Source organism: Pseudomonadota bacterium, from assembly GCA_039193195.1.
Lineage (GTDB): Bacteria > Pseudomonadota > Gammaproteobacteria > Steroidobacterales > JBCBZW01 > JBCBZW01.
This window is the reverse complement of record JBCCWS010000019.1, coordinates 1-57,671: the sequence shown is the minus strand read 5'-3', so window position 1 is coordinate 57,671 and position 57,671 is coordinate 1. Positions and strand designations below refer to the sequence as shown.

General features: G+C 63.6%; 44 protein-coding genes (1 of these 44 running past the window's edge). 22 read left to right on the top strand and 22 right to left on the bottom strand.

Annotation, left to right across the window (positions count from 1 at the left end; translation table 11 throughout):
* The 4 genes from paaG to AAGA68_15530 form a co-directional block, all read left to right on the top strand.
* On the top strand, positions 1–506 hold the 3' portion of the coding sequence (gene paaG / locus AAGA68_15545; protein ID MEM9386470.1) for a 2-(1,2-epoxy-1,2-dihydrophenyl)acetyl-CoA isomerase PaaG. It extends 289 nt beyond the left edge of the window; only the last 506 of its 795 coding nucleotides appear in the window; its start codon lies off the left edge, out of view; its stop codon occupies positions 504–506.
* 18 nt (positions 507–524) lie between these two features.
* The gene (gene paaZ, locus AAGA68_15540) at positions 525–2,573 is read left to right on the top strand and encodes a phenylacetic acid degradation bifunctional protein PaaZ (GenBank protein ID MEM9386469.1); all 2,049 of its coding nucleotides are present in this window, start codon (positions 525–527) and stop codon (positions 2,571–2,573) included.
* Positions 2,570–3,856, top strand: a complete 1,287-nt coding sequence (gene paaK / locus AAGA68_15535) for a phenylacetate--CoA ligase PaaK (protein ID MEM9386468.1) — start codon at positions 2,570–2,572, stop codon at positions 3,854–3,856. The genes paaZ and paaK overlap by 4 nt, the downstream gene beginning before the upstream one ends.
* 137 nt (positions 3,857–3,993) lie before the next feature.
* Positions 3,994–4,563 carry a TetR/AcrR family transcriptional regulator gene (locus tag AAGA68_15530; GenBank protein ID MEM9386467.1) on the top strand — a complete coding sequence of 190 codons (570 nt, stop codon included), beginning with the start codon at positions 3,994–3,996 and terminating at the stop codon, positions 4,561–4,563.
* A 26-nt stretch (positions 4,564–4,589) separates the two neighbouring features.
* Here AAGA68_15530 and AAGA68_15525 read toward each other — a convergent pair whose 3' ends face one another.
* Both AAGA68_15525 and AAGA68_15520 read right to left on the bottom strand, forming a co-directional pair.
* A complete protein-coding gene (locus AAGA68_15525; GenBank protein ID MEM9386466.1) occupies positions 4,590–4,880 on the bottom strand; it encodes a helix-turn-helix transcriptional regulator in 291 nt (96 codons plus the stop codon).
* A gap of 89 nt (positions 4,881–4,969) precedes the next feature.
* Positions 4,970–5,599: a hypothetical protein gene (locus AAGA68_15520; GenBank protein MEM9386465.1), complete on the bottom strand. Its 630-nt coding sequence runs from the start codon at positions 5,597–5,599 to the stop codon at positions 4,970–4,972.
* 238 nt (positions 5,600–5,837) lie between these two features.
* Here AAGA68_15520 and AAGA68_15515 point away from each other — a divergent pair, with 238 nt between their 5' ends.
* On the top strand, positions 5,838–8,096 hold the full coding sequence (locus tag AAGA68_15515; GenBank protein MEM9386464.1) for a TonB-dependent receptor: 2,259 nt from the start codon (positions 5,838–5,840) through the stop codon (positions 8,094–8,096).
* Between the two features lie 423 nt (positions 8,097–8,519).
* On the opposite strand, the gene AAGA68_15510 is transcribed toward AAGA68_15515, so the two are convergent.
* From AAGA68_15510 to AAGA68_15495, 4 genes are all read right to left on the bottom strand, one after another.
* Complete coding sequence (locus AAGA68_15510) at positions 8,520–9,260, bottom strand: PEP-CTERM sorting domain-containing protein (GenBank protein ID MEM9386463.1); 741 nt, start codon at positions 9,258–9,260, stop codon at positions 8,520–8,522.
* 421 nt (positions 9,261–9,681) lie between these two features.
* Positions 9,682–10,428, bottom strand: a complete 747-nt coding sequence (locus tag AAGA68_15505; GenBank protein ID MEM9386462.1) for an SDR family NAD(P)-dependent oxidoreductase — start codon at positions 10,426–10,428, stop codon at positions 9,682–9,684.
* Positions 10,429–10,439: 11 nt separating this feature from the next.
* Positions 10,440–12,842 carry a TonB-dependent receptor gene (locus tag AAGA68_15500; GenBank protein MEM9386461.1) on the bottom strand — a complete coding sequence of 801 codons (2,403 nt, stop codon included), beginning with the start codon at positions 12,840–12,842 and terminating at the stop codon, positions 10,440–10,442.
* A gap of 162 nt (positions 12,843–13,004) precedes the next feature.
* Positions 13,005–13,961, bottom strand: coding sequence for a helix-turn-helix domain-containing protein (locus AAGA68_15495; GenBank protein ID MEM9386460.1), 957 nt, complete (start codon positions 13,959–13,961; stop codon positions 13,005–13,007).
* Between the two features lie 651 nt (positions 13,962–14,612).
* Here AAGA68_15495 and AAGA68_15490 point away from each other — a divergent pair.
* The 8 genes from AAGA68_15490 to AAGA68_15455 all read left to right on the top strand — a co-directional run bounded on the left by AAGA68_15490 (position 14,613) and on the right by AAGA68_15455 (position 21,250).
* Positions 14,613–15,098, top strand: coding sequence for a hypothetical protein (locus AAGA68_15490; protein MEM9386459.1), 486 nt, complete (start codon positions 14,613–14,615; stop codon positions 15,096–15,098).
* Positions 15,095–15,337 (top strand): helix-turn-helix transcriptional regulator, encoded by a 243-nt coding sequence (locus tag AAGA68_15485; GenBank protein MEM9386458.1) that lies wholly within the window; start codon positions 15,095–15,097, stop codon positions 15,335–15,337. The genes AAGA68_15490 and AAGA68_15485 overlap by 4 nt, the downstream gene beginning before the upstream one ends.
* Positions 15,334–15,561, top strand: coding sequence for a hypothetical protein (locus AAGA68_15480; protein ID MEM9386457.1), 228 nt, complete (start codon positions 15,334–15,336; stop codon positions 15,559–15,561). Before AAGA68_15485 ends, AAGA68_15480 begins: the two co-directional genes overlap by 4 nt.
* A gap of 161 nt (positions 15,562–15,722) precedes the next feature.
* Positions 15,723–16,532: a hypothetical protein gene (locus AAGA68_15475; protein ID MEM9386456.1), complete on the top strand. Its 810-nt coding sequence runs from the start codon at positions 15,723–15,725 to the stop codon at positions 16,530–16,532.
* A 77-nt stretch (positions 16,533–16,609) separates the two neighbouring features.
* Complete coding sequence (locus tag AAGA68_15470; protein ID MEM9386455.1) at positions 16,610–17,293, top strand: hypothetical protein; 684 nt, start codon at positions 16,610–16,612, stop codon at positions 17,291–17,293.
* On the top strand, positions 17,293–18,855 hold the full coding sequence (locus AAGA68_15465; protein ID MEM9386454.1) for a DUF4350 domain-containing protein: 1,563 nt from the start codon (positions 17,293–17,295) through the stop codon (positions 18,853–18,855). Before AAGA68_15470 ends, AAGA68_15465 begins: the two co-directional genes overlap by 1 nt.
* A 31-nt stretch (positions 18,856–18,886) precedes the next feature.
* A complete protein-coding gene (locus AAGA68_15460; GenBank protein ID MEM9386453.1) occupies positions 18,887–19,876 on the top strand; it encodes a MoxR family ATPase in 990 nt (329 codons plus the stop codon).
* Between the two features lie 9 nt (positions 19,877–19,885).
* Positions 19,886–21,250: a DUF58 domain-containing protein gene (locus tag AAGA68_15455; GenBank protein ID MEM9386452.1), complete on the top strand. Its 1,365-nt coding sequence runs from the start codon at positions 19,886–19,888 to the stop codon at positions 21,248–21,250.
* Here AAGA68_15455 and AAGA68_15450 read toward each other — a convergent pair.
* Complete coding sequence (locus tag AAGA68_15450; GenBank protein MEM9386451.1) at positions 21,217–22,230, bottom strand: stage II sporulation protein M; 1,014 nt, start codon at positions 22,228–22,230, stop codon at positions 21,217–21,219. The genes AAGA68_15455 and AAGA68_15450 overlap by 34 nt on opposite strands.
* Positions 22,227–22,973 carry an RDD family protein gene (locus AAGA68_15445; GenBank protein ID MEM9386450.1) on the bottom strand — a complete coding sequence of 249 codons (747 nt, stop codon included), beginning with the start codon at positions 22,971–22,973 and terminating at the stop codon, positions 22,227–22,229. The genes AAGA68_15450 and AAGA68_15445 overlap by 4 nt, the downstream gene beginning before the upstream one ends.
* A 553-nt stretch (positions 22,974–23,526) precedes the next feature.
* On the opposite strand from AAGA68_15445, the gene AAGA68_15440 reads away from it, so the two are divergent.
* On the top strand, positions 23,527–24,477 hold the full coding sequence (locus AAGA68_15440) for a hypothetical protein (GenBank protein ID MEM9386449.1): 951 nt from the start codon (positions 23,527–23,529) through the stop codon (positions 24,475–24,477).
* Between the two features lie 135 nt (positions 24,478–24,612).
* Here AAGA68_15440 and AAGA68_15435 read toward each other — a convergent pair whose 3' ends face one another.
* The 7 genes from AAGA68_15435 to AAGA68_15405 all read right to left on the bottom strand — a co-directional run bounded on the left by AAGA68_15435 (position 24,613) and on the right by AAGA68_15405 (position 37,641).
* Entirely contained in the window at positions 24,613–26,727 is a 2,115-nt protein-coding gene (locus AAGA68_15435; GenBank protein ID MEM9386448.1) for a serine/threonine-protein kinase, read from the bottom strand.
* The gene (locus AAGA68_15430; protein MEM9386447.1) at positions 26,643–26,984 is read right to left on the bottom strand and encodes a hypothetical protein; all 342 of its coding nucleotides are present in this window, start codon (positions 26,982–26,984) and stop codon (positions 26,643–26,645) included. The genes AAGA68_15435 and AAGA68_15430 overlap by 85 nt, the downstream gene beginning before the upstream one ends.
* Before the next feature lie 76 nt (positions 26,985–27,060).
* A complete protein-coding gene (locus tag AAGA68_15425) occupies positions 27,061–27,681 on the bottom strand; it encodes an ECF-type sigma factor (GenBank protein MEM9386446.1) in 621 nt (206 codons plus the stop codon).
* A gap of 963 nt (positions 27,682–28,644) precedes the next feature.
* Entirely contained in the window at positions 28,645–31,287 is a 2,643-nt protein-coding gene (locus AAGA68_15420) for a patatin-like phospholipase family protein (GenBank protein ID MEM9386445.1), read from the bottom strand.
* A gap of 7 nt (positions 31,288–31,294) precedes the next feature.
* Positions 31,295–33,715 carry a DUF87 domain-containing protein gene (locus AAGA68_15415; GenBank protein MEM9386444.1) on the bottom strand — a complete coding sequence of 807 codons (2,421 nt, stop codon included), beginning with the start codon at positions 33,713–33,715 and terminating at the stop codon, positions 31,295–31,297.
* 121 nt (positions 33,716–33,836) lie between these two features.
* Positions 33,837–35,777 (bottom strand): oligopeptide transporter, OPT family, encoded by a 1,941-nt coding sequence (locus AAGA68_15410; protein MEM9386443.1) that lies wholly within the window; start codon positions 35,775–35,777, stop codon positions 33,837–33,839.
* A gap of 37 nt (positions 35,778–35,814) precedes the next feature.
* On the bottom strand, positions 35,815–37,641 hold the full coding sequence (locus tag AAGA68_15405; protein ID MEM9386442.1) for a peptide MFS transporter: 1,827 nt from the start codon (positions 37,639–37,641) through the stop codon (positions 35,815–35,817).
* 406 nt (positions 37,642–38,047) lie between these two features.
* Here AAGA68_15405 and AAGA68_15400 point away from each other — a divergent pair, with 406 nt between their 5' ends.
* Positions 38,048–40,942, top strand: a complete 2,895-nt coding sequence (locus AAGA68_15400) for a pitrilysin family protein (protein MEM9386441.1) — start codon at positions 38,048–38,050, stop codon at positions 40,940–40,942.
* Positions 40,943–41,223: 281 nt separating this feature from the next.
* On the opposite strand, the gene AAGA68_15395 is transcribed toward AAGA68_15400, so the two are convergent.
* Positions 41,224–42,069, bottom strand: coding sequence for a hypothetical protein (locus AAGA68_15395; GenBank protein MEM9386440.1), 846 nt, complete (start codon positions 42,067–42,069; stop codon positions 41,224–41,226).
* Positions 42,070–42,575: 506 nt separating this feature from the next.
* Between AAGA68_15395 and AAGA68_15390 the strand changes: the two genes are divergently transcribed.
* The 4 genes from AAGA68_15390 (at position 42,576) to glsA (ending at position 47,026) form a co-directional block, all read left to right on the top strand.
* Positions 42,576–42,713: a hypothetical protein gene (locus tag AAGA68_15390; protein ID MEM9386439.1), complete on the top strand. Its 138-nt coding sequence runs from the start codon at positions 42,576–42,578 to the stop codon at positions 42,711–42,713.
* 375 nt (positions 42,714–43,088) lie between these two features.
* Positions 43,089–44,162, top strand: a complete 1,074-nt coding sequence (locus AAGA68_15385; protein MEM9386438.1) for a glutamine synthetase beta-grasp domain-containing protein — start codon at positions 43,089–43,091, stop codon at positions 44,160–44,162.
* Positions 44,163–44,216: 54 nt separating this feature from the next.
* Positions 44,217–45,503 carry an ammonium transporter gene (locus tag AAGA68_15380; GenBank protein ID MEM9386437.1) on the top strand — a complete coding sequence of 429 codons (1,287 nt, stop codon included), beginning with the start codon at positions 44,217–44,219 and terminating at the stop codon, positions 45,501–45,503.
* An 11-nt stretch (positions 45,504–45,514) separates the two neighbouring features.
* A complete protein-coding gene (gene glsA, locus AAGA68_15375) occupies positions 45,515–47,026 on the top strand; it encodes a glutaminase A (GenBank protein ID MEM9386436.1) in 1,512 nt (503 codons plus the stop codon).
* A gap of 6 nt (positions 47,027–47,032) precedes the next feature.
* Here glsA and AAGA68_15370 read toward each other — a convergent pair whose 3' ends face one another.
* Both AAGA68_15370 and AAGA68_15365 read right to left on the bottom strand, forming a co-directional pair.
* Complete coding sequence (locus AAGA68_15370) at positions 47,033–48,928, bottom strand: winged helix-turn-helix domain-containing protein (protein ID MEM9386435.1); 1,896 nt, start codon at positions 48,926–48,928, stop codon at positions 47,033–47,035.
* 190 nt (positions 48,929–49,118) lie between these two features.
* On the bottom strand, positions 49,119–49,436 hold the full coding sequence (locus AAGA68_15365) for a LytTR family DNA-binding domain-containing protein (GenBank protein ID MEM9386434.1): 318 nt from the start codon (positions 49,434–49,436) through the stop codon (positions 49,119–49,121).
* A 1,577-nt stretch (positions 49,437–51,013) separates the two neighbouring features.
* Between AAGA68_15365 and AAGA68_15360 the strand changes: the two genes are divergently transcribed.
* Both AAGA68_15360 and AAGA68_15355 read left to right on the top strand, forming a co-directional pair.
* A complete protein-coding gene (locus tag AAGA68_15360; GenBank protein MEM9386433.1) occupies positions 51,014–51,529 on the top strand; it encodes a hypothetical protein in 516 nt (171 codons plus the stop codon).
* Between the two features lie 148 nt (positions 51,530–51,677).
* Entirely contained in the window at positions 51,678–52,190 is a 513-nt protein-coding gene (locus tag AAGA68_15355) for a hypothetical protein (GenBank protein MEM9386432.1), read from the top strand.
* A 95-nt stretch (positions 52,191–52,285) separates the two neighbouring features.
* Here AAGA68_15355 and AAGA68_15350 read toward each other — a convergent pair whose 3' ends face one another.
* From AAGA68_15350 to aceE, 4 genes are all read right to left on the bottom strand, one after another.
* A complete protein-coding gene (locus tag AAGA68_15350; protein MEM9386431.1) occupies positions 52,286–52,471 on the bottom strand; it encodes a hypothetical protein in 186 nt (61 codons plus the stop codon).
* Between the two features lie 194 nt (positions 52,472–52,665).
* Positions 52,666–53,268, bottom strand: coding sequence for a hypothetical protein (locus AAGA68_15345; protein MEM9386430.1), 603 nt, complete (start codon positions 53,266–53,268; stop codon positions 52,666–52,668).
* A gap of 2 nt (positions 53,269–53,270) precedes the next feature.
* On the bottom strand, positions 53,271–53,729 hold the full coding sequence (locus AAGA68_15340; protein ID MEM9386429.1) for an RNA polymerase sigma factor: 459 nt from the start codon (positions 53,727–53,729) through the stop codon (positions 53,271–53,273).
* Positions 53,730–54,019: 290 nt separating this feature from the next.
* On the bottom strand, positions 54,020–56,701 hold the full coding sequence (gene aceE, locus AAGA68_15335) for a pyruvate dehydrogenase (acetyl-transferring), homodimeric type (protein ID MEM9386428.1): 2,682 nt from the start codon (positions 56,699–56,701) through the stop codon (positions 54,020–54,022).
* 175 nt (positions 56,702–56,876) lie between these two features.
* Between aceE and AAGA68_15330 the strand changes: the two genes are divergently transcribed.
* Positions 56,877–57,134 carry a hypothetical protein gene (locus AAGA68_15330; GenBank protein ID MEM9386427.1) on the top strand — a complete coding sequence of 86 codons (258 nt, stop codon included), beginning with the start codon at positions 56,877–56,879 and terminating at the stop codon, positions 57,132–57,134.
* Positions 57,135–57,671: the final 537 nt, after the last annotated feature.

Genomic DNA, 57,671 nt, shown 5'->3' with positions numbered 1-57,671 from the left:
TGACGGATATGGCCAAGCCCGTGATCTGCGCCGTCAACGGGGTAGCTGCCGGTGCCGGCGCCAATCTCGCCCTGGCGGCGGACATCGTCCTTGCCGGGCGCAGCGCCAAGTTCATTCAATCCTTTGCCAACATCGGCCTGATTCCCGACACCGGCGGCACCTGGATCCTACCGAGGCTTATCGGGCAGGCGCGAGCGATGGGGCTGGCGCTCACTGGTGACCCGGTGACGGCAGACACCGCGGCTGACTGGGGCATGATCTACCGCGTCTGCGATGACGACGCACTGATGCCCGAGGCCAAGGCGCTTGCCGCGAAACTCGCCGTCGGCCCGACCCGCGGCCTCGCGATGACCAAGAAGCGTATTCGCGAGTCGGCACAGCACGGCCTGCGCCAGGAACTTGACTTCGAACGCGACGCCATGCGCGAGCTCGGCTACTCCGCCGACTACGCCGAGGGCGTATCCGCGTTCCTCGAAAAACGCACGCCCGCCTTCCGCGGCAAATAGCGACGGGACAAAAGCACTATGGCTGCACAGGTTCTAGAAAACTTCGCGCTGCAGGCGTGGGTTAAGGCAGACGCGAGTCTGGTCGACGTTCGCTCGGCGGTTACCGGGCAAACGGTGGCCCGAACGAGTTCCCAAGGACTCGATTTCAAGGCCATGGCCACCCACGCCCGCGCGGTCGGCGGACCGAGCCTGCGGGCCATGACGATCCACGAGCGCGCGTTCATGGTCAAAGGCCTGGCGCAGGCCCTCGACGACCGCAAGGAAGAGCTCTACGCGCTCAATTCGCACAGCGGTGCCACGCGCAAGGACGGCTGGATCGATATCGAGGGCGGCGCCATGACGCTCTTCTCCTCATCATCGAAGGCGAGGCGCGAACTCCCCAACGACATGATCGTGCCGGACGGCGATCTGGAGCAGCTCTCGCGCCACGGCACGTGGGTGGGCCAGCACATATACACCAGCCTCAAGGGGCTGGCCCTGCACATTAACGCCTACAACTTTCCTGTGTGGGGCATGCTCGAGAAGCTCGGCCCCACGCTGATCGCCGGCGTCCCCGCCATCGTGAAGCCGGCCACCGCCACCGCCTACCTGTGCGAACACGCCGTGCGCATCATGGTCGACACGGGCCTGCTGCCGGAGGGCGCCCTGCAGCTCATCGTGGGCAGCACCGGTGACCTCTTCGACCATCTAACCTGTCAGGACGTGGTGTCGTTCACCGGCTCCGCGGCAACGGCCACCAAGTTGCGCAGCCACCCGAACGTGATCGCTAACAGCGTCCGTTTCATCGCCGAGCAGGACAGCCTGAACGCCTCCGTACTCGGCCCTGATGCAACACCCGACTCGCCCGAGTTCGACCTGTTCGTCAAAGAGGTCGTCACCGAGATGACGGTCAAGGCCGGCCAGAAGTGCACCGCGATCCGCCGCGCGCTAGTGCCCGCACCCTTGCTCGATGCGGTGCAAGCGGCGATGAGTGCACGCCTGGGCAAGACTGCCGTGGGCAAGCCCGACGCCGACGGCGTGCGCATGGGCGCTCTCGTGAGCCTCGCCCAGCGTGACGACGTGCGCGAGAAGGTGGCGCTACTCGCTCAGGATGCCAGCATCGTCTTCGGTGATCCGGACCACGTCGAGGCGGTACAGGCGGACGCTGGTGACGGCGCATTCCTCTCCCCTATCCTCCTGCGCTGCGATACGCCCTGGGAGGCAGATAACGTACACAGCGTGGAGGCCTTCGGCCCTGTCGCCACGCTGATGCCCTATCGCGATCTCGCGGATGCCGTTGCGCTTTGCAACGAAGGCCTAGGATCGCTGGTGATGTCCGTGTTCACCCACAGCCCCGCCGTAGCCCGGGAGATCGCCCTTGGCGCCGGGTCCTTCCACGGCCGCATCGCCATGATCAATCGCGACAACTTCAAGGAGAGCACGGGCCACGGCTCACCGCTGCCCATGCTGGTGCACGGCGGTCCCGGGCGCGCCGGCGGCGGCGAGGAGATGGGCGGCGTGCGCGGCATCAAGCACTACATGCAGCGTACGGCCGTGCAGGGCTCGCCCGAACTGATCGCTGGCGTCCTCAACAGCTGGGTCAAGGGTGCGCCGACCACCCAGGCAGGCGCCCATCCCTTCCGCTACGACTTCCACGCCGTCGAAATGGGCAAGACGCTGCTCACGCAGGCACGAGAGATCTCGATCGCGGACATCGAACATTTCGCGCACTTCACTGGCGATGAGTTCTACGCGCACATGGACGAGGACGCGGCGCAGGCCAATCCGTTCTTCCCGGGCCGCGTAGCCCACGGCTACCTATTGCTATCGTTCGCTGCCGGCCTGTTCGTGGACGCGCCCCCGGGCCCCGTCCTCGCGAACTACGGCCTGGACAACCTGCGGTTTCTCACGCCCGTCTCGCCCGGGGATGCGATCAAAGTGCAGCTAACGGCGAAGGCCAAAAAGAAGCGTAACGAGGAGTACGGCGAAGTCCGTTGGGACGTCGAAGTCAGCAACCAGCGCGATGAGCTCGTGGCGACCTACGACCTGCTCACGATGAACGCGATCGTGGACGGACAGCCGTCATGAGCTACGCGCCGATCCTCGACGCCAGCGAGGAGCTCTCCATCGATGCCCTGCGCGCCCTGCAACTGGAGCGCATGCAGCGCTCGATCACCAACGCGTACGACAACTCCCCCGCCTACCGGAAGAAGCTTGACGCCCATGGCGTAGGCCCCGCGGACCTGGGGCAGCTGAGCGATTTGGCGAAGTTCCCCTTCACGGACAAATCAGACCTGCGCGCGGCTTATCCGTTCGGTTTCTTCGCGCGCCCCATGGAGCAGATCGCCCGCGTGCACGCCTCGTCCGGCACCACGGGCCAACCCACCGTTGTGGGCTACACCAAGCAGGACCTCGAAGTCTGGGCAGAGGTGGTCGCTCGCTCGATTCGCGCAAGCGGCGGGCGGCCCGGCATGAAGTGCCACATCGCCTACGGCTACGGCCTGTTTACCGGTGGCCTCGGTGCCCACTACGGCGCCGAACAGCTTGGCTGCACGGTCATCCCCATGTCCGGCGGACAGACCGAGAAGCAGGTCCGGCTAATTCAGGACTTCGAGCCTGACATCATCATGGTCACGCCCAGCTACATGCTGTCGATCCTCGATGAGTTCGCCCGCCAGGGCCTCGATCCCCGCGCGAGCTCCCTGAAGATAGGCATCTTTGGCGCCGAGCCTTGGTCCGAGCGGATGCGGCGGGAGATCGAGGAGGCCTTCAGCATCGACGCGGTGGATATCTTCGGCCTATCGGAGGTGATCGGCCCGGGCGTCGCCAACGAGTGCGTGGAGACCAAGGACGGACCGACGATCTGGGAAGATCACTTTTACCCCGAGATCATCGATCCGCAAACGGGCGACGTGCTGCCGGATGGCGAGCTCGGCGAGCTAGTGTTCACCTCGCTCACGAAGGAGGCTATGCCGATCATTCGCTATCGCACACGTGACCTCACCCGTCTGCTGCCGGGCACTGCGCGAAGTATGCGGCGCATGGCGAAAATCACCGGCCGAAGCGACGACATGATGATCATTCGCGGCGTCAACGTGTTCCCTACGCAAATCGAAGAGATCATCCTCACGCTTGCACCACTGACCCCCCACTACCACTGTGAGATTTCTCGCCCAGACCGAATGGACGTGCTCACGGTGGCAGTAGAACATGTCAAAGGCGCCAGCGTCGATGCGGTGGCGGCTGCCGAGCGTGAGTTGATCGCGCAGGTCAAGTCTCAGGTGGGGGTGACCATTGGCGTTCGGGTGGTCGCCGACGGCGCCTTGGACCGCTCGACGGGCAAAGCTAAGCGAATCCACGATCTGCGCTAGGGAAGCTCTGCACGAGTCCGCACGCGTACCGCCAGGGTGCCTCGGCAGGCGGGGTGCGTCCTCGCGCGAAAGCGCCTGGACGACGCGATCTCGTGAGATGATAAGGACATCCGCGTTAATCACGACGAGTGTCATCGATGGCGAGAACCCAGGCCCAGGACTACGACGACAAGCGCGACCGCATCATGCATCGTGCGGCGACCCTATTCGCACGCAACGGCTTTGCCAACACCTCCATCGCCCAGTTGGCACAGACCTGCGGCGTGTCCAAGGCAACGATCTACCACTACTACGGTTCCAAAGAGGACATCCTGCACAAGGTGATGCTTGAGCACATGGACGACTTGCTACAGTCCGCGCGCAACCATCTGCTCGATGACGCGGACCCGAAACAGGCCTTTCGCAAGCTAACCCGCCTGCTGCTCAAGGCGTACGCCGGGGCGCGGAACAGTCAGCGTGTGCTGCTCTATGAGCGTGATCACTTGCCTGCCAATCAGCGTCGTCAAGTGACCGCTAAGCAGCGCGAACTAGTCGACATCGTCGAGCAGGCGCTCACCGCGGCCAAGGGCCCGAGCCCCAGGTCGCGCGCGGAAACGATGCTGTACTTCGGCATGATCAACTGGACCCCTAACTGGTTTCAGCCGAAGGGACACCTAAGCCGCGACGAGCTCGCCGATCTGGCCGCAGACCTCGCCATCGGCAACTGACGCGGGACACTCCGCACCCGTCCGCGCTACAGGGCGAGCGGCGACTCCTGGATCTTTGCCACGGGCCGCAAAGCGTAGTGTTCCCTATAGGCCGTGGGGGCCATGCCCACGCGCTCGCGGAACTGCCGAGCGAAGTGAGATGCACTTTGGTAGCCGCAGCGCAATGCTATCTCGATAATCCGCTGCTCCCGTTGCGATTCATCGCGCAAGAGTGCCTTCGCCTTTGCCACCCGCGCCTCGGCCACCAGCGTGCTGAAGGTGGTATTAAGATCCGCGAACGCGTAGCGCAAGGAGCGCTCGCTCACGTTCAACGCCACGGCCAGCTGACATACGTTGAGGCGAGGGTCCGCGGCGTGCGCACGTACTGGTGGGCGGCCTGACCCAAGAAATCGCTTCGTCGAAGGTGCTACAGAGCGCCCGCTTGCTCTAGGGTGCAGTGGAGAATCGACAGCGTTGCGTCAGCAAGATGCTGCTTCTGCGACTCGGTCACGATCTGGTGGCGGTGACGCCAAGCCCCTTCCAGATGGTGTTGCAGCAGCGGCGGCACCCCCGCTTGGTGCCCCTGGCGCGTACCGAACAGCTGGGGGCTACCCAACAGGCGCGGATCGCATAGGGCGTGCGGGATCTTGGCCACCATCATCACGATCGGGCGCTCAAAGTCCACGCTGTACGGCTGAGCACTGTCGCAGATGGTGAACTCTCCGGACGATAAATGCGCCGCATTGGCGTGCTGCCGATTCACGCTCTCGCCAGAAAGTTGCATGTGCAAGAGGCAGACGTCTTCATCGACCTGCGCCACGTGGTAGCGCTTGTGCTGCACTAGTGATGAATCGCACTCCACACGCGTTAGCTGGATCGGTCCCATGTCCAGGGTCTCCAGGCTGCCGCGGTAACGCAGGCGGGCCTGGTCGTCACGTGCACGCGGCGAGTAGGGCGAGCTCTCCATGGCGATGAAGACTTTGCAGATCGATTCGTTCCAGTACTCGAGCTGCTCCCGCGGGGCCGCTTCGCTCGTATCGACTCGTGTAACACTCACCTCGCCTACCCCTCACCTTGGCCGCGTTGAGCACACGCGGCCAGCGATTCACGTGGTCAGCCCCAAGCGTCTGTGATTGTGCCGAATCAGTCAAAGGATATTGCCGTTTCAGGCAAGACAAGGGTCGCCAACTCTCCCAGCATCATCGATCCAAGCGAGGGAACGGAAGCTGCATAGCAGCAATCAAGGGGGGATGATGAGGACTGTGATAAGCGCTGCATGCATCGCTGTAGTGACGATGGCGTCCAACGCATGGGGACAAGCGTTGGAAGAGGTGGTGGTCACCGCACGCAAGGTGGAGGAAAGCCTGCAGGACGTACCGATCGCCGTGTCCGCATTCACCGGCGAGGACCTGGAAGAACGAGGCTTTACTACCGTCGCTGACATCGCACAGGTGACGCCGGGCCTCGAACTCGACCCCACGGCAGCCATCAGCGGCAGCTCGGCCGCAATCACGGCGTTCATTCGCGGCATCGGCGTGAGTGACTTCTTGCTCACGATCGATCCTGGCGTTGGACTTTATGTTGATAACGTCTACGTCGCCCGATCGGTGGGCGGCCTGGTAGATCTCTTAGATGTGGAACGCATCGAAGTGTTGAAGGGACCTCAGGGCACCCTGTTCGGGCGCAACACGATCGGCGGCGCGATAAGCGTGGTCTCCAAGGACCCAGGCGATGAGCTAGCAGGTCGCATCTCCGTAACCGGTGGTACCGCCGATCGGCTGGACCTTCGCGGCAAACTGGAGGTGCCTCTCGCCGATAGGCTGTACAGCTCGCTGTCCGTCGCGCTTCGCCAGCAAGATGGCTTCGGCGAGCGCTTGCCCTTTCCCGACGACTACATCCCGCGAGAAGTGCCGGCAGGATCGGCTCCGGACGCGTTCGACGATGGCGTACTCTACGGCAACTTAGATCCCCTCGGCGAGATCAACTCGCTAGCGGGGCGTTTGAAGCTGTTCTACGACGGCGAAAGGGTCCAAGCCCGCTTGGCTGTGGACGCCACCCGCACGCGGGAGACTGCCCCCGCGTCAACGCTGCTCGGCTTCGCTCCCACCTTCGGCACTGGCATCGCCCTCGCTGATGCGCATAACGCTGCCGTCCTCGGCGAGCTGGCCCCCGGGGTGTTCCCGCCCTCGGACAGCCTCCTGTACGACGATCGATGGATCACGGGAGACCCGCACACCACCTTCGGCAGCGCACCCTCCCAGTCGGACTACGACCTGTTCGGCGCGTCGCTCACCGTCGACACCTCCTTCGGGCCCGTCGACTTCAAATCGATCACCTCCTACCGGGATCTCGACTCGGATTTCGGTCGTGATGGCGACAGCTCGCCTATCGTTCTTGATCACACGCGCAATCGGTACCAGCACGAGCAGCTCACGCAGGAGCTACAGCTCTCAGGTCTTGGGATCAACGATCGCCTGCAATGGTTAGTGGGGCTTTACTACTTTCAAGAGGACGGTCTCGACCGCGTACAAGTTCCCTTGGGGCTGGAAGTGGACCTGTCACTCACCGGCACGCCGGGCACGGTGATCAACCTGTGGCTGGATGAGATCAACGACGTCAGTAACACCTCCCGGGCCGCCTTCGCCCAGGCCACCTTCGACTTCACGGAGAAGTTCAGTGCCACCGCCGGTCTTCGCTACACAGAGGACGAGAAGACCTACCGGCCGAACCATCGCACGCAGGGCGCCGCTCCGGTCGTTCTGCTACTCGACGATACGACCGTGGACTTCACCGATCTCTCACCCAGGTTCAGCGTGGATTACCGCTGGAACGATGCCGTGTTCACCTACGCTTCCTTCTCCCAAGGCTTCAAGTCAGGAGGCTTCACCGGCCGCACGGTGGATGTGCAGGACAGTGCACGCCCCTTCGAACCGGAGGAGGCAGAGACGATCGAACTTGGCGTCAAGCTCGATTTCGCGCGGGTGCGCATCAACGCAGCGCTGTTCGCGACGGACTACACGAACCTGCAGCTTATCAACCAGGAGGGGATCACGCCGATCACCGTCAACGCCGGCGAATCGGCAATCGATGGCCTCGAGATCGAGATCTTTGCAGCCCCGACAGATCAACTCACCCTCCAGCTCGGCTACTCCTACCTCGATGCGCGCTACCTGGAGATCACCGATCCGAACGCCACGATTGACGAGACCTTCGAGTTTCAGAATACGCCGCCACACTCCTTCAACGTCTCCGCTGACTATCGCGTACCGTTCGACTCCGGCGCCGAACTTGCGCTGCGTGCCGACTACACGTGGAAGGACGATCACTTCAACGATGCGGAGAACACGCCCCTGTTAGCGCAGGAGGCTTTCGGACTGTTGAATCTCGCGGCGACGTATCGCACGAGCGACCACTGGCGTTTCACCGCGGGCGTGCAGAACTTAACCGATGAGATCTATCTCTTCTCGGGGTTTAGCCAGCCCGGAGTGGGATTCATCGAAGGAAGCTTCAATCGCGGCCGCCAGTGGTATGTGATGTCGGAATACAGCTTCTGAGGGAAGAAGCACATGGATGAGGCGCCGTGTTCGGTGGCAATCCCGTGCTAGAGGCGCTCGGTGACCTAGTTGATAATCCAGTTACCTCGCCAGTCTCAACGTACACTAGGACGGCGCCTTCGACACGGCCGACACTCAGGCCTACAACAACGTCTGCCGGAACGCGCCGGGCCTGCCGCGGCTATGCGGTCTGGGCGGTGGGGGCTCGTACTCTGTTATTGATCGTCGGATCTACGCACGGTCTGGTCGCTGCGGTAGCTCCTGTTGGGGGCGCGGGTTTCCATCTGATGGAACCAGCCAGCCATTCGCGCGACCGACCGCGTCGACGTACCGCGGCAGGGTCAGCGGAGGATGTGCTTCGTCCTTCCCTGCAGCGTGTTAGCTTCCCGTGTCGACCACGGCGCTACGAACGTGTCCTGCTACCTAGCCGCGTTTACGCAGCGAGTCTCCGCCACGCATGCGCCTACGTCGCTGGCAAGCCCCGACGCCGAGTAGGGCGCTGCACATCAGTGCGAGCGTCGTCGGCTCTGGAATCTGGGTGTTCGGCATGGCACCGAAGAGGAGGTTGCTGGTCCTGACCCTGGCGCTGCTCTGGGGGTCCAGGTTTGTTGAAAGGCTAATGCTCTGAAAGGCGGTGTCCGAAAAGAAGCCGAGAAAGGTCGTTGGTGGATTTCCTCGGGTACCAAAGTCGTCTCCGAAGGTGAAGGTATCGCCCGAAGAGAGGGTCATAGTGACCCGCGTGTTTGGCGAGTTGGTGATGTCCCAGTTCATGGCGAAGCCGTTGACAGCGGACGGGAAGGTCCATGTCACGAACTCAAAACCGGAGAGTTCGTTATCCGCATCGATATCGACAGCGAAGAAGTTCGAGGTTCCACCAGGTGCGCCCACGATTCTATGGATCGGCGGCCTGTCGTCGTTGGGGAAGGGATTGGTCAGATTCGTCCCCGAACTCACCACGCCTGAGTCGAACGCCACTGTTTCTGCGTTCGACGTTGGGTTGCTGAAGTTGTCCGTCGTGAACTGGGTGGATGGATCGAAGGCGTTCTGCCAATCGGTGAGGTTGTCGAAGGTGATGAGCGCGGCGTTTGTCGTGCCAGGCATGACCGCCGCCAGCGTGACTAGGGCGCCAAGCATCTTGCTTCGACGGCGTTCACTGAGACTCATGTTGTTGCTTCCTGTTGTTTTCTAGCGCAATTTACACCGATGACCTTGGCGCAAGTTGCGCCGAGGGTGCCGATGCTCCGCGGGCGGATCACTCCGTCGCTACTTCTAATGGCGCAAGAGCGGGCAAGGATGTGTCAATGCCCATCCCCATCACGACGCGTGCTTCGACCCCCGAGTCAACTACCGGGGGCGCTCGCTATCCCGCGAGCAGGTCCACGAGCTCGGCTAGCCTGGATTATTCGTGAGTCATCTACTGCGGCCGCCGCGTCGACCATCGAGATGATGAACGGCGTGAGTTCTTGGGTGAAGTCGCCGTAACGCTACCCTACGCTCACGCGCGTTCATGGATACCAGAGGAAGTTGGAGAACCGGACTTAGGAGAGGAGTCTCCTCTACGACCAGCGAAGCAGATGGCTTCACTTCACTGTCCGAAGGCCGCTAGCACATCCGGGGGCACCAGGTTCTGCAGGGCTACGTCATCAGCGGCTACCAATTCGACGATCAGCTGCACCACCTCAGCCGGATCCATCTGGTTCGACTTGATACCTTCTCCCACCGCCTTGAAGGCCTCGGTGTCTCCCCGCTGCAGTGCCTCTCCGTCGAACCAGTCCCACATGGAATCCGCCATGCGGTCATTGAACCCCGTTGCGTAGGGCCCCGGATGGATGAGAGCGACATCCACACCTGTAGCACTCAGCTCGGCGCTCAGCGTCTTGCCGAAGGCCTCCAGCGCATGTTTGCTCATCGTGTAAGCGCCGAAGGTTGGCACGGTCACCAGCCCGCCCACCGACGACATGATCAGAATGCGGCCCGCACCACGCGGGATCATCTGGCGCAGCACGCGTTGCGTAATCGCCAGGGAGCCGAGTACGTTGACCTCGAGCACTTGGCGCGCCTGCTCCAGGGGAATCTCTGCCATCGGCCCGCTGCGGCCGATGCCCGCGTTGTTTATCAACACATCGATGCCCCAGTGATCGACCTTGGCGATATCGTTGGTCGTGATGTCCAGTCGTTCCACTTGCAGGTGCGGTTTCTCATACGTCAGCCGCTCCGCCTGCGCATCGGTCTGCGTGGTCGCGATCACCTGGTGGCCGCGCTGGGCTAACGCAATGCTAGCCGCCTTGCCGAAGCCTGATCCGGCGCCCGTGACGAGTACGCGTTTCCCCATGCTCGAATGCCTCACCAATCCCACTGCAGCGATGCGAACCATTCGCCAGGCCGATTGAACACGGCCTCCGTGTAACCGACGCCAGGTTGGAAGAACCCGGTGATGATCGCGGTTTCATCGGTGAGGTTGCGCGCGCCGAAGCTCACCTGCAGATGCTCATTGCGGTGATGCCAGGTCAAGGAGGCGTTCAGAAACGCAGTGGCGTTCTGCACAAGTTCCGGCGTGTTCTCCGCATTGTTATAGACCTTGCTGCGGTAAGTCAGATCGCTGCGCAGCACGAGCCTGCCCGCGCCGCCGCCGATGGGAAACGTCCAATCGAACCCCAGGTTGCCGGAGAACTCCGGCGCGTTGGCCAGCTCTGTGCCGACCGGAAACGGCGGCGGCTCGTCGTACTCAGCATCGAGGAAGCCTGCCGATAGGTACACGTTCAAGGCGTCGATCGGTGCGATCAGCCCGTCCAGCTCGATCCCTCGAATCCGCGCCGACGCCGCATTGGTGGTGATCGGCGCAACGCCCGTTTGCACCACTACCTGCAGATCGTCGAACTCGGTCGAGAAGAGCGCCAGGTTCAAGCGCGCGCGCTCGAAGTCCGTCTTCAGACCCAACTCGACGGTGGACGCGGTTTCCTCGTTGAAGGGAATCGGCGTCTGATCTGGAACGAACGCCGTCGTGCGACCGGTGAAGCCGCCGCTCTTGAAGCCCGTGGAGTAGGAAGCGTAGGCCATGTAGGCGTCACTGAACCGGTGCGCCAGGTTCAGCGTGTAGGTCGTGTTACCGAAATCCAGGTCAGCCACCCCCGTGCTGAGGGAATTGCAGCTATTGACCACGAATCCCTCAGGAATAGCCAGCGCATTGGCGACGCCACAGTCGAGATGGGTTTGATCGTAGTTCTTCTGTTCGTCCGTGTAGCGCAGGCCGCCGGTCACACTCGTCTGCTCGGTGATGTCGTACGTGGCCTGGGCGAAGAGGGCCCAGGCCGAGTTGTCGATGATGTTGGTTTGATCGAGCGCTGCCAGTCCGTGCAGCAAGGGCACGACCACCCGATCCTCGCCGTCTTCATTGAACAGATAGGCCCCGAGCACCGCGCGCCAGCGACCCGCGTCGGCGGTGAGCTGGAGCTCCTGGCTGAACTGCTGGTGGGTGTAATCGTTTGTATGTGCATCCAGCACGAAAGGCGAGTGATCAGGGTCTTGCCCGAACAGCGCATCCAGCTCCCGGTAGGCCGTGATGGACTTGAAAGACCATACATCCGTGAGCGCGTAGTCCATCGTGAGACTCAGCCCCCACACGTCCGACTCGTTGGCTCCGGGGCCGGTGGCGTAGGTCGAGTAGGGGTCGTCGATGACGAAGGTCTCGTCGTCGTAGGGAATGGTGAGCGCTTCGAAGCCGAAGATCTGATGCAAGGCCACGAGGTTAGGAGCGAACTCGTTCCCCGTGACGGGGTTCGCCACGCCCGGCGTCGGCAGCGACAAGTCGTCAGCGAAGGTGTCCAGCAACACCAGGGCGGGCGCGGTCTCGTCCGCCGAATAGAAGTCGCCGACAAAACTGAAACTCAGGCGATCCGTCGGTTCCCACACGAGATTCGCGCGGGCCGAGTAGTTATTCTCATTGCCCGGCTGCTCATCTGCGTCTGGGAACGCGATGATATCGCCGTTGGCGATGAGCGCGCCCGGCTCCAGGCCCGTGGTGTTGCCACTCAGCAGCGCACCCGTGCGCTCATCGAACACGGTAATGCCCGCGATCGCGTCGGCCAGCCCCACGAGATCCGGGTTGTCGGCGAAGAAATCGCGGAAGATGCCGTAGCCGTCGCGCCGCTTGCGCGAGACGGAGATCCCGCCGTACAAGTCTTCCGCGAGCGGTCCGCTGACGGAAGCGCGCAGATCCAAACGGTCTGCTTCACCGGTGGTGAGCTGGGCGGAGGCGCGAAACTCATCGTTGGGCTTGCGCGACACCAGCTGCACCGCGCCGCCGATCGTGTTTCGCCCAAACAGCGTGCCCTGCGGGCCGCGTAGGACTTCGATCTGCTCTAGATCCAACAGATCGAACAGTCCACCGACCGAGCGCGCAACGTAAACGCCATCCACGTAGACACCGACACTCGGGTCGATGGTGAGCAAGAAATCGGTCGTGCCGATGCCGCGGATGTTGATGTTCGGCGAGTTCGAGCTGCCGTTGATAGGCGAGACACTATCAATATTTACGTTAGGTGCTACGTCAGCCACTTCGGAGAAGTTGGTCCGGCCGGTCGCCAGCATCTGCTCGCCGGTCACCGCCGTGACGGCGATCGGAACGTCCTGCTGGTTCTCGGTCGTCCTGCGAGCGGTCACCAGCACTTCTTCGATTTGCGCGTTGCTTGCCGTCGCCGTAGCGAGCAGCCCGAGCACGATCACCGTCGATCGAATAAACCTGTACACAACTCTCCCCCTTCCTTGATTCACGGCAGTCGGAGGATGCTCAGGAGTGGACCCAAGCCCTGGCGACGGCCGCCTGGCCCCCAGGGAGGGACGCTATTGGTTTTGTAGGACGGGTGCTTTGGTGAGAGCGAATGCGATTTTTCGCTCCGCGCCACCGCGGGACTAGCGCTTGAGCATATACGACCGAAAGTTGTACGGCGACGCGCCATACGCCTGTTTGAACGCCGTAGAGAAATGAGCGAGGTTGGTAAAGCCGACCATCAGCGCCGTGTCGGCAATGCGCAGGTTCGCAAACTGCTTGTCACCCAGAATCTCTCGCGCGCGCTCCAGGCGCCGCTGCTTGATGTAGGCGCCGACGCTCGAGGTGTTATCCGCAAAGATCCGGTGCAAATTGCGTGTCGACATGGCAAAGGTACGGGCGATCTCCGCTGGAGTGAGCGCCGCATCGGCGAGGTGCCGCTCTATGTACTCCTGAATCTCGTAGATCCGTGAGGTGCCCCCGCCGCGACGGTCCGACCCCTCGTTGGGATCCTGGATCGCCTGCCCTATCAGCCCAATGCCTACGTCGGCCATGGCGCCGGCCTGCTCGTTGGGCATGCCCAGCAGCAACTCTCGCCAGAAACTCTGCAGGAACGCGGTGAGAATTTTGCCGGTGCCGTTCTGACCGCTCACACGGCGGCACACGTACTTGTCGAGTTCCGGGCAGACCGCTAGGAATCGCTCCCGCGGGATCTTGATGACGAACAAGCCCATGTTGCGATCCATCCGCACATCGTAGGGCCGTTCACTGCTGCAAATGCAGAACTCACCGGGGCCAAGTCGAATGACCCGCTGGTCCTGCTCGTTGATGGTCTCACCGAACACCTGCAGGTGGAAGGTGACCGCCGGGTCATCGCGCCGGGCATGCTGCCACGTATGGATGACGTCCGACGCGCCCTGAACGACGTTCGCGATGTTGCATTCGCCCGCGCGCACGATCTCGAAGCGGCCCTCGAAGCTGTCGGCCTCGCGCGGTTCGACAAACTTCCGGGTGAACGACTGGGAAAGCGTATCGTTCCAATAGGCCAGCCGATGCCGCTTGCGAACGTCGCCGGTGGAATATGTGCGAACTTCGGACATCGCCCTATCAAGCCATTCGCGAATACTCGGAGCTTAAGGCTACATCGAAGCCGAGCCAGCTGGCCACCGTGGCTTCGAGGTGCTTCCACAGCGCTGTTGACTCGAATGCTGCTCGGGTGAGGTCGGTCGAGAAGAGCGAACCATCGGTGTCATTAGTGAGGTTTTCCCTATGAAGTTCACGGAAAGCCCGCTACCCGGATGGGCCCATTCCAAGTTGACCTTGAGGAGAGTGGGCGACGGGCTCGCGATCAGCGCCACGTTCTCCTGATTGTCGCACCCCGAGTGGTAGTGCGCCGACACACGTCCAATGAGACCACCGACTCTGCCTGGCTCAAATTCTCGACGATCGGCGCTGCCAGGGAGCCCTCAAGATCGTTGTCAAACTCGCTATCCGTTGTGATCGTTGGGACAAGCGGCGGATCAACACGAATCGCGGTACAGCGCACATCGGCAGCGCCGACCGCTGTTTCGACGAACTAGCTGGTCACGGGCGCCCAACGCGACTCGAGCCACCGCCTACTAGCGACCGGACCCTCAGCAAACAACATCCGTGCGGGCGACAGCGCGGTGACATGCCCCATCGCAGGACTTGCCTAAAATGCCACCTTCCGCTATCTTATAGACACTCTAAGGTATCATTATGAGAATCTGGTGACTCAAAACAGCCGTACGGGCCAGGCGCCAACCTTCGATCTCGCGCAACTTGCTGACACGTTGCTCATGCGCACCACTTTGGGCCTCGTGCTGCTCGGCACCGGGCACGCGCTCACGGTCGCCGCAGTCTGGTTCGGCCCTGAGGCGCAGGAGAGCTTCAGATGGGTTCGACTGACCCTCGCAGGCTGCATCCTGCTTCTGGTGCTGCCCGCGGTACTACGCTTTGCGGTGGCGCGGCGACGCACAGCCTGTAGCAGAGCCTCCTGCGACGGCTACTTACTCGATGTGTTTCGCCGCGCATGCGTGGCGGCCTTTACGACCACCTTTCTCGTGCTCGTGGCGCTGGAGATCGCGGTGAATCAGCTCCCACCGTCAGTTGACTCCCACGTGATCCTCAACGCCTTGCTCACCGTGACCCTATGGATGCTGGCAGGTTCGTTCTTTGCTCAAACGATAGGCGATCGTTCCCCAGACCAGCTATGAGCAGCGCCCTACGTAACCGAATCCGCGTGTTCCGCGCCGAACACCGCCTCAGCCAAGCTGACCTGGCGCGAGAGATCGGCGTTTCACGAAAGACCATCAGCACCATCGAGGTGGGCCGTTTCGTCCCATCCACCATCATTGCCCTGAAGTTGGCACGCCGTTTCGGCGTGGCGGTAGAGGACATCTTCCAACTGGCCGATGCAGCATCAACGACGAGTGTTAGAGGACAGAGCCAATGAAATCAGAGAAGAATCGGACGATTGCAAATGCGCTCAGCTGGGCCGCAGCGATCATCGCAGCGGCGTTGCTCACGCGTGGCGGCGACAGCGGGCCTTTGCTCCTGCTGTTGCTGATCACCGCGTGGTTTAGCACCCTGTTGACAACGTCGGCGCAAACCAGGCGCTGCGAGAAGAGCGCGCTGATGCGGATCGTCGGAGTCGATCGGTCGGATCGAGATCGATAGAACCAGGGGAAGGCAACGGGGTGCGCCCGCGCGATCAGATCCGTGACGCTCAGCGAGTGAGCGTATGTGGTGACGATAGATTTTCGTATTCGCTGACGCATTAGGTACCATCGCGGAAACGCCCGGCTGGGCAATATCAATAGCAGATGCGAGCGCACCCTATGCTTTCTAATCAGCCTCTCAGTATCGGCGGCATCCTAGACGGCGGTTTCACGCTGTTTCGACAGGGATTTGCCAAGATTTTGCCAGCTGCGGCGATCGCCGCCCTGCCCTATTCGTTGACGATGTCCTTCCTCAACGCGCGGACAGCCGGACTGGAGACCGAAACGGACCCGGCGATCATCGAGCAAACGCTTTTGGAGTTTGCAGTGCTGTTTCCGCTGATGTTCCTGTCCCTCGTGCTCATGGTGGGCATCATCCTTCACCGTCAGGTGGCGGTGGCTCGCGCAGAGCCGATCTCGCTCCTCAAGGATGTGCTCGTTGCCCTGAAGCGCGCGGTGCCGATGATCGTCCTAATGCTCCTTTACATGGTGTTGGTGATGCTTGGCTCAGTGGCGCTGCTGATTCCGGGCATCATCCTCACGGTCAGTATGTCGTTGTTTTTCTACGTCCCCTACTTCGAGGAGCGGGGAAGCTGGGGCGCCCTCTGGCGCAGCCACGCCCTGGTCTGGGGCGGCAACTGGTGGCGTACGGCGTCCGTCCTGACGCTGGTCAGCGTGATCCTCTTCGCGGTGTCCTTCGTCTTCTACATAGGCATCGGTATCGTGGCTGCAATCAGCGTGGCATCGGGCTCGAGCGCCTTGACCACCACCGCAGACTTCATCCTCAACTGGGTTGTGTTGGTGCTGGTGATGCCCATGTACTCGTGGATGGCCCTTGTGCTGTACAACGATCTCGTGTTGCGCAAGGAAGGCGCTGATCTCGACGAGCAACTCGCCGAGCTGCAACCTGGCATCAGCAGCGCGGGGTGAGCACCTCCGTCGTCGATCCGCCACAGGCACGGCGCTACTGTGCTGCGGAGGGCTCATGCCGCGGGCAGTGTTGATCCTTGGCTGACGAGGTAAGCCCCGGCCCGTCGCGCCTAGATGCGGAAACGCTCGACCCGATCATCGCGGAGTTGGATCTTTCCGAGGCGGCTGCGCTCGATAGCCTGATGGCCTGGTATCGGGACGTCGCGCGCAAGGCATGGCGTTGGCTGCAGGAGGTGACCGGAGGCGAGGATGGGTGGCTGGTCGGGGCTATCGAGCGCCTCGACAACTGGCTAACAGGGCTGGGTGCTCCGCCGATCGATGGCGAAGCGATCATCAACGTCATCGGTTTTGCGATATTGGCCGGGGCAGCTGCGCTCGTCGCTATTGCACTTTGGCGCACCTGGCGCCACTACTTTCCGCCGGTGGCACGCCCACCGGCCCTCGACCTTACGGGCCTGGAGCGAGGCGACTTCGCCCGCCCCCTCACGGAACTTCCACGCGAACATTGGGCACCGGCCTTGTTCATCCATACCTGTATGGCGCTCGCACAAGCCCGCCTGCTCGAGGTGGGGCCGTTTCAAACTAACCGAACGCTGGCAGACGCGGCGACGTTGCCTGCCCCCTTACGCCAGCATCTGTCGGCACTCGCGGATGCCGCTGACCGCAATCTGTTTGCGGGTTGGCAGCCCGACGATGCGGAGCTGGCCGCGTTACAGGCACGCCAGGCAGCGGTGTTGGCCCACCTATCGGCGGACGACTGATGGACCGCCTACGCACATTGCTCTGGGTCGGCGCAGTCCTCATGCTCGTCGCGCTACTCGTCATCCCGGGCTTCAACGAGAATGCTGAGCCCGAGCGGCCGACCACCGACAATACGAGCGAGCTCGGCCTGGCCGCATTGCATCGTTGGCTCGGTACCGCGCGGATCTCAACTCACTCCCAGCGTGTGCGGTTCACCTCGAGCAGTCTTGCGGAACTCTCCACGCCAACGGGAAATCTCGCGATCGTCCACGTGCCGGCCGTGCTGCTCTTCGAGGCGGATGAGATCGCTCACCTTATGAACTGGATACGTGAGGGAAATACCCTACTGGTGGCGAGCGGACACCTGGAGTCGGCGCCATGGATTTACGATGGATTCGACCTCACTCGGTCACTCTGGCGCCTAACCGGCCTGCCTCTGCGGCCCTTCATCACATGGAACGGTGACGAGGAGATCTCGCCAGCCCTCAACGGGGAAGCATCAGATGGCGATAACACCTCGGCGACAGCCGGCGAGACGATGGGCGAGATACGCGACTCGCTCGAGGATGCCCTGAACGTCCCGGGGTGGCTCCTAGTGCATGGTTCTGCAGAGGCAGTGGATCTTGCCAGCTCACCTGGTCAACCGTTTGCCGCCGGATTGGATGGCTTGCGCGTGCCCTGGGACGGCGACCAGTGGATACCAGCCTTCCCCAATACCTCAACCAAGGCAGGACAAGGTGGCGCGCAGGAAGAAGAAGCCACTCCTGACGCCAACCCCCTTCGCCTCATCGATGATGATGATGCTAGCGCCGGTATCGAGGCCGACCTCGCCGCGTGCGGCGGCTCCCTCTACGAGCTGCCGACCACCGGTCTCGTGACGCGGGAACTACGCGGTCGCAACGGCTGTCGCGAAATCCTCACCCCAGGGGCGGACACGTGGCAGCGCTTACTGGCTCACGCAGACTCGGAACAACCCGTCATGATGCAGGCTCCCCTAGGTCAGGGCGATGTGCTCGTGCTCCTGCATCCTTCCCTGCTGGCGAACGATGTGCTCCACCGCTTCGGCAATCGGCGCTTCGCTATGCGCCTGATCGATACCTGGCTCGGTGACGGCGGTACGGTGATCTTCGACGATGCGCACCAGGGCCTAAACGACATCCTGGAATCGTCGGATCTCGTTTCCGACTGGCGGCTGTACGCGAGCATAGGCTTCGTGCTGTTGTTCTGGATAGGATACCTGTTGGCGAACAATGGCGATTGGGCGCGAGCGCTCTACCGCCAAGCGCCCGCTGGCATGGGCCAGCTCGAACTGGTACGCGCGAGTGCCGGCTTTCTCGATCTGCGCCTACGCCGCGACGCCGTTTACGAAGCCATTCTCGAGCCCCTTAGCGCGCAGCTGGCGCGCAAGTGGCGCCTCCCTATCCAAAGCGCCCTCAAGGACGGCTTAGTCAAAGAGCGCGATAGGCACCCAGATCTGGTCGCGACGATCGTCGATCGCCTCTCCGCGATGGCGGCGGGACGTCGGGTCTCCTACGCCGCCCTTCAACATGACATCAAAGCACTCAGCGAAGCGATTCGCTGACCTCCACTTGGAAAGTCGAACTACACATCCTATGAACCCCACACAACACTACCTGCAACAGATCCAGAGCAAGCTTGGCGAACGGGTCTTCGGCCTGGGGCAAGCGGCACGGCTTTTGGGCATGACCCGAATCGCCGGCGGCCACGCACTGCTCGAAGGTCCGCCGGGGATAGGCAAGACGTTGCTGGCGCGCTCCTTCGCCCAGGCGCTCGGGGGGCAGTTTCGACGGGTGCAGGGGACGCCTGACCTACTGCCGGCCGACATCACGGGCGTCACGGTCTTTCGCCCCGACGGCACCGAGTTCAAATTTCGACCAGGCCCCCTCTTCGCCGATGTGGTGCTAGTCGATGAGATAAACCGCGCCGGGCCGAAAACCCAGGCAGCGCTGCTGGAGGCGATGGAGGAGAAGCGCACCACTATCGACGGGGACACCCGTGAGCTGCCTGCAGACTTTGTGGTCATCGCCACTCAAAACCCGATCGATTTCGAGGGCACCTATCCCCTGCCTGAATCACAGGTGGATCGCTTCCTCATCCGCCTCGACCTCACCTACGCGCCACGGGCTGAAGAAGTGCAGGTGCTGCAACGTTACGCATCGCCCGAGGGAAGTGCGCACCAGGATGCTCTCGCCGCTATCGAGGATGAGCGCAGCCTGCTCCGTGCCGCGCGTGACGAGGTAGCCGCCACGCGCATCGAACAGGCGTTGGTGGAGTACGTCGTGAACATCTGCGAGGCCACGCGACAAGCGCAGAGCATCGCCCTCGGCTTATCCACGCGCGCTGCGCGGGCCATGCTGCTGATGGCCCGCGTACTCGCCGCCGGCTCGGGCTTTGACTTCGTGCGCCCGGACGACGTGCAGGGCGTCGTCGACGCCGTCGGCGCTCACCGTATTGTGCTAACGCCGGAAGCGCGCATCGCCGGCCTCACGGCGCAAGAGACTCTGAGCCGACTGGTGGAAGGTATCGCCGTGCCACGTGTGCAGGGCGCAGTACCCTCACCTACCGGCGAGTCACAGGAGTAGGGCACTCCCGTGACCTTGCGCTGGCCTGCCATCGTCTGGATCGCCGCCATCGCCACCATTGGCATCGCCGGCCTGTGGATGGGAGCACCTCTGGCTGGCCTATGGCGCTGGCTCACGGTGGCCCTGATGCTGGCGCTGCTCATCGAGCGGCTGCTGAGCACCACCCCTCCCCTGCTCGCTACATTGGAGCAGCCACCGTCCGTGCACCTGGGAGAGCCCACCGACTGGGTATTGCACGTGACCAACATCGGGCGCTCGGCGCTTCGCTGCGCGTACGCACCCCGTCCGCCCGTGTGGTTCGCCGGAGACTTGCAAGATGCGCAGGTGCGTCTGCGACCGGACGAGCACCGCACACTACCGTTCAGCCAGGTGCCGCAGCGCCTGGGAGAGCACCCATGGCCTCGCCAACCCGTGATGGTCCGCGGGCTCTTCGGTCTGGCCGAATGGATTCGCTCGGTCCCCCTGCATGAGCGCCCGGACACGGAAGACAACGCACACAACAGTCCACCGAGCGATACGGCGGACCAGGCACCGGCCGTCACTCACGTGTCACCGGCCATGCTGGCGGGCGCCGGGCGACGCAGCGCCCTCGACCGGCTGGGCAGCACCCGACAGGCCATCCGCTCCTACGGCGGCAGCGAGTTCCGCAGCCTGCGCGGCTACAGCGTCGGCGATCCGCCGTCGGTGATCGACTGGAAAGCCACGGCGCGTAGCGGCTCCCTCGTCGTGCGAGAGACCGAAGAGGAGCAGCAGCTACTCATCCTCTTCGCCCTTGACTGCGGGCGCAGTAGTCGCCTGCGGGTGGGGCAACTCGATGCGTTGGGTCACGCCGTCAACATCAGCGCGCGCCTAGCCGAGCTCGCCGATCACGCGGGCGATCGCTGCGGCCTGCTGACCTACGCCGACGCACCCATCGCAAGCGTCCCGCCAGGGCACGGCCCGGCCCACCTGCGACGCTTGCGCGATTGCCTGGCCAGCTGCCGCACGCAGGCGAACGAGAGCAACCCGCTCAGTGCCGTGATTCAGCTCGCTCGCGCCCTGCCGCAGCGAGCTCTGGTGCTGAATTTCACCCAGCTCGACGACGCCACCGCCAGCGGCCAGCTCGCTGAGGCCACGCTGCTGCTGCGCCCGAAGCACCTGCCGATGGTGGTCGCCGTGCAGGACGAATCCCTGGAGCAGATGATGCAAGCAGGCAGCACCGACCGCGAAGCCATCTTTACGGCCATTGCCGCTCGCGAGTACCGGCGCACCGCGGCGCGAACCCGCGCCTCGCTCGAGCGCATGGGCGCCGTGGTGGTGGAGGCGACCCCAGATCGAATAGAGCGCGAAGTGTTCGAGTGCTACAGGCGCTTGCGATCGGACAAGCGCATCTGAGCCAGCCACCCCCAAAGGCGCCCGTCGAGAACGAGCAGAAACACCACCGTCCACGCCAAGCCCACGGCCACGCGCGTGGCCAGGTTAAAGTACTCATTCGGTGAGATATAGCCCTCGATCAGCCCGCAGCCAATGAGAAACGGAACGCTGGCAGCCAAGAGTGCACCCGCATCGCCAGCGGCGGCCTGCAGGGAGGCGATTCTGCCGTGAGCGCCAGGTCTGGCCAGCGCGCGACCGATCGCCAGACCAGCCGCGCTGGCCACGCAGATCACCGATAGCTCTACGATGCCGTGGGCAATCACGAAGCGAAACAGCGGCAGGGCGGTACCGTAGGCGGCCGTGTAGGCGAAGATAGAGCCCAGCATCAGCCCGTTCAGGGACAAAATGTACAGCGTGCCGATACCGTAAAGCATGCCGAGAACGAAGGCCGTGAACGACACGGTGATGTTATTCATGGTGATGTCCGCGGCGAGCACGGAGGACGGCATGATGTTCAGGAGATCATCGGTCCACAGGCCCCCGTTCTGCACCTTGCGGATCATCGGCCCCGAGAGGAACCACCCCGCGGTCTCCGTTGCCACGCTCACCATTGCGAAGCCGACGAGGGTGGCGGCGATAAACAGAGCGAAGGAGACCGTGAGTTCTCCCCGCAGCGTGCGGACCGCCGCCGGCAAGCGCTGGGTATAGAGCTGCCACAGGTCATTGAGTGGCGCGGTCGGCTTGCTGTTGATGGCGCGGTGCAGCTGCGAGTACAGCGCCTCGGCGGTGCGGTGAAGTCGGCTGCCTGGCACTTCACGCCGCGCGAGGGACACATCCCGGGCCAAGCCCTGATAGCCGTCCAACACCTCACGCGCCTGCTCAAGTCCGAGGTCGCGGCGCTTACTGGCGATATGACCGGCGAGCGACTTCCAGCCCGCATGGCGCCCGCCGAGCCAGTCGGCGTAAGGCGCTTGCTTCTCTCCTGACGGCTCGGTGCTCATTGCCCGAGCAGCGCCTTGAGCTGACGACGCCGTTGACCATCCTTGGCGGCCGGCGTGATCCCCTGACGCAGAAGGACACTCTCGGTGAGCTCCTGTCGGCGATCGCGGCGTAAGGTGCTCCACCGCGCCAGGATCTTGGTGACCAGATCCAACTCATCCGCCGACAGATTCGACTTGTCGAGAGCGCCGAGGTCCTTCACCAAGCCGCGCGCGCTCTTGGGGGCTTGCACCACTCGCGTGCCGGCCACGAGATCACCAAGGCGCTGATGTTGGCGGGTGATCATCACGGCGACCAGTCCCACGGTGTACACCATCGGGAGGCTGTCGATAACACGAAGAACGTTGCGCAGTAGAATGGCGCCAGCGCCCGGTGGCTGCCCTTCGCTATCGACGCAGTGAATCCCCGCGATGCGCTTGCCCGGCGAATCGCCACGCATGGCCAGCTCCACCACCGGGTGGTAGAGCAGGAATAGCAAGCTCGGCACGCCAAAGAAGCCGAGCAGGAAACCCGGATCAGTCGGCGTGTTCTCGTCAAAGCCCGACGCCACGTCCAGCTGCACCACGCCAAGTCCCGCTAACACGCTGAGCACGATCCAGTAGAGCACCGGGAGCACGAGGCGAATGTGGAAGTCGATGATGTACGCGTAGCCGCGACTCCCCGCGCCGGCGAGGGGGAGGTCGATCGATACGCCGGTGGCGGCGCCCAGTTCGAGGGATGGTGCGGTGGCGGAAGCTTCCTGCATCGGCCTATTGAACCCGATCGACCTGTATTCGGCCACCGCGAATTGAGGGCATGGGTTGCGAGTCCATTGCATCGGCCGCCGAGCAGTGCGCGTACCTTGTCGGATCGGTGCCAGCCAGGGGGTAGCCTGCCGTTGACGCGGCGCGCGAGGTGCCGAGGATTTCCATTAGCGAGACAGATTCAAGCTGGTGGCGATCAATTTTGCACGCGCCCAAAGTGCAGTCGTCCTAGCGCCGCGACAGCCCACGCTGGCCTGACACCGGCTGGCGTCGAGCTACCCCTACCAGAGCACGCTATCCACGGCGATCGCCTCGCGGATTTCCGGGCAGTTAGGGTTCTTCAGTTAACCATATACCCCCCAAAGGGTGCGGCGGTGAGCACCCGCAGCCAACTTCTTTTCTGAATAGATTCAACGACCTCAGATTCCCATCAGCTAGGCATTCGAGAACCAAATGGGTGGCATCAGGACGGGAGAGGCGCGGTGCCGAGAGGGTCTCGGCAGCGGCGTCAGCCGCGTTGAACTCACCTCCCACAAAGAGCAACAAGGAAGCACGATGAAAGCCACCATCAACCAGCTCACGCCCCTTCGACTGACCGTCGGTCTTGCCGCACTGGCTGCCGCTGCATCCACCGCCCATGGTGAAGATCGCGAGTACGTAGAGACCTTGAAGCCCTCTACGGGCTTTAACTCCGACTGCAATCAACCGATCTTCGCCCTACCGGCCCCGCTGCCACCGGACATCCACTTCGATTTCATCGGACTGCACAACCCCGCCACCGCGCCTGGCGATGCTGGCAACGATGCGTCACCGCTCACGCAAGACAGCTGTGTGAAGGCGCTCGATCAGGCCGTCGCCACGACCACCAACCCGGACTTCCGCGCCGCGAACGGCTTTCCGGATGTGGATGAACGCCTGAAGAACCGGCGCAGCAACGAGGTGCCCATGCCGACGCTCCTAGACGGAGCCCGTATCGCGGCCCCGCCTGAGGGTGCTCTGGGGGCTCCGTTCCCGACCACGCACAGCATCCCCGCCGACGCGATGACCCTCGGCGAGTTCCGCGACGTGCGCGGCTTCATGCGCGTGACCTGCCGTGACGATGGCACCGGCGCGGTGGAGATTCGCGTGTTCGGCTATAGACCGAATGCGCTGGTTACCGTCTGGGCCATCTGGTACGCCACGCCGCCGGGCGCCCCGGGCGCGTCCATCGTGCCGCTGCCCTTCGGCGGCGTCCCGAACATGCTCGCCATCAACAACCGTGGCAACGGTGTTTTTTCGCGCGAGCTTGGCTACTGCCCGATGGACGTCACGGAGAACGGCGACCAGCTGCTACTGGTCGACCTCGCTGAACACTGGGACGGTTCCACCTACGGCGCGCTGCCGGACCAGCCACTGACCGAGTACGACTTCCTGCTCGATCCCACCGATCCTGAGTCGGCTTTCCGCAGCTACATCGGCGGCACGGTGACGATGAACCGTGGCGTGTTCCGCATGACCGCCGAGTAGCCGCTCAGGTGAACGGCTGCGTCACCCTCGGCGGTGGCGCAGCCTGCAAGGCGAGCGCTCAGCTAACGTGGTGGCGGGCCCTTCGTACGCGCCGATGTCAGCGGGCGCTGCCGTCCCCGCCCCCGTCCTGTGGTCTCAGTCCGGCACTTCAACGCCTAGGGCTTCCAGGCGCTTCACACGCGCCATCCCAACGATACTGGTCGCCGCAAAGGATCGGGTAAATCCGGCTTGCGCCAGGGTATCCTGCGCCGCGGCGGCGCCATCACGCGCTGCCGCAAGGCGGGCTCTGGCAAGCGTGATCCTGGGATGCCTCGATCCGCCGGGGCGCAGTTCGTCCATGCGCTTGGCGAGCTGATCGAGTTCCCGCTCTGCCTCGGGCAGCTCGCCCGCCTCGGCGAGCGCTTCGACGAGCGACGTCGTGCCACCAACATCCACGGGGAAATACTCAAGTTCCATGGCCCTCGGCCTCCGGTACAAGCGCTGGGTCTCCTCGAGCTCCCCTTGAAAGAGGGCCGATTCGCCGCGCAGGTAGATCAGCTCGGCGATGGCACCGGTCTCGCCGGCCACCTCAGCGTCGGCCAGTGCTTGCTCAATATGTCGCACGGCGGCGTCATAGTCGCTGGTGTAATAGATCTCATAGCTGGCCAGCATGCTGCGTGTGTTCACCCGGCCGTGCAGTTCCAGCAGGGGATGACGCTCGAACACAGCAACCGCGCGGCGCGCCGCCTCGTAGGCCACGGCGAAGTTCCCCAGGCGCTTCTCGAAGGCATCGATATAGGCCCAACAGAACATCTCGGTGTGGGCATCGTCCGTTTGCGCGACCGCGTCCTTCAGCACGCTCAGCGCCGAAGACCACGCCTCCCGCGTGGAGAGCAGCTCAGCGCGTTGCACGATGGCCACGAGGTGGTCCACGGAGCCCTGATCCGGCGTAGCCATGAAGGCCTGATCCACCTCGTTGAACAGAGCTAGCGCCTCCTCATGGCGCTCGGTGTAGCGGTAAGCCAGCGCCTGGTTGAGGCGCCCCTGGCGCAAGAGGTGAGGATGGCCGTAACCCTGGGTAAGCCACGGTTCGAGCACCTCCAGGCCCGCGGCGTAATCGTTGCGATCGACGAAGTGGCGACCCACTGCGTAGGCGATCTGCGCCGCACGCGCGGGATCGGCCTTGTACTGCGCGAGGGCCTGGTGCGCATGGTCGATGAGAATGCGGCGCATGCGAGGCTCGTCCGCCTCGTCACCGAACATCCGCTGCAGAGCGTCGGAATAGGCGGACTGGGTGGCCGCCGTCAGTTCTGCGCGCTCAAGGTAAAAGCGCGCCTCCGCCAGGGCGTCTCGGGCCCGCGCGGCCTCGGTGGCGGCGCGGTCGGCGAGAACCATGCTCACCGCGGCCCCGACCACCAGCGCCAGCGAGGCGGTCGCGGCGAGGGCGCTCGCCACAGGGTATCGGCGCAGGGTGCTCCGCAGTCGATAAAGGAGATCTCGGCGCAGCGGACTGACCGGTCTATGCTCGAGAAGCGCTAGGAAGTCCTCGGACAATGCATCTGCTGATGCGTAGCGATCCTCCGGCACCAGGCGGGTCGCTCGCTCGAGCACGCTCACCACTTCACGAGCCCGGAGCGTAGACGGGTCGAGGACCACGCCGCGATCCGCGGATCGCGCAGGCAGCCTACCGGCGAGGAGCTGATGAGCGAGCAGGCCGATGGCGAATACATCCGTTTGCGAGGACACCCCCTCGCCGGCAAGTTGCTCCGGAGCGGCGGTGGCCACGGTGAGCGGCCCGCCCGCCTCAGCGCTGCGCTCCTCGTTGGTCAGCGCCGAAATACCGAAATCGATTAACCTAACGTCGCCGTTGCTATCGACGAGCACGTTCGAGGCTTTGATGTCTCGGTGCAGCACCAGGCGGGCGTGAGCGTGGGCGACGGCGGCGCACAGCTGGACGAGCATGCGCAGGCGCGTACGCGCGTCGACGTCGTTGTCACGGCACCACTTGTCGATGGCCTTGCCATCCACGTACTCCATCACCATGAAGGGACGGCCGTCGAGCGTCTCTCCCCCATCGATGATGCGACTGATACCGGGGTGACTGAGGCGAGCGAGGCGCTCGCGTTCACTCCGAAAGGCGTCAGCAGCAGGGGCGCTTAAGCGACGCGTAGGGTCTTGAGAGCCACCTATTGCTGGTAGCGGCCGTCTGCGCGGCTCGCCACGTAGACCTCCCCCATCCCGCCCGCGCCCAAGGGGGCTTCGATCTGCCACGCGCCCACGCGTTCGCCGGGCGGCAGGCTCGCGGCCGTTTGCCCGCCAGGCGACACTGCCAGCACGTCGCCGACGCGCTCGGCGAAAGCCCCCAGCCAGGCGTCGGCGCTGTCCGCGACGGCGAGCAGCGAGGTGACTTCCGCCAGCAGCGCCTCGTCAGCGCCGCACTCGCGCTGGACAAAGCCGGCACGCGCGTTCGGGGGTAGCGCCAGCGCGGCATCCAATAGCTGTGCCGCGCGGCCGAGCATATCGCTCATGGTGTGGCAGCTCCCTCCCGTGTGGTCGTGCACACACCCCCCTAGTCAGCAAGACGCGATCGGTCGGCAAAACGGCTCATGGAAGGATCCCGCTCGCCCGGACCGGTTGCGCCTCACGGGGGGCCAGCGGGGCTCGAGGTGGCACGCAGCTCTCGGAACAACCACGCCGACGCGAAGGTCCAGTCACGCTTGACGGTGGCCGGCGAGACGCCAAGCGCATCGGCCGCTCGTTGATGCTCATGCCCGCGAAGACGCGGCACTCCACCACGCGGGCCCAGCGAGATTCCAAGGCCTCAAGGCGTTCGAGCGCGTCGTGCAGGGCGAGCACGTCGCTCATGATCACAGGATCGGCCACCAGTTCGAGGTCCATCTCCACTGCAGGCATGCCACCGCCGCGCTTGTCCGCCTGCGCCGCGCGGGCGTAGCTCACCAGTACGTGGCGCATGGCCATCGACGCGGTGCCGAAGAAGTGTCGACGCCCTTCCCAGTCCTGACCCTTGCCGTCGCCAAGCTTGAGGTAGGCCTCGTGCACCAGCGCCGTGGTGCCGATCGTGTGGTTGCCGCCCCAACGCCGCCGCTGGGCGGCCGCCAGCTTGTGCAGCTCGTCGTAGACCAACCGATAAAGCGCGTCTACCGCCGCGTTGTCGCCCGACTTGACGGCTTTCAGCAGGGCGTCGATGTCGGAAGTATCTGCCACTCAGGGCCGGCTCCGAAGTCTAGGGTGCTTCGTGGTGCGTCGATGACCCACACGGGTCCGGGCCTAGGCACTTCCCCTTTCTTACTCGAGTCTACACGATCGCAGCGTTCATTCAGGGCGAAAGCGTGCCGAGCCCAGCGGGCAACACGCCGACTTGAACGGGATATGCCTGGCTCCGCGGTGCTCACCCTCAGCGCCTCCATCAGCGTGGGACGCTAGGGGGTCCGGACCTCTCTTCATCGTCCGTGAGCCATTTCGCGAACGGGTGGCGTTGGAGGGGATGCAACTCGCTCACAAGAGCGATCCAGCACAACGCAAGGAGAAAAACATGCACTGCCGTTTCGTTCCTCGGACCCTTAACACACTCCTAGTGGGCCGCTTGGTATCGCCGTGCTCATGAGCGGTGGCGACCTGTTCGCCAACGACTGGGCCAACGCCGACCCCTCGGAGCTTGCCGCCACTCGGGTGATCCGCGACATCGAATACACGCTGACCACGGTGGGCCATTGCACCTATCGCTACGCAGGCCGACGTGTCCTCGTCGAGGCGCAGGTCAACGGTACCGATATGCCCAACAGCGGCATTCACCAGGGCAACAACGTCATCACCGCCTGGCTGTTGATGCCGAACGAGGACCCGATCCAATTCGACTACACGCTGAGCTCAGCCGGGGAGGACGGAACCTTCCGTGGCACGGTGATCCTGCCTGCCCGGTCGCATCAGTACATCGGTGAGGAGCAACGTACTCAGGGGCGAAAAGTACCCGCGTATTTTTCAACGAACTTCTCGGACAGCACACTAGCTCGAAGGCCTAGCCCATCGGCAGTCGGAGGACCACCACTTCGCAGGCAAGCACATGCGTCAGCCCGCGGCACACCGCTTTCGCCTACGGTGGAAGGCCTAGGCGAAGTGCCGCGCGATCGATCCGCGCGCCAACGACTGGGGTCACGCGGAAAACCGAGGCTACCGCTCGGGCGGTTTCAATCGCCCGAAGCGCAGATACAACCGATCCAACAACCACAGCTGCGCCCGCCCAGTGATCGGCCCGGTCACCACCGCCCACAAGCCATACACCAAGCGCCCCACCATCACCGGCAGATCCGTGGATGCCGACAGGCGCCGGCCTACCCAAATCGCCACCACCGTGGCCAACAGCAGCAGCACCGCACCGGCACCGTTCAACAGTACGGCGCTGGCGCTGAACGCGCCCACGATCGCCGCGAGCGCTGCGGCGCCGATGCCTGCGATCCAGCTCGCCTGACGAAGTCGCTCGCTAGCCAACCAGGGCTTGAAGCGCCGTCGCGCCGACACCGCTAGTACCTCGCGCAAGTGCTCGCGCGCGGCGTAGTCGCGCAACGCGTCCTGTACGGCGAGGAAGTCCCAATCGTTCGATGGTGCCTCACCGTCGGTGAGCGCCGTGAGAGACGAGTCCTCACGGAAGGCGTGCTCTGCCATACGATAGCCACTCAACATTAACGTGAGTGACTCCGACTCATGGAAGGCATCGTAGTCCGTACGTACAGCGGCCAGGGCGCGCTGGATAGCGATGGGAATCTCGTACTCGGTCTCCTGGTGCTCGGTTAGCTCTTCGACGCGTTCCTGAGCGCGATCCTCCACCAGGGACAGGGGATCATCACACCCCACCCAATCGATCGGCGTCACCGGAAGGTCCTTGCGCAGGTGCACGAACATCAAACCCCGCAACAGACCGGAACGGCGGCGTCCCTCCAGATGCTCCGTCGACAGCTGCAGGGCGCGAGCGCGCAGGATGATGTTGGCTCGCCGACGCGCCGCGAGGCGCCCGATGCTGGGCGCATCGACGCTGTCGATGGGGCCCGTTCCATCGCTGACCAGCATCACCTGGCAGTCGCGCTCCAGGAGCGCCGAGATGCCTTGCGTATCCTGCACGCCGCCGTCTACGAGGCGAACATCAACGCCAGGGTAAAGCCCCTTCAAGGAGAGCGGTTCCGTACGTCCTGGCACGGCCGCCGATGCGGCGACCGCATACCCCAAACGCACACTTCGCACGCCCTCCGGTGCCTCGGCGTAACTGACTCGACGCAGTTGATAGCTGGAGTCGACGTGCGTATTGATACTGCCGGGGGGTTCGCCCATGGAGTCTGCGGTGAACTGCCAGTTGTGCCCCGTGTTGAGGGTGGTGGCGTTGATCACCAGCTCCGGCACCTTGGCGGCGCGGCGCCAGTTATCGTGCTTGATCTCGAAGGTGGCGCCCTGCGCCGTGCCGTAGGGGCGCACGGCCAGATCGGGCATGTACAGGGGATCACGCTTGCCGCGGCGGCGTTGCGGTTGCCCCGCCTCCTCCGCGACGCGGGAGAAGAGCATCTCTTCGAGCAGCTCGCCCGTTCGCATGGTGCGGTTGTAGGTCGGGCCGAGGAGCTTGGCGTTGGTCACGGGGTCGATGTTGAGACGACCGCGCAGATTGCGCCGCACGCCGTCCTGAAAGTGCCGCTCCAGGCGGCGCACCAGGGCGATGTAGTCCTCGCGCGCGATCTCCGCGTCCGCCTTGGACTCGAGCAACTCTTTCAATAGTAGGTAGTAGTGCGTGCCTACGATGGCGCCGCCCGCCACACAGGACAGCACTTCCACGTGGCGAAGCACGTCGAGCTCGGCGAGGCGCGCCAACACACCGATGTGGTAAAGGGCAGCTCGGAAGCCGCCGCCCGACAGGGCGAGACCGACCCGGCCCGCGTAGGCGCCGCGCACAGCCTGCGAATGCTCCCTCAGAAATTCCCTTAGGACTTTGCCCGCCTGCGAGCGCGAGAAGCCTGGGACGCTGCCCATATCCCCGCTCTGCATCCGAGCCACTGATGCCAATTGCCGCACCGTCGCCTGGTACTGCCAGGCGGAGACGCCGAGTTCGCGCAGCTTCTCCAACCACGGGCCGGCCTGCTCGAACTGGCCAAGACCGAACAAGGCCTCGGCGATCGTCGTGTAGAGGCGCCAGCGATCAGCGACAGACTCGGTCGCTTCAATAAGCGGCGATAGCGTCTCGACAAGCTCTTCGCGAATCGCCTGCGTCTCCTCGGCGCGCGCGGCAGCCATGTCCGAACTGCCGCCAGCGGAAGCGGCTTCGCGACGTTCGACATCGCCGAGTTGATCGAGCACAAAGGCTGCGTTAATGCCGGACTGGCCCAGATCGTGCTCGGGCCCCTCCTCGTAGGCGCGAAGGTAGTAGGTTAACGCACGCTCTAGGTTTTCCTTGTGGCCGTCGAGACGCCAGCGACGCTTGAACACGGCACCGGCTAGGGAGAGTGTCCGTTGGTTGCGCGTATTCTTCAGGCCACAGCGCTCTTCGAGGATCGCGAGGGCGCCCTCCAGGCGCGCATCCACCGGGAGCTCCGTGTCGTTGTAGGTGGCGAGGGCTTGGCGCTGCGCGAGTTCGAGGCGCGCCTTCGGGTCCTCTACCACCCGACCGCGAGCTCGCGCCAGCAAACGGCGCGCATAGCTCCACTCACGCAGGTCCAGGAGCACCTTGCTTAGGGAGTCGATCTCCTCGCGACTGACCTTCGATGCGTGAAGCAACGATTTCGCTCGACGGCGATACTCAGGAGCCTGCGCACGCAGCTGTACGTCCTCAAAGAGCATGGCGGGATCAGTCGCGGCCCGCTCGGCCGCCGGCACCGAACCCACGCGGCGCCCACAGGATCATGCAGCTATGGATGGCGATGTCCGCCGACTTCGGTCGAATCGGCAGTTCCTCGACCTCGACGATCGCTTCGTCCGCCTGGTCTTCGAGGTCAGCCAGCGCGGCCTTAGCCTCCTTCTCTAGGTCGCGCATTTCGGTCTTGATAGCCTTAACGTTCTCTTTGGCGCGCTTAACGTCACCGCGCTGCTTGGCAGCGTTGCTCATCTCACGGGAGACCGTCGATAGCTTGCGTCTGCGTTTGCGGCCGACGAGCATGGAGAGCACTGTGCCACCCATCGTGGCCAGAGCCCCCATGGAGCTGCCGCTCGCCTGCTGAGCCTCACGCTCCACGGCCTGCTTGGCTTTACGGACCTTCTCCTCGAGTCGCTCTAGCTTGGTGGCGAATTTCTCGCGGCTCTTGGCGATGGCGAGATCGCGCTCCTCGCGTTTTACCTGCACTAGGCGGGAGACGAAGCGTGCCTCGGTCTCCTCGAGCTCGGAGATCGCCTTGGGGTCAGCGCAGCGGTAGAGGGTCAGGGGCTGCTGCGTGCGCAGCCAGAACTTGAAGGCGCGCTGGTGCTTGGCAAGGACCCTCGCGTCGCCGCCGTCGACATCGGCAAAGCTCACTTGCTCGGGGGCGTCGTGAGCGAGGAGCGAGGCGTCGCCGCCGAAGGGCACAGCGTCTTCCCAGGAGAGGCCGCCGGGCACATCCGGGTCGATACGCGCAAGCCACGCGTGATCTACGATCGTGTCGATTTTGTAGCGCACGCTGTGATAGCTCACCTCGGCGATACCGAGGACGTAAGGCACGTACTCCACCGTTGCCTCGCTGGCACCGCGGGGCGCGAAGCGCATCTCCACGCCTTTGGGGGCGACGGGTGCGGAGACGGCATTCGCCCCCGGCGCTGCGACCGTGGTCGGCGAGGCTGTAGCCGGTGCCGCCGCTAACCTCGGCGTTGATGCCCCTGCGCTCCGTTCGGCCTTGATCGGCGCCATCACCCGCTCTATCTGGTCTCGCGTCAACGGTCCCGGCAGGTAGCTCATCACCCAGCGTGTCTCGAAGATCACCGGCGCGTCCTCGTGCACGTTGTGCAGAAGGAAGCGGCGCTTGCCCAGACTGGACAGGGTCTGCATCAGCTCGTTCGTGTCGAGATGATCCGAGCCGTCCGCGCTCTCCAGGCCGTCGCGCACGCGCATCTTATCGCGTTCGGTCTGCAGGCGGCCGATCATCCAGGTGCCCATATTGGATAGGGCGCGGTAGTCAAGGTCGATGGGATTCTGCGTCGCCAGCACCAAACCTACGCCATAGGCACGTGCCTGCTTGAGCAACGTTAGGAACAGGGTCTTTGCCGGCGGATTGGCCACGGGCGGCAGGTAACCGAACACCTCGTCCATGTACAGCACAGCGCGCAGGCTGGTGGTACCAGGCTGGGCGCGCATCCAGGCGATCAGCTGCGTGAGCAGGCGACACACCACGAACATGCGCTCCTCATCGCCCAGGTGCGCGATGTACACCACGGACACCTTGGGCTTACCGTGCTCCGTGTACAGGAGGTTCTCCGCCTGCAGGGGCTCCCCCTGCATCCACGCGGAGAAACCCGGTGAGGCAAGGAGTGAGTTCATGCGCATCGCCAGCTCGAAGCGGTCCTTCTCCGGGTAGAAGGCGTCCAGCGACATGACGCCCAAAATCTCGAAGGGAGGACGCTGCACCTGATGGATTAGATCGGCGAGCGTGGGGGACTTACCCTCGGCCCAAGCTGTCTGCAGGATTTGGCTAAGCAGCAGGTGTTCGCGGCTGGTGAGCGGGTCGACGTCTAGCCCCAGGAGCATCAACAACGCGGATACGGTGCTCGTGAGCCGTTCGCGACCGGTTTCATCGTCCGTCCCCGCAGGCGGCGGCGCGAAGTCACCCAACACATCTAATGAGATGCCCGCGGTGCTGCCCGGCGTGTAGACGGCGAAGTCAGCGGCTTCGCGCAAGCGCGTGATGCGATCGGGCTCTTGGCCCCAGCTCTTCAGGCCACGTCGCCACAGATCTGCCTGCTGGGTGGCGAACTCCTCCGACGTCAGCCCCCTGTCTGCCGCTGCGCGCGGATTGATCCATGGTGCGAAGCTGTCGCCGTCGAGATCGGGGAAGGTGAGCATCAAGTTACCGAGATCGCCCTTCGGGTCGATCGCAATGACCGGAATGCCATCGATCGCGGCCTCTTCGATGAGGCCAACGCCAAGACCGGTCTTACCACTGCCCGTCATGCCGATGATGGCCGCGTGAGTGGTTAGATCGCGTGACTCGTACAGGAGCGGCGCGGCAGCGGCGCCTTCCTCGTCACCCAGCTCCTGGCGGCCGAGATAAAACAGCCCCAGCTTCTCGTAGACTTGCGGATCCACGGATTCCCCTCATGCCACCGTGTCCCCCGCGGGGCGCCTCTTGGGCGCCTCGCCACGGTAGCTTCTCGCGCGGAGTCTGCCCCAACCGAGGCCGGTGCTCAATCCGGCCGAGGGCCTTGGGTTAGCTGCGCACCTGCGACAGGCGTAGCAGGGTGAATGTCAAGGCCGCCATCACCAGAAGCCCAGGCACTGACCCCAGCGCGCCTGGCAGGGAGAAGGGAAGCGCGATCACGTTGGGGTTCGAGGTCAATACGATCGGTATGGCCATGAATATGCCCACCAGCGCCTCACCGGTGATCAAGCCCGCGGCGAACAGCATGCCAAAGCGTTGGCGTCGCTCCGCCTCCGCAGGGTCGGCCGAGACGCGTTCGTTATAACGTTTCGCTAACTCGGCGACGATGCCGCCGATAAAGATAGGCACGGACAGCTCGAGGGGCAGGTAGATCCCCACTGCCACCGCCAACACGGGCGCTCGCCATGCCGAGCCGCGCGCCTGAAGCTGCAGATCCAGGGCGATGATCGCGGCACCGATGGCCGCTCCAATCGCCACCATACCCCACGGCAGGCCGCCCCCAAACACGCCCTGCGCCACCGATGCCATCAACGTGGCCTGAGGAGCGAGCAAAGCGTCGGGCTGGTCCGGCGTCGGCTCGCCAATGCCGTAGGCCTTGAGCAGCAGGTTCAGTATGGGTGCCATCACCAGCACGGCAGAGACCACGCCCACGCCCTGCATCAGCTGCTGACGCCAAGGCGTCGCGCCCACGATGTACCCGGCTTTCAGATCCTGCAGGTTATCGCCAGCGATAGCTGCCGCGGAGCAGACCACTGCACCCACCATGATCGCAGCCGCCGGTCCAACGGCGCCGTTGGCGCCCATCATCGCGGCCAAAAGCAGCGAGGAAAACAGGATCGTGGCAATCGTAATCCCGGAGATCGGATTGTTCGACGAACCCACCAGCCCCGCCATGTAAGCGGCCACAGAAGAGAACAGGAAACCCGCAACGATCATGATCACAGTCATCGCGCCACTGATCACCACGTCGCCGGTGATGAAGAAGTAGAGAATGGCGATGGGTACGATGAAGGCTGCGATCAACACCAGCACCACCTGCATCGGAGTATCGCGCTGCGTATGGTCCACGGCAGCGCCGCCTGCACCGCCCTTCGAGGCGGACAGGCCGCTACGCACGCCCGAGAGCAAGGAGCCGCGCATGGAGATCAGGGCCCAGATACCGCCGATCAGCATGGCACCCACGCCCAGGTAGCGAATCTTGCTGGTCCAGATGCGGAAGGCCACGTCCACGGCCGGCGCGCCGTCCGCCACCATGGCCGCGATTGCAGGATCTCCGTCCAGGAAGAAGGTGCTGTAGATCGGGATCGCCAGGTACCAGGATATCGCGCCACCCGCGAACACGAGCACCGCGATATTCAGTCCCACGATGTAGCCCACGCTCAGGAGCGCCGGCGAGAGGTTGGTACCGATGTAGGCGATCGTGCTCTTGCCCGCGTAGCCCGCCATCGCCGCCGAACCCGACCACAGGCGCAGACCCGTTTCCGCCAGCTTGGTGAGACCGCCGGCTAGCGCCGCGAAGACCAGGTAGCGCATGCCGGCCGCCGGGTCGTCGCCCACCCGCAGCACTTCCGCGGTCGCCTTGCCCTCGGGGTAGGCGAGGTTCTCCTCTACGATTAGCGCTCGGCGCAGGGGCACCGTGAAGAGCACGCCCAACAACCCACCTAGGCCTGCGATGACCGTCACCCACCAGTACTGAAACACCTGCCAGTAGTCGAGGATGATTAGAGCTGGGATCGTAAAGATGACGCCCGCTGCCACCGACTCCCCCGCCGAGGCGGAGGTCTGGACGATGTTGTTCTCGAGGATGTTCGAGTTCTTGAACATCCTCAGGAGCGCCATGGAGATCACCGCCGCGGGGATCGAGGCCGACACGGTCAGGCCCGCGAAGAGCCCCAGGTAAGCATTAGCGCCGGCCAGCACCATCGAGAGCAGCACACCCAGCACGATGGCCTTGAGCGTGAGCTGCGGCGGAATCCCCTGTGACGACATGCAGTCTTCCTTGTGTTGTTGTCGTTCTCTAACGCGCCTAGTGGATGCCGTGCATGCCCTTACGCAGGAGCGGCGAGATGATCAGCATGCCCACGCCCACCACGATGCCGCTCCACATGAGGTACTCGAAGAGCCCCGTGTAGGTCGCCACCGTTTCGGCCGCCGTGAGCACCGCGTCGGGATCTCCCGTGTCGATCGCAGCCAGCTTGCCCAGGCGTGTGGCCACGGTCTCCGCCAGGGCCGTGGCCAGGAACCAGGTGCCCATGCTCACGCCCACCACGCGTCCGATGGACAGCTTGGTCACGGCGGACAGGCCCACCGGCGAGAGGGAAAGCTCACCGGTGGTGTGCAGCAGATAGGCCAAGATCAGCCAGATGGCCGCCACTTGCCCCTGCGAGTCCGGGAACTGCGCACCCAGCACCAGGGCACCGAAGCCAAGGCCCGCCTGGATGATACCGAGGCCGAACTTCACCGGCGTGCTCGGCTCGAAACCGGCGCGACCGAGGGTGCTCCACAGCCAAGCGAAGGGAATCGCTAGGAGCATGATGAACATCGCGTTCAGGGAACCGAACTGGCTCGCCTTCCACTCGATGCCAAGGAAGTTGCGATCCAAGGCGCGGTCAGCGAAGAGGGTCATCGAGCCCGCCGACTGCTCGAACAGGGCCCAGAACACGACGGTGGAGAGGATCAGCACCATCAGCACTACCGTGCGCGAGAACTCCGGCGAGTTGAAACGCAGGAAGCCGAACACCACGAAGCCAACCAGCACCGCGATGGCGGCGTAGACCATGTACTCCGCCACGCCCGCCGAGAGCGGCAGGAAGTGGGTTTCGACCAGGGCCGCGAGGATGCCGAGCACGATGGAGATGCCTGCCAGGCCGTAGGCGATCTGGCGCCCCTCGGTCTGCTTGTTCTCGTGCAGCATGGAGAACAGGATGATGCCGGTGATAGAGATGATCAGCATCACGTTCTGCGTGAGGTGTACGACGGGCTCCTTCTGCACCAGCAGCCAGATCACACCTAGGGACAGGGCCGTCGCCAGGTAGATCACCCACTCGCGGCTCAAGGGCCCGAAGATCTTCTCGCGCAGGGCCTGCTCATCGCTCGGGTCCGCGTGGCCATGGAGGTACTTCTGGCCCCAGAGGAAGGTGAAGAGGCCGAGCACCATGCCGATGCCCGCGGCACCGAAGCCGTACTTCCAGCCGAAGGCCTCACCGAGCCAGCCGCAGAGCAGCGTGGCGGTGAAGGAGCCGATGTTGATGCCCATGTAGAAGATGGTGAAGCCCGCATCGCGGCGCGAGTCGCCCTGCTCATAGAGCTTGCCGACGATGGTAGAGATGTTGGGTTTTAGGAACCCAACGCCCGCCACGATCAGGGCCAGGGCCATGTAGAAGACCTTCAGAGCACCCGTGTCCCGTATGGTGATGTCTTCGGCGATCGTGGTGCCCGCAGCGAGGACCGTGCCATCCGCCAGGGTCAGCGCATCGTTGAGCACGGTGCCGGCCGCGTAGAACACCGCCTGGTGTCCCTCTACCGCCATCAGTAGGTGTCCCAGCGATAAAAGGATGCCACCGAAGACCACGGCCTTGCGCATGCCGAGGTAGCGGTCGGCCAGGAGGCCGCCGATCACGGGCAGGGCGTAGACCAGGCCCGCGTAGGCGCCGAGCACATCGAGGCCCGCGCCGTCGCTGAACAGGTGGTACTTGGTGAGGTACAGGAGCAGCAGATACTTCATCCCGTAGAAGGAAAAGCGTTCCCAGAGCTCGGTGGCGAAGCACACGTAGAGGCCCTTGGGATGGCCGAACAGGGTGTCGCTCTCGTCGTAGGCGGCGACGCCCGGGACGTCGGTGGTGGTGGCGCTCACGTGCCCTCCTTGAGATGTGCTTTTTATGTCGTGCCGTGCGGGGCTTCGCGCTGGGTGGAAGCCCCGAAGGCTCCACCCGCTTCGCTCGCAATCCCCCACGCGCAGCGCGCCAAGAATCGCCGTTGGTACCCGACCCGGCCAGTCCAGTCAAATTGCGGCAGCGCGCAAAACAGCGACCGTAAGCGCTCGTAGAACATCACAAGCTCCCGATTTGTCTACAATCGCGCCGCGACAATCGCACTCGAGAGACCGCACCGGCGCCGCCTAGGGGGCGCTCGCTATCGATTCCGTAGAACGCCTGGCCCCCAAAACACCAGCAGGAGCGCGCCCTTTGAATACGGCGAAGACTCGCCGCAAGCGCCGGGCCCAAATCACAAACCTGATGCCGGCATTGAAGGAGTCCGTCATGCGCCCGACCCCGCACTCGAGGCTGAGCTACGCGCGCTCTCTCGCGCGGCTACTGACGACCACCCTGGCGGTGTTGCTCACCACCCCGTGGCTGAGCGTGCAGGCTGCGGCCGATGCAGATCGGGTATTCGATCTGACGTACACCATGCGCGATCTGCCGAACGGTCTGCGCATCATCGTGGTACCGACAGACTTCCCCGACATCGTCTCCCTGCAGATTCCCGTGCAGACCGGTTCGCGCAACGAGGTGGAGGACGGCAGGTCAGGCTTCGCCCACTTCTTCGAGCATATGATGTTCCGCGGCACGGAGAAGTTCAGCGCCGAGGCCTACGGCACCATCCTCAAGAACGCTGGCGCCGACCAAAACGCCTACACCACCGACGACTACACGAACTACCACATCACCTTCACCAAGGCGGATCTGGAGAAGGTGCTGGAGATCGAAGCAGACCGCTTCGCTAATCTACGCTACACAGAAGAGCAGTTCCGCACGGAAGCCCTCGCCGTGAAGGGCGAGTACCTCAAGAACTACTCCAACCCCGTGCAGGGCCTCTACGCGCGCATCCGCGACCTCGCCTTTGACGTGCACACCTACAAGCACACGACAATGGGCTTCCTACGCGACATCGAGGCGATGCCCGACCAGCTGGAGTACTCGCGGGTGTTCTTCGATCGTTGGTACCGCCCCGAGAAGACGACGATCATCCTCGTCGGTGACCTGGAGGTGGAGCCGACCTTCGCCCTGGTCGAGAAGTACTGGGGCACCTGGGAGCGCGGCGACTACGACGTGCCCGTGCCCGCCGAGCCCGCGCCGTCGGGCACCCGCGTGGGGCACGTGCAGTGGCAGGCTCCCACTCAGCCGTGGCTAGCGATCGGCTTTCGCAGCCCCGCTTTCGATGCGGACGCACCCGCCATGCCGGCGCTGGACGTGATCCGGCAGGTCTACCTCAGCGACTCCTCGCAGGTGTATCAAGAACTCGTGCTCGAGAAGCAGCTGGTGGATCATCTGTTCGGCTACTTCCCCGATCGCAAGGACCCCAATTTGCTCCTCATCGGCGCGCGCCTGGCCAAGCCCGAGGCAGCCGAAGAAGTTCGTAAGGTCCTCTTCGACACGCTGGTGCGCGCTCGCACGGAGCTGATTCCTGCCGAGAAGCTTGACGCCACCAAGTCGCGCTTGAAGTACGCCTTCGTCGCGCGGATGGACAACTCCAACGCCATTGCCAAGATCCTCGCTAACTACGTGCACTTCGAGCGTACGCCGGAGACCATCAACCGCCTCTACCGCAGCTACGACGCCCTTACGCCCGACGTGCTGCGCGCCCAGGCCAACACCTACTTCAACGACGCCGCCATGGTGCAGGTGACCCTCTCCAACGATGCGGTAATGGCCCACCTCGACCCGATCCCCTCCCTCGACGCAGCCACGGCCGCCGCGAGCGCGGACATCAACCTCGTGCGGCTGCCTGCCACCGCCTCACCGCTAGTGCACGTATCCCTCGTGTTCAGCACCGGCGCTGCCAGCGATCCGAAAGGCCACAAGGGCATCGCCAACCTCACGGCCCAGATGCTCACGGATGCTGGCTCAGCCTCGCGCACCATCACCGAGATCAACGATGCCCTATTCCCCATGGCTGCCAGCTTCACCGCCCAGGTGGACAAGGAGATGGTGCGCCTCTCCGGCAGCGTGCATCGGGACAACCTGCACGCGTGGCTCGACATCGTCATGGACCAGGTGACCAACCCTGGCTGGCGCGAGAGCGACTTCGAGCGCATCCGCACGCAAACTGTGAATGCGCTGAAGACCGACCTCATCGGCAACAACGACGAGGAACTCGGCAAGGAGATGCTCTACCGCTACGTCTACGGCGACGCCCACCCTTACGGCGCGCCTACCCTGGGCCTCGTGGCCGACCTCAAAGCCATGACCCTAGGAGACGTAAGGGCCTTCTACGCGCAGCACTTCACGCTGCAGAACCTGACGCTGGGCCTGGCAGGCGGCTACGACCAGGAGCTAGTCAACACCATCAGTAAGACCCTCACTGACGGCCTTCCTAGCGCCGCCCTCGCCCCCCTTGCAGCCTTGCCCGCGACGCCGACCATCGATGGTCATCAGGCCGTGATCATCGAGAAGGAGACGCCCGCGGTTGCCGTGTCCTTCGGCGCCCCCATAGATCTCGTGCGCGGCGACGAAGACTGGGTCGCCCTATGGCTCGTGCGCTCCTGGCTCGGCGAGCACCGCAGCTCGAACAGCCACCTTTACAACCGCATCCGCGAGGCCCGCGGGATGAACTACGGGGACTACGCCTACATCGAGTACTTCCCCCGCGGCATGGACCAGTTCCACCCCGACGCCAACCTGAGCCGCCGCTCGCAGCTGTTCCAAGTGTGGCTGCGCCCCCTGCGCAACAACAACGACGCGCACTTTGCCACCCGCGTGGCGATGCACGAGCTGTCGCGGCTGCTGGAGCAGGGCATGGATGAGGCCGCGTTCGAGGCCACGCGCAACTACCTACAGAAGTTTGTGAGCTTGCTCGTGACCACGCAGTCGCGGCAGCTCGGGTATGCGATCGACAGCCAGTACTACGAAACCACCGACTTCGTCACCTACGTACGTGAGGGCCTCGCCAAGCTAACGCTCGCCGATGTAAACCGTGTGATCGACGAGCACCTGCAGATCGACAACCTCAAGTACGTGTTCATTACCAAGGACGCGGCGGATCTGAAGGCGCGCCTAGCCGGCGATCTGCCCTCGCCGATCGAGTACAACTCGCCGAAACCTGAGCTGACGGCGCAGGATGGGCTCATCTCGGTGATGCCCCTCGGGTTCGAAGAGGTGGATCTGACGGTAGTGCCCGTGGATGAAGTTTTCGCTGGTGGCGATACACGCCGCTAGGCGCGGGCGCGAGGCAGCCCATTCGTTCCAGGTCCGGGACAGCTGCTGCAGGGACGAGTGCTGGTCGCTATCGTGGTCGAGACATCGCCGTCCTTACTCACGGGGGTGTCGTCGACCCGAGGGAGGCTCTGGGCTGGGAGACGAGGGATCCACGGCCAAGGAAGACCAGCAGCTCCAGGCGGGCCCAGCGGTATTCGGGGCGCCCAGTATGGGAGGCATGCGCGGCAAACTGCGCCGCGCCGATGCGATAGCACCGCCGATTGGATCCGGTCGAGGACAACTCAGAAGCGGTAGCCGAGGCGCAACGCAACACTGCTCATGCCGTTGAAGTTGTTGGACGTGCTGCCTATCAGCGACACCGCGCCGCTTAGCGGGACCACCAGCGAGCCGGTGAGGCTCCAGGGCTCTTGAAGACTCTGCTCCTGCCTGACATCGATCCGTTCGCCGCCGATAGAGGCCGAGAACTCGACCACACGATCAATCGACAGATGGGTGACGCCAAGGGCGAGGTTCATGCGCCGCGAAAACCACTCACGCGAGTGGATCAGCATCAGGCTGGAAGCGACAGTGCGTGTGTCGATGTTATCGAGATCATTGTGCCCGAGGATCACGCCGGCACGCAGCAGCAACGGCGCCTCTGGATCCCGCACGATTGGCAGATACAAGCCAAGACTGCCCTGCAACGACGTACCGCTCGAATCACGCTCGTTGGTCGACGTCACGGAAAAACTGTCCCCCAGCAGAGGCAAGGGCTCCAGGAAGGAGCCAGACACCGTCAGCTGCGCATCGGATGTGGTGTTAGCAAAGCCGCTCGCCACGGAAAGCTCCACCAGGGGAAACGGCCGATAACTGAAACCCAGAAGAAGAGTCCTCGAGGAGATGTCAATCTCCTCTCCCACACTCAGGTCCACGTCATCGATGAGCAGATCGCCAGTGGCTACTACATCGATGCTGTCGATCTGAATCGGCGTGCGCGCGGCGGTCACTCCACCGAAGATTTGAAACCTACTCCCTGTAATGCTGGGGGAGGTCGGCGGCGAGGAGCTTGCTGATTCAGTGCCAGCCACAGCCACACCACAGATCAACAGGGCCAGGGAAAGCGGAGCCAAGTGGGTGACGTTTGTCATGGTTCTGCCTCAGTCCTTTGCGACCGCGACAGAGCATAGGTACGACTGTGTAAGCAAAGGCGGAACAGAGCAAAGAAGTGTAAGCGAGCCATAGCACGCGCCGCCGGCACAGCGTCATGGCCTGATGGTTGACGTCCGTAGGAGGCCTTTACCTTTACCTTTACCTTTACCTTTACCTTTACCTTTACCTTCGCCACCGGCAATCGTAAAGGAAATCCCAACAGTCGAACTCGGCGGGGTGCGGGTCAGCTGCGCGCGGATGGTGAGACTCTCATCCCGAGGGATAAGAAGTACAAACGCCATCGGCGAAGTACGCGCCGATCCATCCGAGGCCTGCCCGCGTCGCACTCCCTCGAGACGGCGGCTGCAGTCCCTAACGCCTTCGGCCTAGTCGGCCCCCGCCCCCAGGGAGCCACAGAGCGGCTCCTTGGGTAGCGGAACCATGTGGGGGGAGCTACCAGGTCGTCACTAGGGACTCGCTTCCCGGTTGGCATCATCGAGATGTCGTGGCATCCCGGCCCTTCGGTGCCGCGTGGATCGCGAAGTATCGGAGCGCCGTGCTCACCGTGCCCAACGTGGGCGCTCGGGAAGAGACCCACCTGCTGATCAACCCTGCCCGTAGGGCGCAGGTAGCTTCCTCCTGAGACGACGAGGTCGCGGGTGTTTGGCTCGAGGGCGACACTCAATGAAGTCAGAGTGTTACGAAGAAACACAGAACGAAAACAGGAAAAAAGAGGCTTTTCCACAGTACTCCGCGGGTGCTCCCCACCACCATGCGCCCCACGGTTCGGACACGGGGTCCGGACCACTTACGGAGACATCACCATGTTGGAGAAGCGACTCAGTCAGTCGGCAGAGGCACTCGCACTTTTGCTGATCTCGGCCGCGTACGCCTACAGCGTTGCGCGTTTCAGCGGCGTCCTATGAAGCCCCATCAAGGTCCAGTCAGATCCCTGGCTGGACCGTTTCCGAAGACTCGACCCCATCGCCGATCCGACCTGACCACGACGAGGATAACCATGACTAACGTTCAGTTCGCCGAATACCTGTGGATCGACGGCGCCCAGCCCACGCAGCAGATCCGATCGAAGGCACGCGTCGTCAGCGTGCCCGCAAACCCCGCCCCTTCAGACTTCCCCGAGTGGAGCTTCGACGGCTCCTCCACCGGCCAGGCGACTGGTGAAGACTCGGATTGCATTCTAGCCCCCGTCCGCGCGTATGCGGATCCCCTGCGCAGCGAGGGCAATTACATCGTCCTTTGCGAGGTGCGCGACAGCGACGGCGCCGAGCACGCCTCCAACCAACGCGCCCGCCTGCGTGGCGCCATCGACCGCGCGGATGCCTCGCTCGCCCCCTGGGCGGGCTTCGAGCAGGAGTACACCTTGTGCCGCGACGGGCGCCCACTCGGCTTCCCCACCGACGGCTACCCCGCCCCCCAGGGACCCTACTACTGCGGCGCGGGTGCAAACCTGGCCTTCGGCCGCGACGTGGTGGAGGCGCACGCGCGCGCCTGCGTGCAAGCCGGCGTGCTCATCTACGGCATCAACGCCGAAGTCATGCCGGGGCAGTGGGAGTTCCAGGTAGGACACCGCGGCATCGAGGGCGAAGCCTGCGATGCCCTGACCATCGCCGATGGACTCTGGGTGGCGCGCTATCTCCTGCTGCGCGTGAGCGAGCGCTTCGGGGTAGTCGTGTCCTTCGACAATAAGCCCGTGAAGGGCGACTGGAACGGCGCTGGCATGCACACCAACTTCTCGACGGCGGCCACGCGCGATCCCAACCGAGGGATGCAAGCCATCCACTCCATCGTCGCCTCGCTCGAGGGGCGACACCACGAGCACATTGGCGAGTACGGCGACCGCCTCGATGAGCGCCTGACCGGTGCCCACGAGACCTGCGCCATCGGCACCTTCGCGAGCGGCATCGCCAACCGCGGCGCGTCGATTCGGATTCCGCAGCCCGTCGCGCTAAAGGGCTACGGCTACCTAGAAGACCGCCGTCCCGGGGCCAACGCCGACCCCTACCGGGTGGCTAGCTGCCTGGTCGATGCGGCAGCCAACGCAGGTGCCGAAGCCGCCGCCCACGCCGCATAGTAGCCATGGGGGATGCCACTAAGCGCATCCCCCACTTTCAAAGGAGATAGCGCAATGCTCGTTCGCCACCTCAAGCTACCGGCTGCGATCGCCGGCCTCTCGGCATCTACGCTGGTGCTCGCCGATACGGGAGTTGATCCGCAAGTTAGCTACCTGTTCAACACCTTTCTTCTGCTGTTTTGCGGCGTGCTCGTCATGTTCATGGCCGCTGGCTTCTCGATGCTCGAAGCCGGCATGGTGCGGGCCAAGTCGGTCGCCGTCATCTTGGCCAAGAACGTGGCCCTCTACGCCATCGCCTCGGCGATGTTCCTCGCCGTCGGCTACCAACTCATGTACGGCGATGGTAACTCGCTCTTCGGCACGCTCGCCTTCTGGCAACCGGTCGAGGCCACAGCACCTGACATCACCACGGGACAGCCCTCCGTGGCCGTCTGGTTCTTTCAGATGGTCTTCGTCGCAACGGCGGCGTCGGTCGTCTCCGGCGCGCTCGCCGAGCGGGTGAAGTTCTGGCCCTTCGCTGCCTTCGTCGTGGTGCTCACCGGGTTCCTATATCCGATCGTGGGTCACTGGACCTGGGGCGGCGGGTGGCTGGCAACGCTCGGCTTCAGCGACTTCGCAGGTTCCACCATCGTCCACAGCGTTGGGGGTTGGGCAGCGCTCGCCGGCGTCATCCTACTCGGCGCGCGCCGCGGCCGCTTCGACGAGGATGGCACGCCTCAGCTGCTGCCGCCGTCGAGCCTGCCCATGGTTACCTTGGGGACGTTTATCCTCTGGCTCGGCTGGTTCGGCTTCAACGGCGGCTCGCAGCTAGCGTTCGCAAGCGCCACCGACGCCTTCGCCGTGGCCACGGTGTTCGCCAACACCAATGCGGCTGCCGCCGGTGGGGTCATCGCGGCCACCCTCGTGACGCAGCTCATCTACCGTCGCCTCGACCTGACGCTGATGCTGAACGGTGCCCTGGCTGGCCTGGTGAGCATCACGGCCGAACCGATCGCCCCCTCCTTGGGGCAGGCACTTATTATCGGCGCAATCGGCAGCGTCATCATGATGCTGGCGACGCGGCTGCTGGAGAGTCTCTTGCTGGACGACGTGGTAGGTGCGATTCCCGTGCACCTGGCCGCTGGCATCTGGGGCACGATGGCCGTGCCACTCACCAATGCGGATGCGAACTACTGGACCCAAGCCATCGGCATCGCCTCGATCGGCGCAGTCACCTTTCTGATCAGCTACCTCGTCTGGACGGTCATGCGGGTGACCACGGGCATTCGCCTCAAGCGTCACCACGAACACACCGGCGGCGATCTCATCGAGATCGGCCTACGCGCCTATAACCTTGGATAAGGGCTAGGGACATGACAGACCAAAACTTGAATGCCGTCTTTCGCTCCCTGGACGAGCGAGGTACGGGGAACGTGAGTCGCAGCGCTCTGGTGGAGCGCCTGTCGATGGCAGGCGTCCAGCTCGACGACCCACGGCTGGAGGGCCTACGCGAACGCCTGGACGTGACCAACCGCGCACCGCTGCGCAGTAGCACCTTCGCCTCCCTGCTCGACAACGGCGGCTCACTGGTGAGCCGGGCGATCAAGGGCGATCTGGTGATCCCCGACTTCGCCGCGTTTACCAAGGAGGTGCGCGAACTCGCCGGCCAGGTCCGGCAGGTCAATGACGGCGCCGTCGCCGACTACATTCCGCAGCTGGCTCGCGTGCCTGAGGACAGCTACGCCGTCGCGGTGTGCACGATCGACGGGCAGCGCTTGTCGATCGGCGACAGCGATACGCGATTCACCCTGCAGTCGAGCTGCAAGCCGTTTCTGTACGCGGCGGCCCTCGAAGAGCATGGCGAGCACAAGGTGCACGCCCACGTTGGACGCGAGCCCAGCGGCATGTCCTTCAACGAGCTGACCTTGAATAGGCAAGGGCTGCCGCACAACCCGATGATCAATGCCGGCGCAATCATGACCAGCAGCCTGCTCCGGCGCGACCTGCCCACCGCCGATCGTCTCGAATACCTGACGAGCCTTGTCTCCGCGCTGGCCGCACGAGAACGGCTAAGCCTGAACGCCGCCGTATGGCACTCCGAGCGGGAGTCCGCGGATCGCAACTTCGCCCTCGCCCACCACATGCGCGAGCGCGGGGCCTTCCCACCTGGCATCGAAATACGCCCCACGTTGGACTACTACTTCTCAGCGTGCTCCATGGAGGTGACCGCCCGCAGCATGGCCACGATCGGTGCCACTTTGGCTAACGGGGGCGTCTGCCCCTTGACGGGCGAGCGGGTGCTCTGCGACGAGACCATCAAGAACACCCTGTCGATGATGTACTCGTGCGGGATGTACGACTACTCCGGTGAGTTCGCGTTTTGCGTCGGCATCCCGGCCAAATCGGCCGTCTCTGGCGTAGTCCTCGCGGTGGTGCCTAACGTGATGAGCGTGGTGGTGTGGTCACCGAAGCTGGATGCGTGCGGTAACAGTGTGCGCGGGGTGGCCTTTCTGAAGGGACTGGTGGGGCGCTTCAGCCTGCACAATTACGACAGTCTGCTCGACACCAAGAAGCGAGATCCGCGCCGCCTTCGCAACGCAGTGCTGAGCGATCACACCTACCACGCGATCTATGCGGCGAGCATCGGCGATGTCAGCGAACTGCGCCGACTCGTCGCCCACGGCCACGACTTGAACAAGGCAGACTACGATGGCCGCACGCCATTGCATCTCGCCAGCGCCGAAGGGCATTCGGAGACGGTGCAATACCTGCTGCATCAGAAGGTATGCCCGGCGCCGATCGATCGTTGGGGCAACACACCGCTGGCGGACGCCACCCGCCACGGGCAGGACGCGGTCCGAACCCTGCTGGCCGCTGCGGCGTAAACAGCCCTATGGCAGCCTGACCGTAAGGGTCAGGTTTGCCACATCCTCCGGGCGTCGACCGATGTCGCCCAGCAACTGCGGCCAGCGCGGATCGCCGTGCAGGTGCGCGAAATAGGCCGAGCTATGGGTGAGGCTCAGCACGCCTTCCTCGTGGGCGCGGTAGAGCCACTCGAAAGCCCGGTCCGTGTCGTTGATGAAGGTGTAGGTTCTGGCGATCCAGTAGGCCAGTCCGGTGTCGCCATCTTCATAGGTCTGATGCAGCGCCGCCAGGGCCGCGTCGAATGCCTCGGCGTCGCCCAGGGCGTGGAAGACCATGGGCGCGAGGCGGACGTGCCGACGCGATCCCGCCATCATCTCAAGCTGCGCCTTCGCCGCCTTGGGATTGCCCGCGTACAGGTAGGCCGTTGCCAGACTCGATCGGCAGGGGCCCGTGGTGGTGGCCGTGGCCACCTGGATTTCGCACATCTCCACGGCCTCTTCGAAGCGACCCGCGAGCAGGTAAGAACCGGCCAGATTGATCCGTGAGATGTTGCCCACAGGATCACGCGCGAACAGGTACTCGGCCACCTCCACCGCGTCGCGATGCTGGCCGAGGCCATGCATGGCGATCACCGCCCAGCGCAGGAGAATGGGGTTACTCGGATCGAGCTCGAGGGCCCGCTGCATCTGGGAGGACGATGTGACCAAGTCGTCTCTCCACCGCTCCTGCAATACGGCGCTCATGCCGAGGGCCAGCGGGTCGTCGGGGGCGATCTCTAGCGCTCGGTCGATGGCGGCGAACATGCGCCTTAAAATCTCATCGCGAGGCAGATCACCGCTATTGACCGTGTCGTCGTACAGGGCAGCCAGCCACACCCAAGCCGGCAAATAGGTGTCGTCGATGGCCACGGCGGCCTCGTAGAGATCGCGAGCCCGCCCGAGCGAGTCGCCTCCGGGCTGCTCGTGAAGGTAGCGCGCCTGCAGGAACAGCGCATACGCCTGAGGATCGGTCTCACGCACGGCAGCGGCGCCAGGGACAAGCGACCCCTCGAGCTTGCCGACCACGGCAGCGGCGATCTCCTCCTGAATGGCGAATACATCCGTAAGCTCACGATCGAAGGTCTCCGACCAAACGCTGGTCTCGCTGCGCGCGTCCACCAACTGCGCAGTGACACGGATGCGGTTGCCCGCCACCCGCACGGATCCCTCAAGCACGTTGGCCACGTTGAAACGTCGAGCGACGGTCGGAATGTCTACGCCACGACCACTGAAGGAGAAGGAAGAAGAGCGCGAAATCACGCGAAGGTCACGCACCTTGGTGAGAACATTCAGCACCTCTTCGGCGATGCCATCGGACATGTACGCCTGATCACCCATCGCCGATAAGTCTGCGAAGGGCAGTACCGCGATGGCGCGCGCATCGAGAGCTGGCACAGGGATCACACTCGAACCGCCCCTCGATGCAGCGGTAGTGTGTTGCGGACGATCGAAGAGGCGTTGGATACCCACCTGCAAGAGGGCGACGAGGATGATGACGAACAACCCCAGCCCCAGACGCTTCAGCGTGAGCGATCGACGTTGCCGCTGGCGCACAGTGAGGGGCGGGTGCTCGGGTTTGGCAGGCGACTCGCCGCCCGCTTGGGGTACTGCGAGAGCCGCCGGCAGGAGTCGATAGCCTCGCTTGGGCACCGTCAGGATGTAGTCGGGATCGCCGCGTCGATCGCCGAGGGCGCGGCGCAACTCACCGATACAGCGCGTTAGGGGCTCATCGCTCACCCAGCGCTCGCCCCAGATGCGGCGCAGGATTTCGTCCCGCTCGACCAGCTCGCCCTGCGCCTCGGCAAGACAGAGCAGCACGTCCATGCTCTTGGGCTGGACCCGACGGACCTCTCCGGCTCGCTCGAAGCGCCCTTCGAGCGGCATCACGGTCCACTCCTTGAGAGAAAATCCTCGCCGAAGATCCAACGGCCCACACCTGAGTCACCCAGCGTGCATGATACCGCCTCGCCTGGCAGGTGTCGGTAGCGAGGCCGAGAGCGGTGCTAGCGCAGCGCCCGCAGGGCCGGCGACTTCTCTAGGTACTCACTGCTGAGCTTCCCCTGCGTACCGTCGCTCAGGATGAGAGCCGGTCGCCGCGGAACCAGGTCTGCACCTCCCGCACGTGGCTGAGGCTCACGATCATCGCACGGTTGGTGCGCACGAAGTGTGCTGGGTCCAACTCCTCCGTGAGCTCAGCCAGGGTCTTGCGCAGGCGGTAGTCGGCCTTGGTCGTATGCACGCGGACGTAGTTGCGCTCCGACTCGATGCGCACGATGTCCCTACTGGCAAGAACACGCCCTGTTCGCCCGCCTCTACGTACAGCAGCGTGAGGTACCGGGGTGCGGCACGGCGGTCGAGGGCTAGCGCAGGTGGACTCTCGGCAACGCAGCACAGAAGACCGCTTACTCTGGCAGATCGCTCCCTTGGGCAAGTCGGATTGCCATGCAGCCTAATGGTCCGTGATACTCAGGTTTGTTTCCGGGCCTCAGATCGCGCCAGGGACGATCACGTTCACGCACGAACACCCTAGCCCAACTCCGCTGAGAAGCTTGCAGGTGATGCATCAATTACCTAATGGATTGCCAGAATTTCTCGCCTAGCGCACCGTCGCATAGGGTCCTCTGGGCATCCAATGGCACTCACTGCCAGGCAGTCTAGTATCTGATGGTGGATGCGAAGATGCTCCGACACATGACCCGAACCCTTAGCTTAGCGGCCGGCCTCCTCCTCTACGCTGGCACGATTCCAGTCTGTTCAGCCTCGTCCGAGCACCTACACCCCTACGATGCGCAGATCCGCGCGTTCGTTGATGACCCACTCATCGTTGCCATTCGAGGCGCTATGGACCGTAGCTTTGGATGCGGGCTTTCGAACGACTGGCGTTTTCACCCGATTAGGGTGCACCGTGAACTGCGCAGCCTACGGGATCGCCAGCGACCAACCGGTCAGCTAAGCCCGCCCTTACAAGTGCAGGTTCGATGCGCGAATCACACAGTGGTCCGATCTCTTACGATTGAGTTCGGCCCTACCCTAGTAGACGAGAACGACCGTCACCTGCCCTTCGACCTAAGCCAGATTCGTGAGCTGAGGTTCGAGGCGCAGGACAATCACACAGTGTTCCCAGCGCGGCTCCCCAACCGGGTGTTCGACGAAGCGGTAGCCGTGGAGCGGATCCGAGCCTACCCGTTTTGGCGCGAGTTTCATGAGATCGTCGCAACGCTCTCGGAGGCAAGCTGCCAAGCACCGAGCGATCAGCCTGTCTTCTTTCGACGCGGGTCTCCAGGCGAATCGGTACCGGGGCGTGACACAGGCCGTAGATTCACCACAGCTGCTCTCTGTCCGTCTCCAGCGAGTCCGGGAGACTCACCCGGGTTCGCCCTCGAGGGGAGCTACTATGAAGCGCGAGATTTCGTACTCGCGAGGCGGATACGGTCTCTGGGTGGCGCGTGGGACTGATGGCCGTGATACCCAGTTATGGGCAGGGTCGCTAGACGCAAGGGCACTGCGAGGCGCTCGCCGGGCCGGGCCTGCCTTAGGAGCAACTAACGCAGAGTCTCAGGGAACACAGAATGGTTGATCATCCGGCACCATCTCTCCAGGAGCTCGACGGTGAGGAGTGGGGACCGACAGAGTTTCCGAGCCACCTGGTCAGCGAGTGTCACCGGCTTCGTAAGGTGCCGCTGGAGCAGCCATCGGTGGAGGACATCCGCATGCTCATCGCGCAGCGGATTGGACCGCGGCACTTTCGCGATGAGGAACAGGTGGATCAATGGTGCGAGACCAGAGGCACGCCACGGGGGGACGTGAGGCTGTCGATCAGATCTGGCGGTTCGCATCGCAGTGGTATGGGCGTCACGCCGACTTGGACTGGGAAAAATGGTCAGCGCAGGAAGCTGCTGAGCTCTTCCAGCGCCACTCCCTGTCAGGACCGATTTGGACGTTGTCGCAAACCCAGGAGCGCTTTTAGTCGTGTGGACTCAACAGCGGCTGCCAAGCCTCGCGTTAGTGCTCATCGTTGCCACCTACATGAGCGCATGCGATCAAGAGATCGCCGCGACCACCTTTCAAGGTCAGCCCCTACGCGGCGGAACGCCCGATGCGGTGGTACTCACAATCGATGACCAGCGCCTCCCGTCTGTGCTAGTTAGCAGGAGCAAGGGCAGCGTCAACTTGGGGGTGTTTCAGGCCAATACGCACGCACCGATGTTGACCCTTCGCGACCAGGACAACGATGGCGTTATGGACTTACTGACCTATTCTGCCCTCTCAGCCGACGGTAAGGTGCTGGTCGCCGTAGAAGACTACGGGATGGACGGGCAACCGGATTTCATCTTCAACCGTCAGGCCCGATCAGCGCAGGTGTTCTACCGCGGACACTGGCGGAAAGTAGACGGCGTGGGCACCGGTAGCACCACCGTCGATGTCGAAGGCGATAGACTACCCCTAACGCGTGTTATGGGTGAGATTGGGCGACCTACCCAATGAGCCCTTGCAACTCATTGGGGGGCTCACCGCCAAGGGGTCTCTTCCTTTTGAGGAGATCCCACCGGGGTCTACAGAGGGCGCGGAACGGGCTTTCTACGCTTGCCTTCGTCAGCGCAGGCAAGCGACGCGTCGGGCGCCTGTCGTAGCCATGTCGCGCCCCGAAGACATCGTGTGCGCCGGGGGGAGCACTACCTTCGGGCCTACCTGCCATGTGATGTGGCAAGCGGAACTGCACGCAGACCATCAAGAACTCGTGTGCGTGGTGCTGGAGGCTTCAGCCAAGCCCGCGCCGGCACGGCGCCGCCACCAACCACTTCCGAAGGAACGACCACCTGCCGCACATCCTCGTGAGGGACTGTTCCACAGTGGTGTGTACTGCTACGGGTTCTTCTCCCGCGCACTGTGGATAGCTCGGCGACCGCCAGTCTCGCTGAAGACGCACAACCTTGTCGTGGTCGAGACGCGCGAGCCCGGGGACTCCATGGCACGTGTTCAAACGATGGGCACCCTCGCCCGTCGTATCGACGTCGAGGTGCCGCCGCAGGCAACGGAAAAGGCGATACTCGACGCCACGGCGAAGATGCGCGCCAACGTGCATTCACTGCTAGCGGAACATGAGCTCACAAGTGCATTGCTCCAGGACCTTCGTGGTGAAGGCTAATACTATCGATCAGCTGGTCGCCCAAACTGAGGGCCGGTGGCGATCTGCCACCATGGCGAACGAGCTAGTGGGCCGCTTGGCAAATAAGGTAACGCTCAGTCTGCGTAGGGGCAGACCCGAAGGGCGAGGTGGCGCAGGCGCTGCTCGACGGTCACTTCAATCTGATCGCCGTCCGCGATATCGCCGAAGGCGAGGAGGCCATCGTAGAAGCGGTTCTCGCAGCGATTCGCGGGCCGCGAGCGATTCGTATCGACGCCCCAGGGTGCCGTTGCCAGAGGCACGAGTGAGGCGCAACGGATTGCCAGGCGGCACCAGCTCGAACTCCTCAGCGTCGCTGCGGGCCACCATGAAGAGCCTCCTTGCCCTCGGTACGACGACGCCTGAGCAGGGACCAATCGCGGTCATACAACCGTGCAAGCACCTAGGTGCGGACACCTGACCGGACGGTACCCCTAGCGAGCACACAAGCAGTGACCTATCCAACACGATCGAGAGCGGCTCGCACGCGTGCCAAGTAGGCCAAGCGCGGGAGTAGCAACCCGCTAAGTCGATGGTAGAGAACGGCGACGGTGACCGTGGCAGCACCCAGCACGAGCGCGATCGCAAGCCATTCGTGCGACAGTGCCTCCCGCCCCGATGTGATCGACTGCCACTTCGAGACCGCGAACAGCCCCAGAAAAGCGACCAGCAAGGAAGGCGCAACCGCGCGGATATCACGAATCTCTTGCCGAACCACCCCATGAACGAAAGCCACGCAGTCCTGCGTATTAAGGCTCAGGGCCTCCAACTCGCGGTGGCGGCGCTGGCGCTGGACGGCGACAGCCACCACGCAGATCAACGGCAACGCCCCGAGCAGCAATTCGACCGAACCGTTTAGCCACGTGAAGGTGGGATCCGCAAGTAGCTTCACTGCTCGAAGCCCAAGCGCCAATAGGGCGGCCGCCCCAGCCGCGGCCATGGCAGCCATGATCAGACGCCGCTGCTCGCGCATGCGAAGGACCTGGTTGATCGCCTCGTCAGGCATGCTCGAGGGCGCGCGCTGCCCTTGCCAGAGTCGTTCGAGTTCTGCTTCCCCCATGATTATCTCTCTCGTAGATTGTTGATCAGCGTTTTCCGGGCGCGCGAGAGGCGTACCCCAACGTTGCTGGCAGACAAGCCGAGTAGCTCGGCGATCTCCTCGTAGCGATAGCCGTCGAGCTGCAGCAGCACTGCGGCGCGACTGACCTCATCCAGCTTACGCAGCTCCGCGTACACGCACTCCAGACGCTCGTCTGGCTCGTCGGCGGTTGCTACTAGGTGGGCGGCATCAAGCGCCATGGAATCTTCGCGCCCACCACGCGAGGCGTCGGCGCGCTGGAGCGCAATCGCCCGGTTCAGGGCGATGCGGTAGAGGTAGGTCGAGGGCTGACTGTCGCCACGGAAACTAGGGATGCTGCGCCACACGGCGAAGAGGATCTCCTGCAGCAGATCCTCTCGATCAGCAGGACCTGGAGCGTAGCCGCGAGCCACCTTATGGAGGATCCCGGCGTGCTCATTCACCCAGCGCCTGAAGGTGGCCTCATGTGATTCGACTGTTGCCATACCCCGTTGGACGCCAGTACCGCTAGTTTTCTTACAGGGTTCCGCTTCTTCGCGCGCCTAGCTCCTGTTCGAACTTGTGTCCTAGGGCAGCGTAACCGCACGGGATATGGTGAATGAAGCGCCCGGCCATGGCATCGCAGAACCCGTCGGTGTGCAGAATACGCGAGTGCCGTGTCCAAGGTTGTGCCTACGCTATCTCTCACGTCGGGGTGATGCTAGGCGTTGATGGCAGGTGACCAGCGCGACCACTATCTGCCCCAGGGAGGAGTCGGCGCTGGGGTGAGGGACACGGCTCGCATTGCCGTCATAGCGCTGGACTCGGTGATGCGCCTCACGTCCAGTAGGGCGTTGACGCCGGCGACGAACACGTGCTGGCGGTCCACTTCGAAGAACTCCCGTAGCTTCGCTCGCGTGTCACTGCGACCGAATCCGTCCGTGCCCAACACCACCAGCCTGCTTTCCAAGTGGGCCGCCATCGGCTGCACGACCGCGCGCACGTAGTCTGTCGCGGCGACGATCGGCGCCTTACCCGGCAGCATCCGCTGCAGGTGCGAAGTGCGACGAGGTCCCTTACGGTTCAGGCGGTTCCACCGCTCCGCTTCATTCGCATCACGAATCACTTCGCTGGCTGAGGTGAGGCTGTGCACTTCAACAACACAGCCCAGTACCTGCGCAAGCTGTTCCGCCGCGCCGAGCACCTCATTCAGGATCGGCCCAGACCCGAGTAGGCGCAGGTCCGCCTGCGCGCTCCCGCCGAAGCGCCGGTACAGGTACAACCCCGCGATGATGTCCGCTTGATCGACGTACGCAGGTAAGGACGGCTGGGCGAAGGATTCATTCGACACGGTCAGGTAGTAGAACTCATCCACCTGTGCCTGCAGCAGACGTCGCGATCCGTAGTCAAAGAGCACCGCCACTTCGTAGGCAAACGCCGGATCGTAGGCACGACAGCTCGTCACCGTTGCCGCCATCACATGACTCGACCCGTCCTGATGCTGAAGCCCTTCACCCGACAGGGTGGTTCGGCCCGCCGTCGCCCCGATTAGAAATCCCCGCGCGCGCTGATCCGCTGCAGCCCAGATCAGATCTCCGATCCGTTGAAAACCGAAGATCGAGTAGAAGATGTATACAGGCAGCATCGCCAGTGCATTGGTGCTATAGGACGTGGCCGCCGCCACCCACGACGACATGGAGCCGGCCTCAGTAATACCCTCCTCTAGCAGCTGACCGCTCACGCTCTCGCGGTAGACCAGCAGCGACTTCGCATCCTCGGGGTTGTAGCGCTGCCCGTCCGGCGAGTAGATGCCGATCTGGCGAAACAGGGGCGCCATGCCGAAGGTGCGCGCCTCGTCCGCCACGATTGGCACGATGCGAGGGCCGAGCGTCGGATCCTTCAGCATCTGCGACAGCTGGCGGACCCAGGCCGACGTCGTGGACATGACGTGATCATCCGCCTGCAGGGCAAACGCTGCGTGGGACTCGAGCGGCGGCACGGGCAGCTTGTCCGCCTGCGTACGGCGACAGGGCAGGTAGCCGCCAAGTGCTTCGCGGCGAGCCTGAAGGTAGTCGTGCTCGACGCTGCCTTCGGTGGGTCGCCAGAAGGCCATCTCCGCCACCTGTTTGTCCGTGAGTGGCAGCTCAAAGCGATCGCGGAACTCCAGCAACGCGGTGTCATTCAGCTTCTTCTGCTGGTGGGCGGTCATGCGCGACTCACCCGCAGCGCCCATGCCGAAGCCCTTCTTCGTCTTAGCTAAGATAACCGTTGGTCGGTCGGGATCCTCTGCCGACTTTGCGAACGCCGCGTAGAGCTTGCGCATATCGTGTCCGCCACGGCGCAGATCGTTGATCTGCGCGGCGGACATGTGCGAGACCAGCGCTTGCAGCTCGGGGTCCGGGGCGAAGAAGTGCGCCTTGTTGTACTCTCCGTCGTTGGCGCCCAAGGTCTGGTACTGACCGTCGACCGTGCTGGCGAAGTGGCGCAGGAGAGCGTGGTGCTTGTCGGCCGCAAAGAGCGCATCCCAGTCACTGCTCCACAGCACTTTCAGCACATGCCAACCAGCACCCGCGAACAAGGACTCTAGCTCTTGGATGATCTGCCCGTTGCCGCGCACAGGGCCGTCAAGGCGCTGTAGGTTGCAGTTGATGATGAACGTGAGGTTACCCAGGCGCTCACGGGCAGCCAGGGACAAGGCCGCGATGGACTCAGGTTCGTCCATCTCGCCATCGCCGAAGATGCCCCATACGCGACGCGCGTGCGTATCGGCCATACCGCGCGCCTGCAGGTAGCGCAGGAAGCGCGCCTGATAGATCGCGTTGATCGCCCCGATGCCCATAGAGCCCGTGGGGAACTGCCAAAACTGTGGCATCAGCATGGGGTGCGGATAGGACGACAGCCCGCCACCTTCCGTCTCCCGGCGGAATCGCAGCAGGTGAGACTCGTCGATTCGACCCTCCATAAATGCCCGGGCGTAAATCCCAGGGGAAGAGTGGGGCTGAAAGTAGACCAGATCGCCACCGTCGGCAGCATCGGGTCCACGGAAGAAGTGGTTGAAGCCGGTCTCGAAGATCTCGGCCGCGGAGGCGTAGGTGGCGATATGGCCGCCGAGCTCGCCATGTTCGGCATTCGCACGGGCCACCATGCACAAGGCGTTCCAGCGCATGAGGCCGACCAGGCGCTGCTCGATCCCAAGATCACCTGGGTAGGGTGGTTGCTCCTGCAAGGGGATCGAATTGCGGTAGGCGGAGTAACGCTGGGGCTCGACAGACAGCCCCAGATGCTGACCGTGCAGCGCCAGGCGTCGTAGCAAGTAAGCGGCCCGCTCGCGGCCACCGTGTTCGAGCACGGATTCCAGCGACTGCAACCAATCCGATGTCTCTTCCGGGTCTTCGTCCTCTCTCTGATCAGAGACTACCTTACGAGTGTTGCTCATAATCTGTGCTCATCGGACGGATGATCCTCCTGCTACGCGTCGCGCTTTTGCAACCGGGCGGCTTTTGCTTGTGACACGCCATTGTGACCGATTGGCGACTGTTCGTAGAATGGCGACCGCGATTGCCAGGGAGCGACATCGCGCTCCCTGCATCAGGTCACGTTAGGAAATGAGCATGCGCAGAACCGTTGAGCGCGAGCGTACTGGGAGCAAGTGGAGAGCCCATCTGAAGGGTCTGCAAACGGGCACCCCCGCACCGTGCGCCGCCGACCCGCACACGGATCGCCCTTCAAACACGCCCTGGTGGCTCGCCTACTCTAGCAGCCTCTCCGCCACCCAAACCGAGCGAGGCTATCGGGCCACCCTCATCGAAGGTGACGTCGCGGCTGAAGAGGACCTATTCCCGCGCCGTCGGGCCAAAGTCGGCGGCTAGTACGGCGCCTGGCGCCGCCGGGGCGATGCCGCAGAGTTTTGCAGCACTCGTGGGCTGCATCGACCACAGGCCCCTGAATCCCACAGCACTCGCTCAGCGTAGCAGCAGGGCGTACCTATACGCTAAGCCTCTGAATAATCGGCGAATATCGAGCGAGGCTCGCAACGCGTGCACTGCTCCAGCTATTTTGGATCGCTTAGCCAGCTAGCGTATCGAATCGGCGACCGACCCGGAAGCGCAAGCGGGCTGCCAACACCCCCTGTACAATGCTGGCACGTCATCATGGAGTGGCAGCATGGACCGCCACGATCACCTCAGGATCAAACTCGAGCGCGGATCGGTATCTTCCCAAACCCCCGTCCGCCTGAACGCCGTAGTTGCACTCCTCGGCGGCTTACTAGTGGAGTGTAACAGCTAGATTCGGAGTACAATTCCAGCTATGAGTACTCCTATCCATTTGACCGACGAAGAGCGGGCCGAACTGAGACGTCAGGCGAGTCAACAGAGCGGCCCTGCAGCGCTGGCGAGAAGAGCGCG

Coding starts and splice junctions, on each gene's coding strand:
- paaZ (MEM9386469.1), top strand. CDS start 525: ATGGCTGCACAGGTTCTAGAAAACTTCGCGCTGCAGGCGTGGGTTAAG.
- paaK (MEM9386468.1), top strand. CDS start 2,570: ATGAGCTACGCGCCGATCCTCGACGCCAGCGAGGAGCTCTCCATCGAT.
- AAGA68_15530 (MEM9386467.1), top strand. CDS start 3,994: ATGGCGAGAACCCAGGCCCAGGACTACGACGACAAGCGCGACCGCATC.
- AAGA68_15515 (MEM9386464.1), top strand. CDS start 5,838: ATGGCGTCCAACGCATGGGGACAAGCGTTGGAAGAGGTGGTGGTCACC.
- AAGA68_15510 (MEM9386463.1), bottom strand. CDS start 9,260: ATGAGTCTCAGTGAACGCCGTCGAAGCAAGATGCTTGGCGCCCTAGTC.
- AAGA68_15505 (MEM9386462.1), bottom strand. CDS start 10,428: ATGGGGAAACGCGTACTCGTCACGGGCGCCGGATCAGGCTTCGGCAAG.
- AAGA68_15495 (MEM9386460.1), bottom strand. CDS start 13,961: ATGTCCGAAGTTCGCACATATTCCACCGGCGACGTTCGCAAGCGGCAT.
- AAGA68_15485 (MEM9386458.1), top strand. CDS start 15,095: ATGAGCAGCGCCCTACGTAACCGAATCCGCGTGTTCCGCGCCGAACAC.
- AAGA68_15480 (MEM9386457.1), top strand. CDS start 15,334: ATGAAATCAGAGAAGAATCGGACGATTGCAAATGCGCTCAGCTGGGCC.
- AAGA68_15475 (MEM9386456.1), top strand. CDS start 15,723: ATGCTTTCTAATCAGCCTCTCAGTATCGGCGGCATCCTAGACGGCGGT.
- AAGA68_15465 (MEM9386454.1), top strand. CDS start 17,293: ATGGACCGCCTACGCACATTGCTCTGGGTCGGCGCAGTCCTCATGCTC.
- AAGA68_15460 (MEM9386453.1), top strand. CDS start 18,887: ATGAACCCCACACAACACTACCTGCAACAGATCCAGAGCAAGCTTGGC.
- AAGA68_15450 (MEM9386451.1), bottom strand. CDS start 22,230: ATGAGCACCGAGCCGTCAGGAGAGAAGCAAGCGCCTTACGCCGACTGG.
- AAGA68_15445 (MEM9386450.1), bottom strand. CDS start 22,973: ATGCAGGAAGCTTCCGCCACCGCACCATCCCTCGAACTGGGCGCCGCC.
- AAGA68_15440 (MEM9386449.1), top strand. CDS start 23,527: ATGAAAGCCACCATCAACCAGCTCACGCCCCTTCGACTGACCGTCGGT.
- AAGA68_15430 (MEM9386447.1), bottom strand. CDS start 26,984: ATGAGCGATATGCTCGGCCGCGCGGCACAGCTATTGGATGCCGCGCTG.
- AAGA68_15420 (MEM9386445.1), bottom strand. CDS start 31,287: ATGCTCTTTGAGGACGTACAGCTGCGTGCGCAGGCTCCTGAGTATCGC.
- AAGA68_15410 (MEM9386443.1), bottom strand. CDS start 35,777: ATGTCGTCACAGGGGATTCCGCCGCAGCTCACGCTCAAGGCCATCGTG.
- AAGA68_15400 (MEM9386441.1), top strand. CDS start 38,048: ATGCGCCCGACCCCGCACTCGAGGCTGAGCTACGCGCGCTCTCTCGCG.
- AAGA68_15395 (MEM9386440.1), bottom strand. CDS start 42,069: ATGACAAACGTCACCCACTTGGCTCCGCTTTCCCTGGCCCTGTTGATC.
- AAGA68_15385 (MEM9386438.1), top strand. CDS start 43,089: ATGACTAACGTTCAGTTCGCCGAATACCTGTGGATCGACGGCGCCCAG.
- AAGA68_15380 (MEM9386437.1), top strand. CDS start 44,217: ATGCTCGTTCGCCACCTCAAGCTACCGGCTGCGATCGCCGGCCTCTCG.
- glsA (MEM9386436.1), top strand. CDS start 45,515: ATGACAGACCAAAACTTGAATGCCGTCTTTCGCTCCCTGGACGAGCGA.
- AAGA68_15370 (MEM9386435.1), bottom strand. CDS start 48,928: ATGCCGCTCGAAGGGCGCTTCGAGCGAGCCGGAGAGGTCCGTCGGGTC.
- AAGA68_15355 (MEM9386432.1), top strand. CDS start 51,678: ATGTCGCGCCCCGAAGACATCGTGTGCGCCGGGGGGAGCACTACCTTC.
- AAGA68_15345 (MEM9386430.1), bottom strand. CDS start 53,268: ATGGGGGAAGCAGAACTCGAACGACTCTGGCAAGGGCAGCGCGCGCCC.
- aceE (MEM9386428.1), bottom strand. CDS start 56,701: ATGAGCAACACTCGTAAGGTAGTCTCTGATCAGAGAGAGGACGAAGAC.
- AAGA68_15330 (MEM9386427.1), top strand. CDS start 56,877: ATGCGCAGAACCGTTGAGCGCGAGCGTACTGGGAGCAAGTGGAGAGCC.